Annotated in this window: 53 protein-coding genes, 3 tRNA genes and 2 pseudogenes (1 of these 58 running past the window's edge); 23 read left to right on the forward strand and 35 right to left on the reverse strand. The window is 71.6% G+C overall.

Features of this window, described 5'->3' with window-relative positions:
• Window positions 1-36: 36 nt before the first annotated feature.
• From AC5WRL_RS25180 to AC5WRL_RS25210, 7 genes are all read right to left on the reverse strand, one after another.
• Complete coding sequence (locus AC5WRL_RS25180) at window positions 37-639, reverse strand: DUF7691 family protein (RefSeq protein ID WP_496090952.1); 603 nt, start codon at window positions 637-639, stop codon at window positions 37-39.
• 9 nt (window positions 640-648) lie between these two features.
• Entirely contained in the window at window positions 649-1,017 is a 369-nt protein-coding gene (locus AC5WRL_RS25185; RefSeq protein ID WP_496090953.1) for a YbjQ family protein, read from the reverse strand.
• 10 nt (window positions 1,018-1,027) lie between these two features.
• Window positions 1,028-1,855 (reverse strand): class I SAM-dependent methyltransferase, encoded by an 828-nt coding sequence (locus AC5WRL_RS25190; protein WP_496090954.1) that lies wholly within the window; start codon window positions 1,853-1,855, stop codon window positions 1,028-1,030.
• A gap of 31 nt (window positions 1,856-1,886) precedes the next feature.
• Window positions 1,887-2,714, reverse strand: coding sequence for a class F sortase (locus AC5WRL_RS25195; protein ID WP_496090955.1), 828 nt, complete (start codon window positions 2,712-2,714; stop codon window positions 1,887-1,889).
• 11 nt (window positions 2,715-2,725) lie between these two features.
• Window positions 2,726-3,289 carry a hypothetical protein gene (locus AC5WRL_RS25200; protein WP_496090956.1) on the reverse strand — a complete coding sequence of 188 codons (564 nt, stop codon included), beginning with the start codon at window positions 3,287-3,289 and terminating at the stop codon, window positions 2,726-2,728.
• Window positions 3,290-3,548: 259 nt separating this feature from the next.
• Entirely contained in the window at window positions 3,549-5,222 is a 1,674-nt protein-coding gene (locus AC5WRL_RS25205) for an ABC transporter permease (protein WP_496090957.1), read from the reverse strand.
• Window positions 5,219-6,145, reverse strand: a complete 927-nt coding sequence (locus AC5WRL_RS25210) for an ABC transporter ATP-binding protein (protein WP_496090958.1) — start codon at window positions 6,143-6,145, stop codon at window positions 5,219-5,221. The genes AC5WRL_RS25205 and AC5WRL_RS25210 overlap by 4 nt, the downstream gene beginning before the upstream one ends.
• An 87-nt stretch (window positions 6,146-6,232) precedes the next feature.
• Between AC5WRL_RS25210 and AC5WRL_RS25215 the strand changes: the two genes are divergently transcribed.
• Window positions 6,233-6,775 carry a GbsR/MarR family transcriptional regulator gene (locus AC5WRL_RS25215; RefSeq protein WP_496090959.1) on the forward strand — a complete coding sequence of 181 codons (543 nt, stop codon included), beginning with the start codon at window positions 6,233-6,235 and terminating at the stop codon, window positions 6,773-6,775.
• An 8-nt stretch (window positions 6,776-6,783) separates the two neighbouring features.
• On the opposite strand, the gene AC5WRL_RS25220 is transcribed toward AC5WRL_RS25215, so the two are convergent.
• Window positions 6,784-7,560 carry a diacylglycerol kinase family protein gene (locus tag AC5WRL_RS25220; protein WP_496090960.1) on the reverse strand — a complete coding sequence of 259 codons (777 nt, stop codon included), beginning with the start codon at window positions 7,558-7,560 and terminating at the stop codon, window positions 6,784-6,786.
• Between the two features lie 107 nt (window positions 7,561-7,667).
• Between AC5WRL_RS25220 and AC5WRL_RS25225 the strand changes: the two genes are divergently transcribed.
• Window positions 7,668-8,951 (forward strand): adenylosuccinate synthase, encoded by a 1,284-nt coding sequence (locus AC5WRL_RS25225; RefSeq protein WP_496090961.1) that lies wholly within the window; start codon window positions 7,668-7,670, stop codon window positions 8,949-8,951.
• Window positions 8,952-9,032: 81 nt separating this feature from the next.
• Here the strand turns inward: AC5WRL_RS25225 and AC5WRL_RS25230 are convergent, their stop codons facing one another.
• The 5 genes from AC5WRL_RS25230 to AC5WRL_RS25250 form a co-directional block, all read right to left on the reverse strand.
• Window positions 9,033-11,327 carry a serine/threonine-protein kinase gene (locus tag AC5WRL_RS25230; protein WP_496090962.1) on the reverse strand — a complete coding sequence of 765 codons (2,295 nt, stop codon included), beginning with the start codon at window positions 11,325-11,327 and terminating at the stop codon, window positions 9,033-9,035.
• Between the two features lie 183 nt (window positions 11,328-11,510).
• Complete coding sequence (locus AC5WRL_RS25235) at window positions 11,511-13,574, reverse strand: serine/threonine protein kinase (protein ID WP_496090963.1); 2,064 nt, start codon at window positions 13,572-13,574, stop codon at window positions 11,511-11,513.
• A 69-nt stretch (window positions 13,575-13,643) separates the two neighbouring features.
• Complete coding sequence (locus AC5WRL_RS25240) at window positions 13,644-15,413, reverse strand: protein kinase domain-containing protein (protein ID WP_496090964.1); 1,770 nt, start codon at window positions 15,411-15,413, stop codon at window positions 13,644-13,646.
• A gap of 365 nt (window positions 15,414-15,778) precedes the next feature.
• Window positions 15,779-16,297: a MarR family winged helix-turn-helix transcriptional regulator gene (locus tag AC5WRL_RS25245; RefSeq protein ID WP_496090965.1), complete on the reverse strand. Its 519-nt coding sequence runs from the start codon at window positions 16,295-16,297 to the stop codon at window positions 15,779-15,781.
• Window positions 16,294-16,914, reverse strand: a complete 621-nt coding sequence (locus AC5WRL_RS25250; RefSeq protein ID WP_496090966.1) for a DJ-1/PfpI family protein — start codon at window positions 16,912-16,914, stop codon at window positions 16,294-16,296. The genes AC5WRL_RS25245 and AC5WRL_RS25250 overlap by 4 nt, the downstream gene beginning before the upstream one ends.
• Window positions 16,915-16,979: 65 nt before the next feature.
• On the opposite strand from AC5WRL_RS25250, the gene AC5WRL_RS25255 reads away from it, so the two are divergent.
• Complete coding sequence (locus AC5WRL_RS25255; protein WP_496090967.1) at window positions 16,980-17,639, forward strand: GntR family transcriptional regulator; 660 nt, start codon at window positions 16,980-16,982, stop codon at window positions 17,637-17,639.
• 97 nt (window positions 17,640-17,736) lie between these two features.
• Window positions 17,737-18,384 (forward strand): putative DNA-mimic protein, encoded by a 648-nt coding sequence (locus tag AC5WRL_RS25260; protein WP_496090968.1) that lies wholly within the window; start codon window positions 17,737-17,739, stop codon window positions 18,382-18,384.
• A gap of 56 nt (window positions 18,385-18,440) precedes the next feature.
• On the opposite strand, the gene AC5WRL_RS25265 is transcribed toward AC5WRL_RS25260, so the two are convergent.
• Window positions 18,441-19,166 (reverse strand): SLATT domain-containing protein, encoded by a 726-nt coding sequence (locus AC5WRL_RS25265; RefSeq protein ID WP_496090969.1) that lies wholly within the window; start codon window positions 19,164-19,166, stop codon window positions 18,441-18,443.
• Between the two features lie 167 nt (window positions 19,167-19,333).
• Here AC5WRL_RS25265 and purD point away from each other — a divergent pair, with 167 nt between their 5' ends.
• The 6 genes from purD (at window position 19,334) to AC5WRL_RS25295 (ending at window position 27,286) form a co-directional block, all read left to right on the forward strand.
• Window positions 19,334-20,590, forward strand: coding sequence for a phosphoribosylamine--glycine ligase (gene purD / locus AC5WRL_RS25270; RefSeq protein ID WP_496090970.1), 1,257 nt, complete (start codon window positions 19,334-19,336; stop codon window positions 20,588-20,590).
• A gap of 639 nt (window positions 20,591-21,229) precedes the next feature.
• The gene (locus AC5WRL_RS25275; protein ID WP_496090971.1) at window positions 21,230-22,822 is read left to right on the forward strand and encodes a hypothetical protein; all 1,593 of its coding nucleotides are present in this window, start codon (window positions 21,230-21,232) and stop codon (window positions 22,820-22,822) included.
• Window positions 22,823-22,855: 33 nt separating this feature from the next.
• Window positions 22,856-23,752 carry an aldo/keto reductase gene (locus AC5WRL_RS25280; RefSeq protein ID WP_496090972.1) on the forward strand — a complete coding sequence of 299 codons (897 nt, stop codon included), beginning with the start codon at window positions 22,856-22,858 and terminating at the stop codon, window positions 23,750-23,752.
• Window positions 23,753-23,963: 211 nt separating this feature from the next.
• Complete coding sequence (locus AC5WRL_RS25285; protein WP_496091038.1) at window positions 23,964-25,457, forward strand: N,N-dimethylformamidase beta subunit family domain-containing protein; 1,494 nt, start codon at window positions 23,964-23,966, stop codon at window positions 25,455-25,457.
• Between the two features lie 105 nt (window positions 25,458-25,562).
• Window positions 25,563-26,477 (forward strand): phosphoribosylaminoimidazolesuccinocarboxamide synthase, encoded by a 915-nt coding sequence (locus AC5WRL_RS25290; protein WP_496090973.1) that lies wholly within the window; start codon window positions 25,563-25,565, stop codon window positions 26,475-26,477.
• A 122-nt stretch (window positions 26,478-26,599) separates the two neighbouring features.
• Entirely contained in the window at window positions 26,600-27,286 is a 687-nt protein-coding gene (locus tag AC5WRL_RS25295) for a helix-turn-helix domain-containing protein (protein WP_496090974.1), read from the forward strand.
• A gap of 34 nt (window positions 27,287-27,320) precedes the next feature.
• Here the strand turns inward: AC5WRL_RS25295 and AC5WRL_RS25300 are convergent, their stop codons facing one another.
• Window positions 27,321-28,829, reverse strand: a complete 1,509-nt coding sequence (locus AC5WRL_RS25300; protein ID WP_496090975.1) for an MFS transporter — start codon at window positions 28,827-28,829, stop codon at window positions 27,321-27,323.
• 181 nt (window positions 28,830-29,010) lie between these two features.
• Between AC5WRL_RS25300 and AC5WRL_RS25305 the strand changes: the two genes are divergently transcribed.
• The gene (locus tag AC5WRL_RS25305; RefSeq protein ID WP_496091039.1) at window positions 29,011-29,514 is read left to right on the forward strand and encodes a MarR family winged helix-turn-helix transcriptional regulator; all 504 of its coding nucleotides are present in this window, start codon (window positions 29,011-29,013) and stop codon (window positions 29,512-29,514) included.
• Window positions 29,515-29,723: 209 nt separating this feature from the next.
• Here the strand turns inward: AC5WRL_RS25305 and AC5WRL_RS25310 are convergent, their stop codons facing one another.
• The 8 genes from AC5WRL_RS25310 to AC5WRL_RS25345 form a co-directional block, all read right to left on the reverse strand.
• The gene (locus AC5WRL_RS25310; protein ID WP_496090976.1) at window positions 29,724-30,329 is read right to left on the reverse strand and encodes a response regulator transcription factor; all 606 of its coding nucleotides are present in this window, start codon (window positions 30,327-30,329) and stop codon (window positions 29,724-29,726) included.
• Window positions 30,326-31,813 (reverse strand): sensor histidine kinase, encoded by a 1,488-nt coding sequence (locus AC5WRL_RS25315; protein WP_496090977.1) that lies wholly within the window; start codon window positions 31,811-31,813, stop codon window positions 30,326-30,328. Before AC5WRL_RS25315 ends, AC5WRL_RS25310 begins: the two co-directional genes overlap by 4 nt.
• Window positions 31,814-31,847: 34 nt before the next feature.
• A complete protein-coding gene (locus AC5WRL_RS25320) occupies window positions 31,848-32,657 on the reverse strand; it encodes an ABC transporter permease (protein ID WP_496091040.1) in 810 nt (269 codons plus the stop codon).
• An 86-nt stretch (window positions 32,658-32,743) separates the two neighbouring features.
• Window positions 32,744-33,673 carry an ABC transporter ATP-binding protein gene (locus tag AC5WRL_RS25325; protein WP_496090978.1) on the reverse strand — a complete coding sequence of 310 codons (930 nt, stop codon included), beginning with the start codon at window positions 33,671-33,673 and terminating at the stop codon, window positions 32,744-32,746.
• A 150-nt stretch (window positions 33,674-33,823) separates the two neighbouring features.
• Window positions 33,824-33,896: transfer RNA gene (locus AC5WRL_RS25330), tRNA-Gly, on the reverse strand.
• Between the two features lie 62 nt (window positions 33,897-33,958).
• Window positions 33,959-34,030 (reverse strand) — tRNA-Gly (locus AC5WRL_RS25335).
• Window positions 34,031-34,075: 45 nt separating this feature from the next.
• Window positions 34,076-34,147: transfer RNA gene (locus AC5WRL_RS25340), tRNA-Gly, on the reverse strand.
• Between the two features lie 100 nt (window positions 34,148-34,247).
• The gene (locus tag AC5WRL_RS25345) at window positions 34,248-34,565 is read right to left on the reverse strand and encodes a histone-like nucleoid-structuring protein Lsr2 (protein WP_496090979.1); all 318 of its coding nucleotides are present in this window, start codon (window positions 34,563-34,565) and stop codon (window positions 34,248-34,250) included.
• Window positions 34,566-34,962: 397 nt separating this feature from the next.
• On the opposite strand from AC5WRL_RS25345, the gene purS reads away from it, so the two are divergent.
• From purS to purL, 3 genes are read left to right on the forward strand one after another with little or no spacing between them, the layout of a single operon-like run.
• Complete coding sequence (purS, locus tag AC5WRL_RS25350) at window positions 34,963-35,229, forward strand: phosphoribosylformylglycinamidine synthase subunit PurS (protein ID WP_496090980.1); 267 nt, start codon at window positions 34,963-34,965, stop codon at window positions 35,227-35,229.
• A complete protein-coding gene (purQ, locus tag AC5WRL_RS25355) occupies window positions 35,226-35,906 on the forward strand; it encodes a phosphoribosylformylglycinamidine synthase subunit PurQ (RefSeq protein ID WP_496090981.1) in 681 nt (226 codons plus the stop codon). The genes purS and purQ overlap by 4 nt, the downstream gene beginning before the upstream one ends.
• Entirely contained in the window at window positions 35,903-38,158 is a 2,256-nt protein-coding gene (gene purL, locus AC5WRL_RS25360) for a phosphoribosylformylglycinamidine synthase subunit PurL (protein ID WP_496090982.1), read from the forward strand. Before purQ ends, purL begins: the two co-directional genes overlap by 4 nt.
• Window positions 38,159-38,222: 64 nt before the next feature.
• Here the strand turns inward: purL and AC5WRL_RS25365 are convergent, their stop codons facing one another.
• On the reverse strand, window positions 38,223-38,990 hold the full coding sequence (locus AC5WRL_RS25365; RefSeq protein ID WP_496091041.1) for a sulfite exporter TauE/SafE family protein: 768 nt from the start codon (window positions 38,988-38,990) through the stop codon (window positions 38,223-38,225).
• 71 nt (window positions 38,991-39,061) lie between these two features.
• Between AC5WRL_RS25365 and AC5WRL_RS25370 the strand changes: the two genes are divergently transcribed.
• Window positions 39,062-39,745 carry an ArsR/SmtB family transcription factor gene (locus tag AC5WRL_RS25370; protein WP_496090983.1) on the forward strand — a complete coding sequence of 228 codons (684 nt, stop codon included), beginning with the start codon at window positions 39,062-39,064 and terminating at the stop codon, window positions 39,743-39,745.
• Here the strand turns inward: AC5WRL_RS25370 and AC5WRL_RS25375 are convergent.
• Together AC5WRL_RS25375 and AC5WRL_RS25380 are read right to left on the reverse strand one after the other, a co-directional pair.
• Window positions 39,740-39,934 (reverse strand): hypothetical protein, encoded by a 195-nt coding sequence (locus AC5WRL_RS25375; protein ID WP_019431944.1) that lies wholly within the window; start codon window positions 39,932-39,934, stop codon window positions 39,740-39,742. The two genes, AC5WRL_RS25370 and AC5WRL_RS25375, sit on opposite strands and share 6 nt — an antisense overlap.
• 144 nt (window positions 39,935-40,078) lie before the next feature.
• The gene (locus AC5WRL_RS25380) at window positions 40,079-40,525 is read right to left on the reverse strand and encodes an ATP-binding protein (RefSeq protein ID WP_496090984.1); all 447 of its coding nucleotides are present in this window, start codon (window positions 40,523-40,525) and stop codon (window positions 40,079-40,081) included.
• A gap of 176 nt (window positions 40,526-40,701) precedes the next feature.
• Here AC5WRL_RS25380 and AC5WRL_RS25385 point away from each other — a divergent pair, with 176 nt between their 5' ends.
• From AC5WRL_RS25385 to AC5WRL_RS25400, 4 genes are all read left to right on the forward strand, one after another.
• Window positions 40,702-41,595 (forward strand): helix-turn-helix domain-containing protein, encoded by an 894-nt coding sequence (locus tag AC5WRL_RS25385; protein ID WP_496090985.1) that lies wholly within the window; start codon window positions 40,702-40,704, stop codon window positions 41,593-41,595.
• Between the two features lie 10 nt (window positions 41,596-41,605).
• The gene (locus AC5WRL_RS25390) at window positions 41,606-41,812 is read left to right on the forward strand and encodes a DUF397 domain-containing protein (protein ID WP_496090986.1); all 207 of its coding nucleotides are present in this window, start codon (window positions 41,606-41,608) and stop codon (window positions 41,810-41,812) included.
• Between the two features lie 67 nt (window positions 41,813-41,879).
• Window positions 41,880-42,896, forward strand: a complete 1,017-nt coding sequence (locus AC5WRL_RS25395) for a trypsin-like serine peptidase (protein WP_496090987.1) — start codon at window positions 41,880-41,882, stop codon at window positions 42,894-42,896.
• Window positions 42,897-42,952: 56 nt separating this feature from the next.
• Window positions 42,953-43,153, forward strand: a complete 201-nt coding sequence (locus AC5WRL_RS25400) for a hypothetical protein (RefSeq protein WP_496090988.1) — start codon at window positions 42,953-42,955, stop codon at window positions 43,151-43,153.
• On the opposite strand, the gene AC5WRL_RS25405 is transcribed toward AC5WRL_RS25400, so the two are convergent.
• The 3 genes from AC5WRL_RS25405 to AC5WRL_RS25415 are packed head-to-tail and all read right to left on the reverse strand — an operon-like array spanning window position 43,154 to window position 44,706.
• Window positions 43,154-43,999 carry a helix-turn-helix domain-containing protein gene (locus AC5WRL_RS25405; RefSeq protein ID WP_496090989.1) on the reverse strand — a complete coding sequence of 282 codons (846 nt, stop codon included), beginning with the start codon at window positions 43,997-43,999 and terminating at the stop codon, window positions 43,154-43,156. It abuts the gene before it with no gap.
• Window positions 43,983-44,507 carry a DUF6879 family protein gene (locus tag AC5WRL_RS25410; RefSeq protein WP_496090990.1) on the reverse strand — a complete coding sequence of 175 codons (525 nt, stop codon included), beginning with the start codon at window positions 44,505-44,507 and terminating at the stop codon, window positions 43,983-43,985. The genes AC5WRL_RS25405 and AC5WRL_RS25410 overlap by 17 nt, the downstream gene beginning before the upstream one ends.
• On the reverse strand, window positions 44,491-44,706 hold the full coding sequence (locus AC5WRL_RS25415; protein WP_496090991.1) for a hypothetical protein: 216 nt from the start codon (window positions 44,704-44,706) through the stop codon (window positions 44,491-44,493). Before AC5WRL_RS25415 ends, AC5WRL_RS25410 begins: the two co-directional genes overlap by 17 nt.
• Before the next feature lie 259 nt (window positions 44,707-44,965).
• Here AC5WRL_RS25415 and AC5WRL_RS25420 point away from each other — a divergent pair.
• Both AC5WRL_RS25420 and AC5WRL_RS25425 read left to right on the forward strand, forming a co-directional pair.
• Window positions 44,966-46,089 (forward strand): annotated as a pseudogene (locus tag AC5WRL_RS25420) (Rossmann-fold NAD(P)-binding domain-containing protein).
• 2 nt (window positions 46,090-46,091) lie between these two features.
• Window positions 46,092-46,634 carry an NUDIX hydrolase gene (locus AC5WRL_RS25425; protein WP_496090992.1) on the forward strand — a complete coding sequence of 181 codons (543 nt, stop codon included), beginning with the start codon at window positions 46,092-46,094 and terminating at the stop codon, window positions 46,632-46,634.
• On the opposite strand, the gene madM is transcribed toward AC5WRL_RS25425, so the two are convergent.
• From madM to AC5WRL_RS25445, 4 genes and pseudogenes are all read right to left on the reverse strand, one after another.
• Window positions 46,631-47,401 carry a malonate transporter subunit MadM gene (gene madM / locus AC5WRL_RS25430; RefSeq protein WP_496090993.1) on the reverse strand — a complete coding sequence of 257 codons (771 nt, stop codon included), beginning with the start codon at window positions 47,399-47,401 and terminating at the stop codon, window positions 46,631-46,633. The two genes, AC5WRL_RS25425 and madM, sit on opposite strands and share 4 nt — an antisense overlap.
• A 1-nt stretch (window position 47,402) precedes the next feature.
• On the reverse strand, window positions 47,403-47,807 hold the full coding sequence (gene madL / locus AC5WRL_RS25435) for a malonate transporter subunit MadL (protein WP_496090994.1): 405 nt from the start codon (window positions 47,805-47,807) through the stop codon (window positions 47,403-47,405).
• A gap of 88 nt (window positions 47,808-47,895) precedes the next feature.
• Window positions 47,896-49,440 carry a malonate--CoA ligase gene (locus AC5WRL_RS25440; protein ID WP_496091042.1) on the reverse strand — a complete coding sequence of 515 codons (1,545 nt, stop codon included), beginning with the start codon at window positions 49,438-49,440 and terminating at the stop codon, window positions 47,896-47,898.
• 48 nt (window positions 49,441-49,488) lie between these two features.
• Window positions 49,489-50,850: pseudogene (locus AC5WRL_RS25445) on the reverse strand (malonyl-CoA decarboxylase domain-containing protein); the annotation flags it as partial.
• Window positions 50,851-50,968: 118 nt separating this feature from the next.
• Between AC5WRL_RS25445 and AC5WRL_RS25450 the strand changes: the two are divergent.
• On the forward strand, window positions 50,969-51,667 hold the full coding sequence (locus tag AC5WRL_RS25450) for a GntR family transcriptional regulator (protein WP_496090995.1): 699 nt from the start codon (window positions 50,969-50,971) through the stop codon (window positions 51,665-51,667).
• A gap of 56 nt (window positions 51,668-51,723) precedes the next feature.
• Here AC5WRL_RS25450 and AC5WRL_RS25455 read toward each other — a convergent pair whose 3' ends face one another.
• Entirely contained in the window at window positions 51,724-51,987 is a 264-nt protein-coding gene (locus AC5WRL_RS25455; protein ID WP_496090996.1) for a DUF3817 domain-containing protein, read from the reverse strand.
• A 105-nt stretch (window positions 51,988-52,092) separates the two neighbouring features.
• Window positions 52,093-52,722, reverse strand: a complete 630-nt coding sequence (locus tag AC5WRL_RS25460; protein WP_496090997.1) for a TetR/AcrR family transcriptional regulator — start codon at window positions 52,720-52,722, stop codon at window positions 52,093-52,095.
• Window positions 52,723-52,846: 124 nt separating this feature from the next.
• On the opposite strand from AC5WRL_RS25460, the gene AC5WRL_RS25465 reads away from it, so the two are divergent.
• Window positions 52,847-54,656 carry the 5' portion of a serine/threonine protein kinase gene (locus tag AC5WRL_RS25465; protein ID WP_496090998.1) on the forward strand. Its footprint extends 131 nt past the window's final position, so the window shows 1,810 of its 1,941 coding nt (coding positions 1-1,810); its start codon is at window positions 52,847-52,849; the stop codon falls past the right edge of the window.

Here is a 54,656-nt window from a genome sequence, read left to right on the forward strand (position 1 = left end):
GGTACGGACCCGTACCCGTACCCGTAGCGGATCCGGTCAGCTCATGAAGCCCATGATTCCTCTGCCGGGGTTGGCCCTGGTCCGATCGAGCCATTCAGCGATCGACTCGATGGCCTCCAGAACGTCGCCGTCCAGGGCCGCGTGCTGGTCGGGAGTGGTGGTCTCCCACTCCTCCAGGGCGCGGGCGCAGTCGGCCGCGCTCCATACTCCGTGGCCCGGGAGGTCCCCGGGGGTGGGCAGCGGATCGGGAAAATCGGCGTACGAGAACGTACTCACGTCCACCGCCTTGATGCCCAGCCGCGCCAGGCCCTCGTCCACCCGCTCCAGCCAGCCGTACTTGAACGGCGAGAAGCTGTTGTTGTTCAGCCGGCGGCCGTGGAACTCGCAGATCCGCCTGTACGCGTACCCGTACTGGAACGCGCGCGCCTCCTCGAACGGACCGCCCTCGATCACCGCGCGCAGCGCGTCGCGCGCCGTGGGCGCGCCGTGCGCTATCCGGTGCGCGAACCACTCGTCGTCATGGGCCAGTTCCCGCTCGAAACGGCCGCCCAACATCCGCCGCTGCTTCTCGTCGCCGCTGCCGACGACCCCGCGCACCAGCTCGGGGTCGACCAGGAAAAGGCTCAGCGCGTAACCCATGCCGCGAGTCTAGGAAGCGGCACTGACCACCACGACCGCCGTTCCGTACGCGCACACCTCGGTGCCGAAGTCCGCCGTGCTGACCTCGTAGCGCATGGCCAGTACCGCGTTGGCGCCGCGGGCGCGGGCCTGTTCGATCAGGCGTTCCACGGCCTGGGCGCGGGTTTCGGCGAGGGTCTTGGTCAGGCCGCGCAGTTCGCCGCCGAACATCGACTTGATGCCCGAGCCGATCTGACTGCCGAGATTGCGGGACCTGACGGTCAGGCCGAAGACCTCCCCGATGACCTGGGTGACCCGGCAGCCCGGCACATCGTTCGTGGTCACCACCAGCACCCCCGTCCCCGCGCTGGGTCCCCCGCCGAAATCCTCGATGCTCATGGCAACCACCCTAGGACGGCCGGGCGGTGATGGCGAGAAGGTGCGAGGAGGCGGCCAGCAGCTCCGGGTACCCGTCCGCGACCCGCGCCGCCGCCAGAGCGGCGGCGAACAGCGGGGAGCGGGTGAGCCGTTCGCCGGTGTGCGCCTCGACGGCCCGCAGCGCCACCCACGACGGGCCCTCCACCCCGTACACCTCGGCCCCCGGCAGCTCCGCCGCCGCCAGCTCCCCGGCCAGCCCGGCCGCCGTGTGGAAGTACGCGGTGGTGAACCGCTCCCGGCCGTTGTGCACGCCGGTGGCGAGGATGTCCCCGACCCAGGACCGTACGCTCGCGCGCTCGCCGAGACCGGCCGTGGCGGCGTTGTCGAGGAGCGGTGCGTACCGGTTGATCCCGGCCGCCGCGACCAGCCCGCCCGGCCGGGCCACGCGCCGCGCCTCTGTCAGCGCGGCCAGCCGGTCCGCCCGCGCCGGCAGGTGGTAGAGCGGGCCAAGCAGCAGCACCACGTCGTACGTGCCGTCGCCGGCCCGCAGGGCCCGCGCGTCTCCCGCCTCCGCCGTGCAGCCGGGCACTTCGGCCGCCCGCGCCACATGGCGGGGCACCGGGTCCACCACGTGGACGGTGTACCCGTCGGCCGCCAGCCAGCGAGCGTGCACCCCGGTCCCGCCGCCGATGTCCAGGACGGTCGCCGGCGCCGGGGGCAGTCGGGCGCGCAGCAGCTCCTGGGTGCGGACCAGTTCCAGCGCTCCGTCTGCCGTGCGGGTCAGCCGGCTGTTCTCGTCGGTGCGTTCGTCGTAGTACGCCAGGATGTCCGGCTCCGGCGCCAACTCCTCGGTGGTCATGGGAGAAAGACTGCCCACCACCGGCGGCCGGTCACGCCAGATGCGCGTACGCCACGATGTTGGAGTCGTAGCCCGTCGCCGCCGACCAGGCGCCGCCGCAGGTGATCAGGCGGAGCTGGGGGGTGTCGTCCGAGCCGTAGACGATGTCGCTGGGGAAGTTGTTCTTGGCGTACATCTCCACCGCGTCCACGATGAAGGTCGCCATCGTGCCGTCCTCCCGGTCGACTTCGACCGTCTCGCCCGGCTGGAGGTTCGCCAGACCGGCGAAGGCCGCCGGCCCGACGTACGTGTCGAGGTGGCCGACCAGCAGCGCCGCGCCGCGTTCGCCGGGGGAGACGCCCCCCGAGTACCAGGCGGCGCGCATCGCGTCCTCCTCGGCCGGGGTGGGCGGCCCGCCGTCCGGGTCGAGCTGGGCGCCGAAGACGTCCACGTTCGTGCCCAGGGACGGGACGCGTACCCGGGTCGGCCGGGAGCGGGGCAACGGGGCCCCGTACCCTTCCGCGCCGGTGTAGGCGGGGCCGATCGTCGGGTTCGCCTCCGCCTCGGCCGCCACCGGCCGCTGCTTGCCGAACTCGATCACCGGCTCCGGCGGCCAGATGCCCGCCGTCAGACCGACCGTCACCGCCGCCACCGCAGCCGCCACCTCGTAGCGGCGGCTGCGGCGCGCGAGCCGTTGGAACCGGGTCAGGCTGGAGGCCGGACGGTGGGCGGAGGCGTGAGCGAGACCCCGGACGCGCGGCGCCGGACGGCGCCGACCGCTCGGGGTACCCGGACGGGAACGGGCGCAGCGGTAGCGCTCGCCCGCCCGGCGTACGAGAGCGGCCGGACCGCCCAGAATGCCGCGCAGGATCTCAGTCACACCCGTGCCCATCAGTAGTAGTGGTTACCGGCGGAGCGGCGGCGGCGGGCCAGGAACACGTAGCCCACCGCGCCGGCGACGGCCAGCCCGCCACCGACCGCGAGTGCCGTGGTCTGTGCCGTGCTGCCACCGCCCGCGGTGCCACCGAAGCCGGCCCCGGCGCCACCGGACGGGGTCGCCGAGGTGAAGGTGAAGTTGGTCGTCAGGGTGACGCCATCGGCGCAGACCAGGGTGACCGGGTAGCTCTTGCCGATGGTGAGCCCGCTGGTCCTGATCTTGCCGGTGCCGACCCAGCGGCCGTCCGACTCCTTCGTGGACAGGTTGATGTCGGCCTGGAACGCCTCCGAGGTGGCGGGCCCGCCCGGCTGGCAGGTGGACCGGACGGTGACCGAGGTGCCGGCCCCGCCCGCGCTCGGGCTGACGGACAGCGGGGGGTTGGTGGTCTGGTGGCCCTTGTTGTCGCCTCCGGCGACGGCGGGCGCGGCGGCCAGGCCGAGGGTCAGGAAGGTGGCGGCGACGCCGGTGACCAGGCGGCGGCCGGTTCTGGACGTCCTTCGCGGTGACAGGAACTTCATGGGGCGATGACCTCCGGGTCGTCGGCGAACGGCACGCGCGGTGGCGTGACGGGTTGTCACCTATGCGAACAGCGGGTCATCTGATCCGCATCCGGAGTGCGTCCCTGCGGGTGCCGCATTGCTCCGTACCGGGGTACGGGTGCACCGGAGCGGCCTACAGAAGGGCCCGGTCGCCCCTCGGGGGAAAGGACGGCCGGGCGTCTGCGCGGAGGGGGGTCATCCGCACCCCTCCTCCTTCCATTGTGCTCCTTCCGGCGCCCTATGTGGTGTCCAGATCGCGCCTGCGGAAGCCCGCCAGGCCGAGCCACAGCAGGGCCGCGGCCAGTGCGGTCAGCGTCAGCAGTGCCAGCCACCCGCCGCCGTCCAGGGCCACCGCGGGCAGCCGGGGGACGTGGCCGAAGGGGGAGAGATCGTTCAGCCAGGAGGGGAAGCCGAGCAGATCCCCCAGATAGCCGCACACGAATGCGTACGCCGGCACGATCCACGCCAGGGCGCAGGCGCGCGGCAGCCAGCCGTACAGCACCGCCGCGATCCCCGCCGTGACCCACAGCGCGGGGGCGTACGCCAGCGTCGCGCCCAGCGCCTGCCACAGCAGTGCGCCGTCCGAGGTGGAAAGCGCGCCGGTGACGCCGAAGACCAGTCCGCCGATCAGCAGCACGCAGGTGCCGCCGGCCAGCGCCACCACCAGGTGCGAACCCGCCCAGCGGGTACGGGACAGGCCGGTCGCCAGCACCGGATCGGCACGCCCCGCGCTCTCCTCGGCGCGCGGTCGCAGCGCCGCCATCACCACGTACACCGCCGCCACGATCGCCGGCACGATCAGCGCCACGGAGACGAACGACTCCGTCACGCTCGCCCCGCCGGCCCGCTCCACCTGTTCGCGCAGCGCGTCGATGTCCCCGATCATCCGCTCCACGTCGCCCAGGATCGAGCCGTACATCGCGCCCAGCAGCGCCAGCCCGGCGGCGAACGCCGCCAGGACGCCCCGGTGCAGCCGCAGCGCGAAGCCCAGCGGGTGGGTCAGTGCCCGCGTGCCGGCCGGCCGGCCGAGCCGCTGCGCGCGCAGCCCGGCGCCCACATCGCGCCGTACCGACAGCGCGAACGCCACCCCCGAGGCCGTCGCCGCCAACGCCACCGACAGCAGCAGCGGCCACCAGCGGTCACCGGCGAACACATAGGTGCGCTGGGCCCATCCGATCGGTGACAGCCACGACAGCCCGCCGCCGCCCGCGCCCACGTCGCCGACCGCGCGCAGCGCGTACGCCGCCCCGATCGCGGCGAGCCCGAGCCCGGTGGCACCGCGCGCGTACGGCGTGATCTGTACGGCGACGGCGGCCAGCGCGGCGAACACCAGGCCGGTGACCGTGTGTGCCGCCCCGTACAGCAGCGCTCCGCCGCCGCCCAGCCGCGCCAGGCCGGCGGCCAGCAGCAGGCCCAGGGCGAGGTTGGCGAGGGCGGCGAGCGCGAGGGCCGCCGCCGGCTGGGCGTGCCGGCCGAGCACACCGGCCCGCAGCAGTTCGGCCCGGCCGCTCTCCTCCTCCGCCCTGGTGTGCCGCACCACGGTCAGCACGCTCATCAGGCCGACGATGACCAGTACGAAGCCGAGCAGCTGGTGCCCGAGCATCGCCCCGAAGTCGTAGTCGCCGCGCAGATAGTGGGCCGGCCCCGACATGGCGAGGCCGGCCGGGCTGTCGAGGGTGTCGGCGAGGGCCCGCCGGTCGGCGGCGTCCGCGTAGGTGCTCTCGAAGCTGGAGAGCGAGGAGAGGGTGCCCAGCGCGATGGCGCCGATCCACACCGGCAGCCGCACCCGGTCGCGGCGCAGCGCGAAGCGCAGCAGCACGCCGGTGCCGGTCAGCGGGCCGGCCGGGGCGTGCCCGGCGGTGGTCAGGACCGGTGCGGTGCCCGGGGTCGGGGCCGCTGTTGTCGCGGTCACCGGTGGGCCGCCAGTTCGTCGCCGTAGTGCCGCAGCATGAGTTCCTCCAGCGTCGGCGGGTGGCTGACCAGCGACCGGATGCCGTACCCGGACAGCTCCCGTACCGCCGCGTCGAGCCGGGCGCCGTCCACCGTGAACCGCACCTGACCGGCCGCCTCCTCGCCGCCGCGCAGATCGTGCACCCCGGCCAGCTGCCCGAGTCCGGCGGCGGCGGGCCGTTCGGTGACCGCCTCGATGGTGGTACGGGTCAGGTGCCGCATCTCGTCCAGCGTGCCGGTCTGGACGATCTTCCCGAGCCGGATGATGCTCACCCGGTCACACAGCTTCTCGACCTGGGCCAGGATGTGGCTGGAGAGCAGCACGGTCTTTCCGGCGGCCTTGGCCTGGAGGATCACGTCCTGGAAGACGACCTCCATGAGCGGGTCGAGGCCGGCGGTGGGCTCGTCCAGGAGGAGGAGTTCGGCGTCGGAGGCGAGCGCGGCGACGATGGCGACCTTCTGCCGGTTGCCCTTGGAGTAGGTGCGGCCCTTCTTCGTCGGGTCGAGGTCGAAGCGTTCGATCAGCTCGGCGCGGCGCCGCGCGTCGATCCCGCCGCGCAGCCGGCCCAGGAGGTCGATGGCCTCGCCGCCGGTGAGGGTGGGCCACAGTTCGACGTCGCCTGGTACGTAGGCCAGCCGCCGGTGCAGGGCCACCGCGTCCGCCCAGGGGTCGCCGCCGAGCAGCCGGGCGGTGCCGGTGTCGGCGCGCAGCAGGCCGAGGAGCACCCGGATGGTGGTGGATTTCCCGGCGCCGTTGGGGCCGAGGAAGCCGTGCACCTCGCCGGTGCGGACGGTGAGGTCGAGGCCGTCGAGGGCGCGGGTGGCGCCGAATCTCTTGACGAGCCCGGTGACGGCGATGGCATCGGTCGGGGTTGCCTTGGTCATGCCTTTGAATTTATCGAAGTTTCAGTAATGTGTGAAGTTAAGGAACCGTCAAGAGGCCGGGCGGCGGTGGGATGGGAGGATGAGCAGGTGAACGATCAGCAGTCACCCTCGCCCTACGACGAGGCCGTCTCCGGCTTCGTGGAACGGTTCGCCGCCGACCTCATCGAGGCCGGCATGACGCGGATGCCGGCCAGGATCTTCGCCTGTCTGATGGCCTCCGACGAGGGCATGCTCAGCGCGGCCGAGCTGGGCCGCCGGCTCCAGGTCTCCCCGGCCGCCATCTCCGGCGGCGTGCGTTACCTCGCCAACGTTCACATGGTCAGCCGCGAACGCGAACCCGGCTCCCGGCGCGAGCGCTACCGCCTCCACCACGACGTCTGGTTCGCCGCCCTCGTCCACCGCGACCCGATCATCGCGCGCTGGACCGCCAGCATGCGGGCCGGCGTCTCGATCGTCGGGGCCGGCTCCCCGGCCGGTGAACGGCTTGCCGAGACCGCCGACTTCATGGTCTTCCTCCAGGAGGAGCTGACCGGGATGCTGGAACGCTGGCGCGCCAAGCGCGCCGCCGAGGCCGCCAGTGCCACCGGCACCGGCACCGGCACCGGCCACGCCGGCCCAAGCACCGGCTAAGGCACCGGCTAAGGCACCGGCATCCGAAGCCGCAGACCGCCCGCCAGTACGGTCCAGGTACGCGCCCGGGTCGGCCCGCAGTCCATCGCGTCCGCCCGGTAACGGAACCCCTGCCCGCCCTGCCCGGTCACCGTCACCGACGCCGCCCGCACACACACCTCCGCCCCGCTCCGTACCATCACCTCGGCCAGACCGTCCGCCGCCCGCACCGACACCGCCGTCACCGGACGGTCCCCGACAGCCAGCACCCGCCCGTCCGCCTCCACCCGCAGCGGCTCGCCCCGCGCCTCCCGGGCGCCGAACCCCAACCCCCGGCGCCACCACGGCGCCCCCGGCGCACCCGGCGCCGGAATGCCCAGCGCGCCCAGCACCACATCCCCCGCGTCGTCCGTCAGCAGATCCAGCGGCCGGTCCGCCCCCGCCAGCACCGCCCGCGACGCCGCCACCGCGTCCGTCGGCACCCCGAGCCCGCGCGCCAGCGCCACCGCCGGGCCGGCCCCCACCGGCACCATCGCCAGCGGCGCCGCCGCCAGCTCACCCGCGCGATGCAGCGCCCGTACCGCCCGTACCAGCGCCCGGTCGTCCCCCACGATCACCACCCGGTGACCGCCGCGCCGCGCCAGCGCCCTCGACATCGCCTGCGGACCCTCCAGGATCCGCACCTTGGCCTCACCCGCCCCGACACCCGCGCACAGCACATCGCGCGCGATCCTTACCGATTCCCCATCCGCGCGCCGGGCCGCCGGGTCGATGACGATGAGCACCTGTTCGCCTCCCGCCCCCATCTCCCGTAAGCTCTCTGTGCAAGAGCCCCTGTCGCGATTGCGTCAGGGGTTTCGTCGATCCGGGGCAGCTTTATGTCATGTGCCCCGCTCGGAAGGGGTGTACGCCTGTGCCCGCACTTGTGCTGCTCGGCGCTCAGTGGGGTGATGAAGGCAAGGGCAAGGCCACCGATCTGCTCGGCGGTTCGGTCGACTATGTCGTGCGTTACCAGGGTGGCAACAACGCCGGCCACACGGTCGTCGTCGGCGACCAGAAGTACGCGCTGCACCTGCTGCCCTCCGGCATCCTGTCCCCCGGCTGCACCCCCGTCATCGGCAACGGCGTGGTCGTCGACCCCAAGGTTCTCTTCTCCGAGCTGGACGGCCTGAACGCCCGCGGCATCGACACCTCGCGGCTGCTCGTCAGCGGCAACGCCCATCTCATCACCCCCTACCACGAGACCCTCGACAAGGTCTCCGAACGCTTCCTGGGCAAGCGGAAGATCGGCACCACCGGTCGCGGCATCGGCCCGACCTACGCCGACAAGATCAACAGGCAGGGTATCCGGGTCCAGGACCTGTTCGACGAATCGATCCTGCGGCAGAAGGTCGAGGCGGCCCTCGACCAGAAGAACCAGCTGCTCGCCAAGCTCTACAACCGCCGCGCCATCGGCATCGACGAGATCACCGGCGAACTGCTCGGCTACGCCGACCGGTTGCGCCCGTACGTCGCCGACACCACCCTCGTCCTCAACCAGGCCATCGACGACGACAAGGTCGTGCTGCTGGAGGGCGGCCAGGGCACGCTGCTGGACGTCGACCACGGCACGTACCCCTTCGTCACCTCCTCCAACCCGACCGCCGGTGGCGCCTGTACGGGCTCGGGCATCGGCCCCACCAAGATCAGCCGGGTGATCGGGATCCTCAAGGCGTACACCACACGCGTGGGCGCCGGTCCCTTCCCGACCGAGCTGGAGGACGAGGACGGCGAGGCGCTGCGCCGCATCGGCGGCGAGTTCGGCGTCACCACCGGGCGCAACCGGCGCTGTGGCTGGTTCGACGCGGTGATCGCCCGCTACGCGACCCGGGTCAACGGGCTCACCGACTTCTTCCTCACCAAGCTTGACGTGCTCACCGGCTGGGAGCGGATCCCGGTGTGCGTGGCGTACGAGATCGACGGCCGCCGGGTCGAGGAACTGCCCTACAGCCAGACGGACTTCCACCACGCCAAGCCGGTGTACGAGTACCTGCCGGGCTGGAACGAGGACATCACCAAGGCGCGTACGGTGAAGGACCTGCCGGTCAACGCGCAGCGGTACGTGCAGGCCCTGGAGGACTTCTCCGGCGCCCCGATCTCGGCCATCGGCGTCGGCCCTGGCCGGGACGAGACGATCCAGATCAACTCGTTCCTGTAACCGAGCACAGACACCCTAACGGCCGGGGCCGGAACGCGAATCGCGTTCCGGCCCCGGCCGTATCAGTGCTCACACCGCCCGTCAGTAGAGGCTCGTGGGCTCGCCGGTCAGCGTCTCGGAACGGGTGGCGCCCTCCAGCGGCTCCAGCGTCAGCTCGTCCCCGTCGGACGACACGTGGTACGCGGGCAGCGGATCGCAGCTGCCGGCGGTCACGTCGCCCGGGCCGACGGTCATGCCGTCGCCGTTGATGTCGCCGGAGACCATCTCGAACTCCCAGGTGCAGGAGCCACCGGTGAGGGTCAGCGCGAGCGCTCCCGCGCTCGCGATGGTCTGCGGGGTCGCCGTGGCCGAGCCCTCACCCGGCACATCGATCTCCCATGCCTTGCTGACCAGCGAGTACGGCATGCCGTCCCGCTCCACGCCGGTGACCGCCGCCTCGAACTCGCCCTCCATCCCGGCGTCCGGGACGGTCCAGTGCACGTTGGAGCCGTTCATCTCCAGCGTCTGGGTGCCCAGTGCCGTGCAGGACGCCGAGCTGGGGACGGTCTCCGTCATCTCGTTGGAGAACGTCAGCACCCCGCCGGTGGTGGACAGCAACTGGCCCTCGCCCTTGCACAGCACGTCGCCGTACAGGTCCCAGGTGGTGAGGTGGGGGTTGTAGTCGTCGTCGTACCCGACCTCCATGCGGCGCAGCGCGGTGTCGCCCGAGGGGTTCTCGACCTCCGCCTCCCACGCGTTGTAGATGTCGTACGGGATCTCGCTGGTGTCGATGTCGCCCGGCTCGGGGTCCGGCTCGGGGTCCGGCTCCGGATCCGGCTCCGGATCCGGCTCGGGGGTCGGCTGCTCGCTGTGCGGCGGGGGAGTTGGGTCGGCCTGGCTGTTCTTGTCGTCGCCGGTCAGGGCCAGGGCGACGCCCACCGCGATGGCGAAGACCGCCACCGCCGCCGCGACGATGATCCAGGTGAACTTCTTGTTGCTCTGCTTCCCGCCCGGCGCGCCGGGGCCGCCCGGCGCGCCGGGGCCGACCGGGTAGCCGGTGTTCATGCCCGGATGCCCGTGCCCGTACGCCATGGGCTGCCCGCCGCCCGGACCCTGCGGGTAGCCGTAGCCGGTCTGCTGGGGCGGGTAGCCGTACCCGGGGGTGGGCTGCGCGTACGGCGACGTGGGCTGGCCCGTGCCGTACACCCCAGGCGGTGGCATCGCCGAGGTCATGGTCTGCATCGCGTCCATGCTGCCGTGGCCCTGCCCGGGGATCGGGCTCGGCGGCGGTGTGCCGGGCGCGCCCGGCACACCGGGAGGCGTCAGCTGGGTCGGCGTCGGTATGACACTCGGCGGCGGCGGGGTCACCGGGGCGCTCGGTACGGGGCTCGGCGGCGGCGACGCGGGCGCGGCCGGCACGCTCACCGAGGACGGCGGCGCCGACGGCATCGCCGGCGGCGGCGACATGGCCGGCCGCGGCGGGGCCACCAGCGGGTCCTCGGAGTCGAGCAGTTCCACGGCGTGCTTGCCGAGCTTGGCGATCAGCGCGCCCGGCAGCCACGGCTCATCGTCGCCGATCTCGTCCGCGTCGACCGTACGGCCCAGCAGCGCCTGCAACCCGGGCCGTTCACCGGGGAACTGCGCCAGGCAGTCCTCGATCAGCGGGCGGATGCCGTCCGGCACCCCGTCCAGGTTCTTCTCGTCCTGGACGATCCGCAGCATGAGGGCGTGCATGGCGCTGTTGGCGTCGCCGAACGGGGTGTGCCCGGTGGCGGCGAAGGTGAGCACCGAACCCAGACAGAAGATGTCGCTGGCCGGGGTGACCAGTTCGCCGCGGCACTGCTCGGGCGACATGAAGCCGGGCGAGCCGACGGCCGCGCCGGTACGGGTCAGCCCCTCGCCGTGCGCCTCCAGGGCCCGGGCGATGCCGAAGTCGATGACCCGGGGGCCATCGATGGTGATCATGATGTTGGACGGTTTGAAGTCCCGGTGCACCAGGCCGGCGGCGTGGATGTCACGCAGCGCCTTGACCAGGCCGTTGGCGAGGATCAGCAGGGTCCGCTCGGGCAGCTTGCCGTAGCTGGAGGTGACCACCTCGTGCAGGGACGGGCCGGCGACGTAGCCGGTCGCCACCCACGGGGTCTCGGCCTCGGTGTCGCAGTCCAGCACCGGCGCGGTGAACTCGCCGCCCACCCGGCGGGCGGATTCGACCTCCTGCTGGAAGCGGCGGCGGAATTCGGGCTGCCGGGCGAGTTCCGGCTGCACCAGTTTTACGGCCACCGTGCGTCCACGGTCGGAACGGGCCAGATAGACACTGCCCATCCCGCCGGCGCCCAATTTCCCCAGCAGCCTGTACTGGCCCACACGTTGGGGATCGGTGGGCCCGAGCGGTTTCATGCGGTGGTACTCCTCTTCGCTCGCGTAAGCCCCCTGAGGATACGGGTGCCTGTACGTATACGTGGGGACAGAAGCCGAACCGTAACCGGTTCCCGTTCTCGGGTGTGAGCTTCCGCTCCTTGCCGATTTGTGATCTGGATCTTCAAATATCGATCACATACTGATCAGTAATCCCTTGGGTCGTTATTCGCGGTAGAACTGGTACACCTTGCCGCCCGGATCGTCGACCCAGGTGACCGTGATCGTGTCGTTCGCGCCGCGTCCCACCGTCAGCCGGGGGGCGGTGAACTCGCGACAGGTTTCCAGGTCCGCCTCGGACTCCTCGGCCAGGAAGACGTCCGGGCCGAGGACGACCTCCCGGTCGAAGACCTGCGCCAGGTTGTTCTCCCACACGCAGGAGCCGCGCTCCTCGTTCCACTCGTCGTAGCTGAGCACCACGTTCCCGATGGCGCCCTCGGAGACGGTGAGCGTGGCGGACCAGGCGAGGCCGTCGTCCGAGCCCGTCCAGGTGTCCGACCACGTGCCGACCAGCAGTTCGGGCACCTGGTCGGCGCCGGCGAACTCCAGCGGGACCTCCTCGTCGGGGAGGCTGAGCGTCATACCGTCCGGCCCGGTGGCCACCAGCCGCTGCACCTCGTCGCTGTCGGAGGCGGGGCAGCCGTTCACCTGGTGGGCGGGCACGCTCCAGGCGGGCTCGGCACGGAATTCCAGCGCGTCATTCTCGCCGAACGTGCCGAAGGAGCCGAGCGTCATGTCGTACGAGCACAGCAGATCGGCGGTCACGGCGGTCAGGGTGCCGATGTGCTCGCCCTCCCCGCCCTGGGAGACATCCAGCCGCACGCCGTGCCACAGCGCTTCGCCCTCGTCGTCCTCGGTGGTGTACTCGCCCTGCCAGGAGCCCAGATACTCCTCGGGGATCTCCGGGCCGCCGGACCCGCCGCCGTTGATGAGGTTGGCGGTGACGATGCCGCCCGCGACCAGGGCGGCGAACCCGACGCAGATCCCCGCGATGGCCGGCGCCGATATCCGGCGGCCGGCCTTGGGCGGATGGGTCGCCTGGAGCGCGTACACCTGCTGCGAGGGCGGCCCGAACCCGGCCGAGGGATGCCCGTAAGGACCCGGCTGCGCGTACGGCGAGGGCATCGGACCGCCGAAGGTCTGCGGCTGCTGCGGCTGCTGCGGCTGTTGCGGCGCGGTCGGCCCGGGCGACGCGCCCTGGGCCGGTGCCGGTGGCTGGAACTCGTGCGGCTGCGGCTGCGGCTGCTGCTGGGCCGGTACGGCGGTCGCCGGGGTGGTGGGGGAGGGAGCGGGGAACGGGGCCACCGCCGGGGTGTCGACGCGGCTCAGCGGGTCCTCGGAGTCCAGCAGTTGAACGGCGTGCCGCCCCAGCTGGGCCACCAGCGCGCCCGGCAGCCACGGTTCGCCGTCCCGCTGGGCCGCCGTGTACCGCTCCAGATCATCCAACGTGGGCCGGGCCGCCGGGTCCTTCGCCAGACACGCGGCGATCAGGGCGCGCAACTCCTCCGGTATGCCGCCGAGGTCCGGCTCCTCCTCGGCGATCCGGAACATCAGAATGTGCACGCCGCTGTTCAGCGCCCCGTACGGGGTGTGCCCGGTGGCCGCGTACGCCAGCACCGAGCCCAGACAGAACACGTCGCTCGCGGGGGTCAGCCGCTGGCCGCGTATCTGCTCGGGGGACATGAACCCGGGGGAGCCGACCGTGGCACCGGTACGCGTCACGCCTTCGCCCGGCTCCGCCTCCAGCACCCGGGCGATGCCGAAGTCGATGACCCGTGGCCCGTCGATGGTCAGCAGCACATTGGACGGCTTGAGGTCGCGGTGCACCAGACCGGCCGCGTGGATGTCGCGCAGCGCCTGGGTGAGGCCGTTGCCCAGCAGCCGGACGCTGCGCGGGGGCAGCGGCCCGAAGTCGCGGCCCACCACCTGGTGCAGGGACGGCCCGGCGATGTAGCCGGTGGCCACCCAGGGGGTCTCGGCCTCGGTGTCGGCGTCCAGGACGGGCGCGGTCCAGCGACCGCCGACGCGCTGCGCGGCGGTGATCTCCAGTGCGAACCGCCGCCGGAAGTCCGCCTCCCGGGACAGCTCACCGCGGATGGTCTTGACGGCCACGGTGCGGCCCCGGTCGGAACGGGCCAGAAACACCTGGCCCATCCCGCCCTCGCCCAGCCTGGCCAGCAGCCGGTAGTCACCTATGCGCTGCGGGTCCTGTGGCGTTAGCGGGTCCATACGAAACGAACTCCCCCGTTCGGAACCTTGTTGCCTCACTGAGGATAGAGGCCCCGCAACCCGGCTCTGTCAAGCCGGGTTGACCATCCTCCGTTCCTGGAGCCGGCTCAGTCGCTGCACGAACACGAGGGCGGCGACTGAGCCGGCGAACAGCATGAACTCCCCCACCATGGTCACGGCGATCACCAACTGCGCCGACTCGATGGTCCGCACGGTCTCCCAGGAGTCCCAGCTGAGCGGCAGGTGCAGGCACGCCAGCCACAGCGCCCACAGCACCCACCAGAAGTCGACCGTCTTCATGGGCGGATACGCCTGCGGATGGCTGGCCCGCCAGATGTCCCTGGCGATGCCCCGGGGCAGGAAGAACATTCCGATCGGGATGAACCAGGCCCCGATCGCCATGCCCTTTCCGTAGCGGATCTTGCCGGGCGCGAACACCTCCGCGTTGTGCCGCACCCGGTGGAACCAGATCAGCCACACCACGACGATCGTGAACTGGAGCAGCAAGGCGCCCAGGGCGAGGAGGCCCAGTTCCGCCGCGGTGCGGCTCCCGACGATGTCCCTGAAGGCGCCGGGCTCACCGTTCCAGCCGGTCATCCGGTCGGCGATCTCCAGGTACTGGCTGAGGGAGAACGTCAGGCCCACCATCATGATCGCCAGCAGCCAGGTCAGGAGTTGCGCAAGCCCCTTGACGGGCTTCGTCCGGACCGGGCGGGCGTCCTGGCCGCCCCACCCGCCGCCGGCCGTGGGCCCGGGGGCCGCGGGGACGGGGGAGGGGATGGGCGTGGTGAGGGCCGGCCCGAACCCGCCCGGGGCGCCGGGCAGTCCGCTGTACGCCGGAGAGGCGTGCCGGCCACCCGGTGGCTGGGTGGTCGCCAGGGCGGCCGGCGCCGGTGTGTTCTGCGGCTGTGGCTGCCGGGGCTCCGGCGGCGGGCTCGGATCCTCGGAGTCCAGCAGTCGCACGGCGTGCCGCCCCAGCTGGGCCAGCACATCGGCGGGCAGCCAGGCTCCGCTCGGCGACGCGTCGCCGGTCAGCTCCAGCAGTGTCTCGACGGAGGACCGGACCTCCGGGTCCTTGTGCAGACACCCGCTGATCAGCTCGTGCAGGCGTCCTTCCGGCACCCCGTCCAGCTCCGGCTCCTCCTGCACGATCCGGTACATGAGCGCGTGCCCGCCGCTGTCGGTGGTGCCGAACGGCAGCTTTCCGGTGACGGCGTACGCCAGCACGGAGCCGAGGCAGAACACATCGCTGGCCGCCGTCAGCCGCTTCCCCATGATCTGCTCGGGGGACATGAAGCCCGGCGAGCCGATCACCGAGCCGGTACGGGTCAGGCCGCCACCGGTGACTCCGTCGTAGGCGCGCGCGATGCCGAAGTCGATGACGCGCGGCCCGTCGATGGTGATCAGCACATTGGCCGGCTTGAGGTCGCGGTGCACCAGGCCCACGGCGTGGATGTCCCGCAGCGCCTGGAGCAGCCCGGAGGCCAGCGTCAGCACCGACTTCTCGGGCAGCGGCCCGTAGTCCTCGGACACCACCTGGTTGAGGGTCGGCCCGGCGATGTAGCCGGTGGCCACCCACGGGGTCTCCGCCTCGGTGTCCGCGTCGAGCACCGGCGCGGTCCACTGCCCGCCGACCCGGCGGGCGATGGTGATCTCCTGGGCGAACCGCCGCCGGAACTCCGGCTCGCGGGCCAGGGCCGGCTGCACGGTCTTGACGGCTACGGTGCGGCCCCGGTCGGAACGGGCCAGATACACCTGCCCCATCCCGCCTTCGCCAAGCTTGCCGAGCAACTGGTAGGCGCCGATGCTGCGCGGGTCTTCGGGCGCGAGCGGTCGCATGAGCGGCGATTCCTCCCCCGGATTGTGGTCCCGAACGCCACCGAGAATAGAGGTCGACGGCCCACCGGCGTACCGCAGGAGCCTGCGAACCGCCCGAAAGGGACCGCCGGATGCCCATCGGGAGGCTCCACAACGTGCCCACCAGGCCCGACAGCACGGCCCCACCGCTGCGGCCGGGCGCCGTTGTCCCGCTCTTCACGGGACTTTCACCTCGGCCCCGGCCGCCCGGGCCCGTCATGCCGCACCACCCCAGCGGCAACCACGGCCACAGCCACCTCTCCAGCATCATGACCATCGCGGCCCGCACCCCCCGCTCGCTCTCTCACCGTCACCACGACCCTAGCCGGTGACCACGGAGAGTGACATCACTCGATCGGTGGATTCTCCGCCTCCAGCCGGTCGAGGGCGTCACTCAGCCGGCCAAGCGTCGCCAGGACCTCGGCGAACTCCCGCTCCCCGCCCAGTGCCCCGCTCAGCCGGTCGGCGAACGCCGCGTGGTCGGGCCCGATCCGGTCCATCGCCGCCCGTCCCTCCGCCGTCGGCCCGAAGAGCTTCGCCCGCCGGTGGGCCGGGTTGGGCTCGTAGGCCGCCAGGCCCCGCTCCACCAGCAGGTCGGCGATCCGCTGCACGCTCTGCCTGCTGATGCCCATGGCCCGGGCGATGCCCGACACCGGCAACGGCTCGTCCACGACCGCCCCCAGCACCTGCCACCGGGCGGCGGTCAGCCCCGCCGGCCCCGCCAGCCCCTCCGCGACCGACAGAAACTGCCCGTTCAGCCGGAAGACCGTCAGCGCCGTCCCGGAGAACAGTGCCTGCCTCCCCTCCCGCTCCCCGGCCGCCGCGTCCGCGTCCGGGCCCGCGTCCGGGCCCGCGCCCGTGCTCATGCGCCCGCCACCACCGGATACGCGCTCGGGTCCGATTCCGCGTACAGCCGGAACCACGCATCGAGCACCTCGGGGGTGAAGATCCCCAGCCGCCGGAAGATCTCCCGCGCGAACGCCTCCTGATCGGTCGGCCCCGCGGTGATCAGATCCCCGTCCGTCACGGCGTCGGTCTCCCGGTAGTGCGCGCCGCCCGCGTATCCCGTCATGGCCAGCACCTGTGCCGCCGCCCCGGTGTGCGCCCGCGCATCCAGCAGCCCCTCGCGGGCCAGCCCCAGTACCGCCCCGCAGATCGCGGCCACCGGCACCCCGGCGTCCAGGAAGCGCCGCGCGGCCGGTCCGAAGCCGGCCGGCTCGCCCTGCTCCCAGCGGTCCGACCCCGGCAGGATCAGCAGCGCGCTGTCCGCCGCGCGCAGTTCGTCCAGGGTCAGGTCCGGCAGGACGCGCAGCCCGCCCATCGTCGTCACCGGGCCGCCTCCGCCCTCGGCACCGACCGCCCGCACCCGGTAGCCGCGCCGGCTCAGCTCGGCGATCGCGTGCCCGGCTTCCCAGTCGGCGAGCCCGTCGTACGCCGCGATGTGCACGGTCCGGCGCTCCGCTTCCCTCACGTCCTCTATCATGACAGCAGCCTGTCATTTGGACAGCATGCTGTCAATCAAAACGGGGAACTGTAGTGTGGGTCGGCGTGATTCAACGCAGTACCCTGCGCGAGCAACTCGCCGACGCCCTGCGGGAAGAGATCCTGGCCGGCCGGCTGGCCCCGGGCGGTGAGTTCACCGTCCGGGAGATCGCCGAGCACTACGGCGTCTCCGCCACGCCCGTCCGCGAAGCCCTGGTGGACCTCTCTGCCCAGGGCCTGCTCGAAGTCGAACAGCACCGGGGTTTCCGCATCCGCCAGGACACCCTCGGCGACTTCGAACGCCTGATCGAGGCCCAGGCCCTCGTCACCCAGGGCCTGCTGCACCACAACCCCACCCTCGCCCTGCCCCAGGCCGACCCGGGCGACTTCACCTCCATCCGCCGCCGCGCCGCCGCCGCCCGCCAGGCCGCCCTCGGCGGCGACCTCGACATCCTCATCGGCTACGACCTGCGCTTCTGGCGCGAGCTCGACGCCCTGCTCACCAACCCCCACATCGGCGAGTTCATGGACCGCATGCGCGTACGCTGCTGGGCGTACACCGTCCCCTATCTCCGCCGCCGGCACTCCCTCAACGGCCGGCTCTGGTCCGGCCACCTCGAACTCGCCGACGCCGTCGAGCGCCGCGACGCCAAGGACACCGAGCGGCTGCTGGACGGCCACCGCTCCCACGCCCTCGCCCTGGCGGTCGAACTCACCGGACCGTGACCGCACCTTGACGGGACGGGGGCGTGACCGGGGCGACGGCGGGGGAAACCTCTCCCCACAACCTCACAACCCGACCCCTCCGAGAGAGCGTGATGCCGTGGCCTGTGATCTGTGGCTGGTCCCCCTTGTCGATGTGCTGTGCCACAGCCCCGACAACCCCTTCGCCGAAGAACTCGCCGAGTACGACCGCGCCCTGGCCGAAGCCGGCGCCCCGCCCGTCCCGGTGTACGGCTACGTGCCCGGCATGTCGGGCGACGTCGCCCCCGTCGCCGGCTTCGACTACACGGCGCTCCACCTCCTGCGCCGCGCCTACCTCCTGCGGCTCAGCGGCCTGCCCGTCACCCCGGTCGACGACCTGGACGGCGACTACGAGCAACTGCTGGAGATGTTCGAGACCGCCGCCCAGCAGACCCACCTGGTGTGGCACTTCGACCACGCGGGCGCGTACGTCCCCGTCGACTTCCCGCACCCGCTCGTCACCGACTCCCTGCTGGCCGGCGGCGGACCGCTCGGCTCCAGCCACGGCCTGCTGCGCGAACTGGAGTCGGTGGCCCCGGCCCTGGGCATCGACCCCTTCAAGCCGCCACCGAGCCCGCCGCCGCCCGGCCGCCCCACCCGGCTGGACGAACCGGCGGCGCACCACGCGGACGACGGCCCGTTCGCCCGCGAGCGCCACGTGTGGCTGGGCCTGCACGCCGCCGCGACCCGCAGCCTCGCCCAGGGATCGATGATCGTCTTCAGCTGACGGGACGGGACGGGACGGGACGGGCGGGGCCGGACGGGCGGGGCCGGACCGTACGGTCAGGGGCGCGGCCCCTCCGGGGGCCGCTGCCTGGGCATGCTCGCGCGCCCCACCGGCGCGTAACGCCCACCGCGCGCCGGCCCGTACTCCTCGTACGGCTCCGGCCGCCCGCCCGGTGCCCCCCGCGCCGGCCCGAGCTGCGCCAGCAGCGGCCCCGGCGCGCACCGGAACTCCAGCATCCAGTCGGCCGTCTCCACCCGTACCAGCTCGGCCAGATCCTCCGAGAACCGGCGCAGCACCCACAGACAGCGCTCCGCCGCCTCGCTCGCGGTGCCCTCCGCCGGCCCCAGCACCTCCCGTACGCTCTCCGCCGCCCAGTCGTACCGCAGCGTCTCCAGCCGCCGCCGCACCGCCTGCGCCGCCGCCATGTCCCGCATCCAGCCCGAACTGACCCCGAAACAGCGGTCGCACGCCGCGCACGCCGCCGCGACCAGCAGCGCCAGATACCCCCAGCCCGCCTGCGTGCCCCCCGGCCCCGGCCCGGCGAACGCCAGCAGCGGCAGCGCCGCCCCCGCCGTCAGCCCCGCCAGCATCCCGCCGCGCAGCGCCCGCGCCGCCCGCCGCTTGCGCCGCCGCGAGGCCAGGTACCACTCCACGGTGGCCAGCGCCTCCCGCTCGGCCAGCTCGTACAGCTCCACCAGCCGGTCGGCGGGCTCGCGCCAGTCGGCGGACGGGCCGTGCCGCCCGACCGGAGCGGCGCGTCCGGCGTTCTCCGGATGGCTCATCCCGCGACTCCCTGAAGAGGTACGAACGAACGAAGATCCCCTTTCTTACCCCGGAGAACGGCCCGCTCCGGACCACTTTCGGAGTAATTGCGCCCGGAAGTGGGCGACATAGGAGGGTGACTCACCCGAAGGAGTGAGCGGCCCGGGGCCGCCGATAGGCTGCTCCCGTGAGGATCCTTGTCATCGGCGGCGGTGCCCGCGAACACGCTCTGTGCCACGCCCTCTCCCGCGACCCCGAGGTGACGGCGCTGCACTGCGCGCCCGGCAACGCCGGGATCGCCGAGACCGCCACCGTGCACCCCGTCGACGCGCTGGACGGCGCGGCGGTGACCGCGCTCGCCGTCGGACTCGCCGCCGACCTGGTGATCGTCGGCCCCGAGGCCCCGCTGGTCGCGGGGGTGGCGGACCCGGTACGGGCGGCCGGGATCCCGGTCTTCGGTCCCGCGAAGGACGCCGCCCGGCTGGAGGGCAGCAAGGCGTTCGCGAAGGAGATCATGGCGGCGGCCGGGGTCCCCACGGCGCGCAGCTACGTGTGTACGACGCCGGAGCAGATCGACGCCGCGCTGGACGCCTTCGGCGCGCCCTATGTGGTGAAGGACGACGGCCTCGCGGCCGGCAAGGGCGTGGTCGTCACCGAGGACCGCGCACGGGCGCGCGAGCACGCCCTCGCGTGCGGGCGGGTGGTCATCGAGGAGTACCTGGACGGCCCGGAGGTCTCGCTGTTCGCCGTCACGGACGGCACGACGGTGGTCCCGCTCCAGCCGGCCCAGGACTTCAAGCGCGCCTACGACGGCGACGAGGGCCCCAACACGGGCGGCATGGGCGCGTACTCGCCGCTGCCGTGGGCGGCGCCCGGCCTGGTGGACGAGGTGCGGGAGTCGGTTCTGGAACCGACGGTGGCCGAACTGCGCAAGCGTGGCACGCCCTTCTCCGGGCTGCTGTACGCCGGGCTCGCGGTCACTTCGCGCGGCGTGCGGGTCATCGAGTTCAACGCGCGCTTCGGCGACCCGGAGACCCAGGCGGTCCTGGCGCGGCTGCGCACCCCGCTGTCCCGGCTGCTGTACGCGGCGGCCACCGGCGAGCTGGCCGCACTGCCGCCGCTGCGCTGGAGCGAGGGCGCGGCGGTGACGGTGGTCATCGCGTCGGAGGGGTATCCGCAGGCGCCGCGTACCGGGGACCCGATCACCGGCCTCGACGAGGTGGCGGAGCGGGACGCGCCGGACGCGTACGTGCTGCACGCCGGTACGAAGCGGGGTGCGGGCGGCGAGGTGCTGAGCGCGGGCGGCCGGGTCCTGTCGGTCACGGCCACCGGCCCCGACCTGGCGACGGCCCGCGACCGCGCCTACGAGGCGACGGCCCGGATCGGCCTGAAGGGCTCCTTCTACCGCAGCGACATCGCCGAATCGGCCGCGAAGCCGGCCTGACGGGCTCACAGGGCGCGGCGAGGCACGCGCCCCCGCCGACCGTCTGCCGCCGACCGTCTGCCGCCGACCGGCCGCCGGGCCGGCGGCGCCTCGCGGGGTGAGCCACGTCGTCCGCACGGGGGGTTCGGCCCGCTGTGCCCCGGCCGCCGCGCGGTGCTGTCGATGGAGTCGGCCGACCGGGGCCGCCGGTGGGCGGCGCGGAGTGGGGTCTCCTCGTCCACCGGGCCCGGTTCCGCCGGCCGATCGCGGGCGGGCCGCCCACCGGGCCGGGAGGCGAGGGGCGACACCGCGCCAACGGGGCGCCGGTGTCCCCGCTGCCGCTGCCGCCGGTGCCGTTTTCATGCGGTTCGTGACGACGGCCGCTTCGCCGGGGGCGGTCCCCGCCCGGGGGCGGGATCGCGTCGTGGTGGCTGGAATGTGTGGGCTTCCTTTGCCCAAAGCCCCTCCATCGGGTGACCGATGGTGCTGTCCGGCTGACGCTCGGGCCGTGCGCAACTAGGGTGCGGCGGGAGTTGTCCCGTGGTGGGGAGCCGTAGTGATCATGCGATCGGCCCACCGCGCATTGCGATGTCAGTCGTCGGTGCCACAGTGGGATGACGAGCACGATCGGGGCTGGGCACGGCGGCGGAGGGCAGGGGCATGGGGCAGCGGCAGCAGCACAGGGCCACACACTCCGCACGCGACCACGCGCTGGCCGTGCTGCGCGCGCGCAACAGCGCGCTGGCGCTCGCGCTGCTCCCGGGCGCCGTCGCCGTCGTACTGTTCGCGGCCGGTTCCGGCGTTCCCGACGCCGTACGGTGGCCGGTCGCCGGCGCCGGGGTCCTCGCGATCGCGGTGGCCGCCGCCGTCAGCGCGCTGATCGCCCGCGCCCGGCCCGCCGTCACCCCCACCGTCGAGGTGCCCGAGCGGGCCGCGCCCGCTCTGCACCATCTGATACGGGACCTCGCCGACCGCCTTGCCGTACCGCACCCCGGGGGGATCGCCCTCACCCCGGACTGCGACAGCTGGCTGGAGGAACGGCCCCGCACCCGGGATACGGGTGACCCCCGCCCCGCGCCCACGGATGACAACCGTGCCCCGGTTCTGGTGATCGGTTCCCCCTTCCTGTGGTGGATGCGGGTCAGCGAGCTGCGCGCCCTGCTCGCGCCCGTCGTCGCCGGTACCGGGCCCTCCGCACACCCCGACATCGCCGCCGCCCGCCGCTGCGTGCGGGGCTGGGACGCCACTGTCGGTCTGGCCGCCGCCACCTCGCCCGTACGGCGTCCGCTGCTCGGCTTCGCCGCCCTGGTCTCCCGGCTGCTGCTGCGCGCCGCCGGCACCCACGCCGCCGAGATGGAACGCGGGGTGGCCGCCGCCGCCTCCGCCCGCGCGCACGGCGTCGACCACGGGGTGCGGATGGCCGCCCAGGAGCAGGTCGGCCTCGCCTACGCGGGCTGGGACCGGCTGCTGACCAAGGTCGCGCTGCCCGCCTGGCGGGTGGGCCGCTGGCCGCGCCGGCTCAACGCCGGTGTGGTGTCGGCCCTCACCGAGCTGTCCCGCCGGGACCGGCTCGCCCCCGAGGGGTTCGCCTCCCGGCTCGGCGAGCGCCCCGCCTGCGATCTGCTGGAGGAGCCCGGCCGGGTGGACGAGGAGATCTCGCTCCTCGCCGCCCGGCTCTTCCACGGCGGCCCCGACCACGACGGCGCGCCCTGGGCGCCGCTGGACTGGTCCGCCTACCCCGAGGAGGTGGTGGACCGCATCTGGCGGGACCGCGCGGCGCGGCTGTTCGCGGCGCTCGACGCCGAGGAGACCCCCACCCTGGCCCGCGCGCTCAGCGGGCTGACCGAGGCCGCGGCCGGCCCGGGTGGCCCGGACGCGCTGGCCGCCAGGATCGGCGCCGCCACCCCGGCCCGTACGGCCGCGGCCCCGCCGTCGGCCGCCGGCGGCGGCCAGCCGGGCGTGGCGGCCCCGCTCGGCTTCCCGGCCCAGCCGCCGCCCACCGGCCGCGAGCTGCTGGTGGAGCATGTGGCCGCCGCCGTGTGCTGCGCGGCGGCCGACACCACCGGGGCCGCCCCGGCGCTGGACTGGCTGGACGGGCCGGTGCTGCGGTCCGGCAGCCCGCGCCGCCGCGCCGATCTCAAGCGGCTGGGCGGCTGCGTGCACAGCCTGGTGGACGAGGCGGACCCCGAGCCGCTGAGGGAGTGGCTGACGGCTGCCGGGGTACGGGCTGACAAGCCCGTGCGGCTCGTCTGACTCGGGCGGGTGCGCGAGGGGTAGGGACGACGGATGGGATCGAACAATTTTCTGATCGGCGGGGAGCTGAGCGTGGGGCGGCTCGGCTTCGGGGCGATGCGCCTGCCGAGCGGGCCGGGGCCCGCCCGGGCGGACGCGATCGCCGTCGCCCGGCGCGCCGTCGAACTCGGTGTCACTCTGATCGACACGGCCTATCTGTACGGTGGCGGCGCCAATGAGGAACTGCTCGCCGAGGCCCTGTACCCGTACCCCGACGGGCTGTTGATCACCACCAAGGTCGGCCTCACCCGCTCGGCGGCCACCGGTGAGTGGGCGCTCGACGGGCGCCCCGAGGTGCTGCGGGGGCAGGTCGAGCGGGCCCTGGGCCGGCTGCGCGTCGAGCGGCACGAACTGCTCCAGCTGCACCGCGTCGATCCGGAGGTGCCGCTCGCCGACCAGGTGGGCGCGCTGCGCGAGTTGCAGATCGAGGGCAAGATCGCCCGGATCGGGCTCTCCGAGATCACCGTCGCCGAACTGGGCGAGGCACGGGAGATCGCCGAGGTGGCGAGCGTGCAGAACCGCTACAGCGTCTTCGACCGCGGTCACGATCCGGTGCTGGCGGCCTGCGAGGCGGCGGGGATCGCGTTCCTGCCCTGGCGGCCCGTCGCGGACGGCACCGGCGGCACCGGCGGCACCGGCGGCACCGGCGGCACCGGCGGTGCGGGCGGCCTGCCCGGCCGGGCCGCCGCCGTGGCCGCGGTGGCCGCCGAACTCGGCGCCACCCCCGCCCAGGTGGCCCTCGCCTGGCTGCTGGACCGTTCCCCCGTCCTCCTCCCGATCCCGGGCACCACCCGGATCGCCCACCTGGAGGAGAACGTCGCCGCCCAGCGGTTCCGGCTGACCCCGGACCAGCGCGACCGGCTGAACCGGCCGGCCGCAGCCACCGCCTGAGCCGGTTCGGGGCTCCCTGTCCCCGGCCTGCCCCCGCCCCGTCCCCCGCCCCAACGCCCGCCCCCACACCCCCGCATCGCCGCCCGGACCGGGGAAGAGGCAATCAGCTCCAGCCATTTCACGACGAACGGTGACAACGCCCTCGCGATGTGTGATGTGCTGGTTCGGCAGTCGAGTTGGGGCGGAGGAGGGGACCTTGTCTGTGGGATCTCTGGGAACCGATCGGATCCGGCGGTGGGAGTCCGGTGCCTTGGCGCACGCCGTGTCCGACCCGTTCGGGCAGGGCCCGCTGCCCTGGCTGCGCGGCAGCGAGCACTACTTCGACGACACCGGCCGCGTCGTCCCGTGGTACGTGGACCCCGATGCCCAGGGGCTATGTTCCCCGGGCCGGCGGCGCGACGACCAGCCGCACTCGGGGCCCCGTACCCCCGATGACGTCGACTGCCAGATCAAGGGCTTCGCCCCGCAGAGCGCCGTCGCGCCCGGCCAGTCCATCGACTTCCGGGTCACCGTCAGTCCGCCGCAGGACTTCTCCATCGACATCTACCGGATCGGCCACTACGCGGGCGACGGCGCCAAGATGCTGACCCGCAGCCCCACCCAGCGCGGCACCCGCCAGCCGGAGCCGCTGCTCGCCGACCGCACCGTCTCCTGCCACAACTGGTGGCTGTCGTGGCGGCTCCAGGTCCCCGCCGACTGGCGCCCCGGCGCGCACGTGGCCGTGCTCACCACCGCCGATGGCCGGTTTCGTTCGCACGTACCTTTCACTGTCCGCGACGACCAGCCCGCCGATCTGCTGCTCCTGCTCCCCGACATCACCTGGCAGGCGTACAACCTCTTCCCCGAGGACGGCCGTACCGGCGCCAGTCTCTACCACGCCTGGGACAAGTCGGGCCATCTGCTCGGCGAGCAGGACGCCGCCACCACCGTCTCCTTCGCCCGCCCCTTCGCCGGCGCCGGTCTGCCGCTGCACGTCGGGCACGCCTACGACTTCATCCGCTGGGCCGAGCGCTACGGCTACGACCTCGCCTACGCGACCGCCCGCGATCTGCACGCGGGCCGGGTCGACTCCTCCCGCTACCGGGGGCTGATCTTTCCCGGCCACGACGAGTACTGGTCGGTCCCGATGCGCCGCGCCGTGGAGCACGCCCGGGACACCGGCACCTCCCTGGTGTTCCTGTCCGCGAACACCATGTACTGGCAGGTCGAGCTGAGCCCGCTGCCGTCCGGCGACGAGGACGGCCTGCTGCGCTGCCGCAAGCGCCACGGTCCCGGCCGTCCCGCCCTGTGGCGCGAGCAGGGCGAGCCCGAGCAGCTGCTGCTGGGCGTGCAGTACGCGGGCCGGGTGCCGCGCCCGTACCCCTTGGTGGTCCGCAACGCCGACCACTGGCTGTGGGAGGCCACCGGCGCCGGGGAGGGCGACGAACTTCCGGGCCTGGTCGCCGGGGAGGCCGACCGCTACTATCCGCGCACCGCGCTGCCCGCGAGCGACAGCCGGATTCTGCTCGCGCACTCCCCGTACCGCGACGAGTCGGGCATCCGCCGCCACCAGGAGACCTCGCTGTACCGCGCGCCCAGCGGGGCCTGGGTGTTCGCCTCCGGCACCTTCGCCTGGTCGCCCGCGCTGGACCGCCCGCAGCACACCGACCCCAGGATTCAGAAGGCCACCGCCAACCTCCTGGACCGCATCTGCAAACGCGACTGAGGGGGCCGGTCCCGGCCCCGGGCGCCGGTCACCTGGCGGTATGCGTGAGAATGAACGCCGCGTGGCCCATCCACCGACCCACCCTCTCAGCCGCCAGGAGGCACAGTGCCAGGATTCGTCACGAAGCCTGAGCCCGTGCGGGTGCCCGGTCTTGTGCATCTGCACACCGGGAAAGTCCGCGATCTCTACCGCAACGAGGCCGGCGAGCTGATCCTCGTCGCCACCGACCGGATCTCCGCGTACGACTGGGTGCTGCCCACCGAGATCCCCGACAAGGGGCGCATCCTGACCCGGCTGTCGCTGTGGTGGTTCGACCAGCTCGCCGATCTGGTGCCGGGGCATGTCATCTCCACCGAGGTCCCGGATGGGGCGCCCGCCGACTGGGCGGGCCGGGTGATGGTCTGCCAGGCGCTGGACATGATCCCGGTGGAGGCGGTGGCCCGCGGCTATCTCACCGGGTCCGGACTGGTGGAGTACGAGCGCGACCGTACGGTGTGCGGCCTGGCCCTGCCGCCCGGTCTGGTGGACGGCTCCGAGCTGCCCGCGCCGATCTTCACTCCGGCGACGAAGGCGGCGGTGGGGGAGCACGACGAGAACGTCAGCTACGAGGAGGTCGCCCGGCAGGTCGGCGCCGAGACGGCGACGCGGCTGCGGCAGGCCACCCTCGCGGTGTACGGGCGGGCCCGGGACATCGCGCGGGACCGGGGGATCATCCTGGCGGACACCAAGTTCGAGTTCGGGCGGCGGCCGGGCGGCGCGGCGGAGGACGAGCTGATTCTGGCGGACGAGGTGCTGACGCCGGATTCCTCGCGGTTCTGGCGGAAGGACGAGTGGGAGCCGGGCCGCCGACAGAATCCGTACGACAAGCAGATGATCCGTGACTGGCTGTCGTCCCCGGCCTCCGGCTGGGACCGTACGGGCGACACGCCGCCGCCCGTCCTGCCCTCGGAGGTCGTCGACCGGACCAGGGAGCGGTACGCCGAGGCGTACCGGCTGCTCACCGGCACCTCCTGGGACTGACCGCGCACTGTCAAGCGGGCCCCGGGCTGAGCAGTCCGGGGCCCACTTGGTAAAAAACCCCCAACAGGCATGCCACCGGGCTCGACCACCCCCGGTACCGCACCGCCCGAACGGGGATGAACATGCACGCCGGCACGGATCGCAGCAGCCAGCACAGCCCGCGCGACGAGCGGGTGGGCCGCATCGAGCGGCTCACCGACCCGGTGGCCATCCGCGACCGCATCGAAGAGCTGGTCCGCCACGCCCGCGCCGAAGTACTCACCCTGGCGCCGCACCCCGAGCTGTCCGCCGGTTATCTCACCTGGGTCCGCCCGCTCGCGCTGGGCTGCCTGCGCCGCGGGGTGGCCTTCCGTACGGTGATGCTCTGCGAGACCCTCGACGACCCGGCGACGGCCGGCTATCTGCGCGAGATCGAACGGCACGGCGCGCGGGTACGGCTGATCGCGCACGCCACCGAACGGCTGCTGGCCTGTGACGGCCGGGCCGTCGCGCTCCCGCTCGACACCGGGCCCGCCATCGAGCACGGGGCGCTGTTCACCGGGGAGCCCGCCGTGGTGGCCAGCGTGCGGGCCCTGTTCGAGCGCGCCTGGGCGCAGGCCACCCCGCTCACCCCCGCGCCGACCCCGACCGAGACCGCCCGGCTGATCCTGGCCGCGATGTGCTCGGGCGCCAAGGACGAGACGGCGGCGCGCGGCATCGGCGTCTCGGTGCGTACGTACCGGCGCCGGATCGCCCATCTGATGGACCATCTGAACGCGGGCAGCCGCGCCCAGGCCGCCCTGCTGGCCCGGGATCGCGGCTGGATCTGAGCGATCCGCGCCGGCGTCGGCTCCGGTGCCGGCGTCAGGCCGCGGCCCCGGCCCCGGCCTTCTCCGGCGACTCCTCCCGTGGCGCGCTCGCGGCCCCGGCGGCCCCGGTCCGCGGTCGCCCGCCCGGGATGAACACGGCGATCACGGCGGCCAGCAGCGCCGCCCCGCAGGCGATCGCGAAGCCGGTACGGAACCCGGTCAGCGAGGGCACCTCGGCCGTGCCGAAGGTGGTGCTGCTGTTCGCCAGCACCACCCCGATCGCCGCACCGGCGGTGCTGGTGCCGATCGACCGCATCAGGGTGTTCAGTCCGTTGGCGGACGCGGTCTCCGACGCGGGCACGGCGCCCATGATGAGGGTGGGCATCGCGGCGTACGCGATGGCGATGCCGGAGGTCACCACGCAGGAGAAGACGACGACCTGCCAGACTTCGTCCATCATGACCAGGCCGAGCCCGTAGCCGGCCGCGATCACGACCGAGCCGAGGATCAGCGAGGTCTTGGGGCCCCGGGACTTGGTGATGACGGCGGACAGCGGCGAGAAGACCATCATCATCAGACCGCCGGGCGCCATCAGCAGACCGGCGGAGACCATCGACTGGCCGAGCCCGTAACCGGTCTCCGCCGGCAGCTGGAGCAGCTGCGGCGCGATCAGCGACATCGCGTACATGGCGAACCCGATCACCAGCGCGGCGAGGTTGGTGAACAGCACCTGCGGCTTGGCGGTGGTGCGCAGGTCCACCAGCGGCTGCGGGGTGCGCAGCTCGTACCAGCCCCAGGCGAGCAGGACGAGCACCCCGGCCGCGAAGAGGCCCAGTGTGCTGCCGCTGCTCCAGCCCCAGTCGGCGCCCTTGGAGAGCGCGAGCAGCAGGCAGACCAGGCCGATGCCGATGCCGATGGAGCCGGCGAAGTCGAAGCGGCCGGGGGACCGTACTGGCGACTCGGGGACGAAGACGGCGATGAGGGCGAGGGCGAGGGCGGCGAGGCCGGCCGAGGCGTAGAAGAGGACGTGCCAGTCGAAGTTCTGCGCCACCAGCGCGGCGGCGGGCAGGCCGAGCGCGCCGCCGATGCCCAGCGAAGCGCTCATCAGGGCCATGGAGGAGGCGACCCGCTCGGGCGGCATGACATCGCGCATGACGCCGATGCCGAGCGGGATGAGGCCCATGCCGAAGCCCTGGAGGGCGCGGCCGGCGACCATCGGGACGACCGAGTCGGACAGCGCGCACACCAGTGAGCCGACGATGAGCAGCCCGAGGTTGACGAAGATGATCCGGCGCTTGCCGAACATGTCGCCGAGCCGGCTGGTGGTGGGGATGGCGACGGCGGCGGCCAGCAGGGTGGCGGTGACCACCCAGGAGGCGTTGGCGGTGGTGGTGTCGAGCAGGGTGGGCAGCTGGACGAGGAGCGGGACCACCAGGGTCTGCATCAGCGCGGTGACGATGCCGGCGAAGGCGAGCACCACGATGATGACGTTGGCCGACCCCTTGTCGACGGTGGGGGCTGCGGCGGCGGGCGGTGGCGGCGCTGCCGGGGTGGAGCTGGGCATGGAATACGGCCTCCGGGCGGAGTGGGAAGAGAACAGCCGGGCGGGGTGGGCTGCCCCGTCCATATTCATGCAGCATACATATGATGTGCATCATGCATATTTCGTTCGGGTGTGGAACGCTCGACCTTGGGATGTTCTTTAAGATCCACCAGGACCCGACGAGGAGGTAAACCCGGTGACGGTGCCCCAGCCCCAGCCCCAGCCCCAGTCGCAGGAACGGTTCGAGGGACTGCAACGCGAACTGCTGCTGCTCGCCCGGTACGAGCTGGCCAGCAGGCAGCGCGAAGGCGGCGGAATGCTGGAACGGTCGGCCCATCTGCTGCTCACCCGGCTCGCCGCCCAGGGCCCGATGACCATCTCCGAACTCGCCCAGGCGTTCGCCCTCGACACCTCCACCATCAACCGGCAGACCGCCGCCCTGCTGCGCGACGGACTGGCCCGCCGGGTCGCCGACCCCGAGGGCGGCATGGCGCGCAGGCTCCAGATGACGGAGGAGGGCGCCCGGCGGCTCGCCGACCGGGAACGGACCAGCCGCGAAGGGCTGGCCAAGGTGCTCGCCGAGTGGACACCGGCGGAGGTGCGCGCCCTGGAGGACGCGCTGACCCGCTTCAACCAGAGCATCGAGACCCACAGCGGGCGCTCCTGGCCCCGCCCGGCAGGCACCACCACGGCGACCGGGCGCTGAGCCCGCCGGCTACCGGTCCCGCTCCTCGGCCTCCCGCCGCGCGTCCTCCGCCCGGAAACCGCGCCAGGCGACCCAGGCGACGATGCCGATGGAGATCCCGAACACGATCAGAGTGGCAGTCGTCATGGCGGAGACGATCCTTTCGACGAAGAGAAGAGAAGAGAAGAGAAGAGGGGGAGCCGGGAACGGGAAGCCGGGCCGGCACCGGCTCAGATCCAGCCGCGTTCCCGCGCCAGCCGTACGGCGGTGTGCCGGTTCTCGGCGTGCAGCTTGGCCGCCGCCGAGGAGAGGTAGTTGCGTACGGTGCCCGGGGCCAGCGCGGCCCGCTCGGCGACCTCACTGATCGGCGCACCGTCCGCCGCCAGCTCCAGCAACTCCGTCTCGCGGGCGGTCAGCGGCGAATCGCCCGCGCTGATGGCGTCCGCCGCCAGCTCCGGGTCAATGTAACGGGTGCCCGCGTGCACCGTACGGATGATTTCCGCCAGTCGCCGCGCCGAGACCGTCTTGGGCAGAAACCCGCGCACCCCCGCCGACAGCGCCCGCTTCAGATGCCCCGGCCGGCCGTGCCCGGTCACGATCATCGTGGTGCACTCCGGCAGCTCCACCCGCAACCGGGCCGCCACCGCCACCCCGTCCGCGCCCGGCATCTGGAGATCAAGCACCGCCACATCCGGCCGCTGCGCCGCCGCCATCGCCAGCGCCTCGGGCCCCGAGGCGGCCTCGGCCACCACCAGCAGATCGTCCTCAAGCGCCAGCAACGCCGCCAGCGCGCCCCGGATGAGGTGCTCGTCGTCCGCCAGCAACACCCGGATCACGCCCCCACCACCCCCGCCGACGCGGCCCCCGGCTCCGCCACTGCGGACGGCTCCGGCTCCGGCTGTGCGGTGCCCGGTTCCCGCTCCACCGTCGGCGGCCGTGCCGGTTCCGCCGGCCGGCTCCGCCCCGCCGTCGCCGCTGCCGTCGCTGTCGCCGGCGTCGTCGCTGCCGCTGCCGTCGCCGTCGGTACCGGAACGGTCGCCGTCAGCCGGAACGAGCCGCCGGCCTCCCCGTACGGGCCCGCCGTCAGCGTGCCGCCCAGGGCCGCCAGACGGTCCCGCAGGCCCAGCAGGCCAGTGCCGGCCACGGAGGCTCCTCCAGGCACGCCGCCGCCCGCCCGTACTCCGTCGTTGTCCATCTCCAGCACCGCCGCGATCCCGCCGGGACCCGGCACCCGTACCCGGATCACACACCCCGCCGCCGCGTCCGCGTGCCGCAGCACATTGGTGGTGCCCTCCCGCACCACCCACCCCAGCGCGGACTGCACCGCCACCGGCAGCCCCGCACTGCCCCCGTCCTCGATCCGGCAGCCGATCCCCGCCGCCTCCAGTACCCCCCGCGCCCCCGCCAGCTCCGCGTCCAGATCCGCCTCGCGGTAGCCGCGCACCACCTCCCGCATCTCCTGCTGCGACTGCCGCGCGATCCGCTGCACCTCCGCCATCTGCTCCACCGCTGCCGCTGTCGCCGACGGTCCGCGCCCGGCCAACTGCGCCGCCAGTTCGCTCTTCAGCGCGATCACCGACAGATTCCGCCCCAGTACGTCGTGCATGTCCCGGCCGAACCGCAGCCGTTCCTCCGCCACCGCCAGCCGGGCCTCCGTCTCGCGCGCCGCGTCCAGCTTGTTCACCACCAGCAGCGTCCACGTCGTCACCCGGCAGGTGAACGCCATCAGCACCAGCATCGCCCCCGTCAGCAGCGTCAGCACCACCACGATCTGCCCGGGCACCCCGGCGAACGCGGACCCCGCGGCCATCGCGGCCATCACCACCGCCAGCGTCACCCCCATCTGCCGCATCGACAGCAGCAGCGAAGGACCGCCGGCGCCGAACGCGACCAGTGAGACCAGCACCCCCACCGTCGACATCGGCGCCTGCCAGGCCGCCACCGCGCCGAACACCAGCCCCGCGATCAGCAGCGAAAGCCCCGCCTGCGCGGCCAGCAGCCGCCCCGGCCACGACGCGCGGTCGCGCCCCTCGCTCAGATACCAGCGCAGCCCGGCCCGGGTGAGCAGCACATTGCCCCCGGTGTGCACCAGGATCAGCAGCCCGAGCGCCACCGCCACCGGCGGATCGCTGTCCGCGATCCACTGCGGCATGTTCAGCGGGACCGCGATCAGTTCCACGCCCGCGAAGGTGTACAGCGTGTACCGCGTGTACTGGGCCACCCGCGCCCGCTGGGTGCTGCCGATGAACCGGTCCACCCAGCCACCGCCGCCACCCGGCGCCGCGGTACCCGCCGCACCGGCCGTGCCCGCCGTACCCATGCCCCGCCTCACACCCCTCTCACACCCGCCCGGCTCACTGCCGAGGATCCCAGCGGAACCAGCGTCGTACAGCAAACACCGACAGACCGGTCCACACCACCGCCAGCAGCAGCGCCAGCCGCAGCTCGCCGTCCGGCATTCCGCCCAGCCAGCCACCGCGCACCAGCTCGATCACCGGCGTCATCGGCAGCACCCGGAAGACATTCGCCACCCCGTCCGGCATCGCGTCCAGCGGGACGAACAGGCCCGACGCCACCGCCGAGAGCATGAAGAATGGCAGGCTGGTGATCTGTGCGGCCTCCACGGTCCTGGTGAACGCCGCCGTCAACGCCGCCAGGCACACCATCAGCACCACCCCCAGCAGCACCCCGAGCACCAGCACCACCGGCTGCTCCGGCGCCCCCACATCGAGCAGCAGCGCCCCGGACACCACCAGCACGGCGATCTGCGCCACCGCCAGCACCGCCGACGGCAGCGCCGTGCCGGTCAGGATCTCGGCGTCCGTCACCTCCCCGGTGCGCAGCCGCTTGAGCACCCGCTCCTCGCGCCGCGCCACATAGGCGGCGATCGGGTTGAAGTAGGCCACCAGCAGCAGTACGAACCCGATGCCGCCGGTGAGCACCAGCTCCCCGACGCTCAGCCGGGTCTCCACCGAGTCGAGGTTGCCCGCCGAGGAGTACGACAGCAGCACCATGCCGACCGGCATCGCCAGGCCCATGAACAGCGCCGTGCGGTTGCGCAGCAGCAGCGTCAGCTCGGCCCGTCCCAGCGCCGCCATCCGCCGCAGCGACGCCTTGCTCGGCACCCCCAACAGCAGCCGCCAGGTGGCCGTACCCGTACCCATCCCGGCGTGCCCCCCGTCGTGCGGCGGCGTGTGCCGCGCCCCGTGCCGTACGCCCTGCGCCTCGGTCCGCGTCCCCGTACCGTGATTCACGCTCCCGCCACCTCCAGAAAGACTTCCTCCAGCGAGGCCGAGCGGGCATCCAGATCCGCCAGCTCCACCCCGGCCTCCCGCGCCCACAGCAGCACCTCGGTCAGCGCCCGCTGCAACTCCCGGGTACGGATCTCCACCCGCTGCCCGTCCGCCGCCGCCGGCACCGACAGCGGCAGCCGCTCGTGCCCCACCCCCGGCGGCAGCGTGAACCGGATTCTGGCCGGCTGCGCCTCCAGTACCTGGGCCGTCGTCCCCGACACCACGATCCGTCCCTCGCGCATGATCGCCAGCCGGTCGGCCAGCGCCTCCGCCTCCTCCAGGTAGTGCGTGGTCAGCAGCACGGTGGTGCCCGCGTCGCGCAGCTCGCCCACCAGCTGCCAGGTGCGCTGCCGCGCCTCCGGATCGAGACCGGTGGTCGGCTCGTCCAGGAACAGCAGCCCGGGCCGCCCCATCAGCGCCAGCGCCAGATCCAGCCGCCGCCGCTCACCGCCGGACAACTGCTTGACCCGTACGTCCGCCCGGTGCGTGAGCCCCACCAGTTCCAGCGCCTCGGGCACCGGCCGCGCCCCGGTGACGCAGCCGGCCCACATCCGGCCGGTCTCGGTGACCGTCAGATCGGCCGGGAAGCCGCCCTCCTGGAGCATCATCCCGATGTACGGGCGCACCCGGTCCCGGCGCCGGTACGGATCGTGCCCGAACACCCGCACCTCGCCACCGGTGGCCGGGGCGAGCCCTTCCAGCACCTCCACGGTGGAGGTCTTGCCCGCGCCGTTCGTGCCCAGCAGCGCGAACAGCTCGCCGCGCCGTACCTCGAAGTCCATCCCGCGCACGGCCTCGAAGCCGCCGGGGCCGGCCGGCCCGTACCGGCGGCGCAGCCCGCGCGCCTCGATCACCGTCGTGGTGCCCGTCGCATCGTCCTTGACCATGCTTCAAGGCTGCCGCCCCGGGCGGCCCGTTCCCCCTGCCGACTGTCATCGATCCCCATGACGAATGTCAGACCGGGGCCCGCCGCCGGCCCGCCCCGGCTCTCACAACGCCGAAGGGCCCGGTCTGTTGAGACCGGGCCCTTCATTCTGAGCGGACGACGAGATTCGAACTCGCGACCCCAACCTTGGCAAGGTTGTGCTCTACCAGCTGAGCTACGTCCGCCTGCGGCACCTACTGTACCTGATCCCCGAGGGGGTCTTGCACCAGGTACCGAGCTGCTGCCGAGCGGGTGACAGGAATTGCACACTGCGCCTCCCCCTTGGAAAGGGGGCGTTCTACTACTGAACTACACCCGCATCTCCACCGACTGGTGCGCAGAGACTACGCACCGGAGTGGATAGAGCGGGTGACAGGAATTGCACACTGCGCCTCCCCCTTGGAAAGAGGGTGTTCTACTACTGAACTACACCCGCGCATCCGCCTCGTTCGGGGCTTTTCCGGCCCCGCCCTTCGGCGTGATCCAGACTCTAGCCGATCACCGGGGGTCGTTGGCAAATCGGCTCAACGCCCGGATCAGTGAGCCTCGTTGAAGGCGTCGTAGACCTTGCGGGGGATGCGCCCGCGGGCCGGCACGTCGAAGCCGTTCGACTCGGCCCAGGCGCGCACCGCGCGCGGGTCCGGGGCCACCGAGGTGTGGTGGAAGGCCCGGCCCGACTTGGCGCGCTTGCGGCCGGCGGTCACATAGGGGGCGAGGACGGTACGGAGCTTCTCCGCGTTCGCCTCGCTGAGGTCGATCTCGTACGTCTTCCCGTCAAGCCCGAAAGCTACCGTTTCCGAGGCTTCCCCGCCGTCGATGTCGTCGGAGAGGGTGACCACGACGCGCTGTGCCATGGATATCGGTCCTTTCGGCGGGTATGCCCCGTACCTGACGTATCTGACGACGACGCCGGGCCGGAGTGCGCGCCGGCGTCGCGGGGCGTTCCCATGATCGGGAGCAAGGTGCTGTACTGCGGTACGGCGGTGCCGTGTTCGTTATTTGTACAACGACTGGCTTTTTCTGCGAAGCGCGAAGTCGCCCGGGGCGGAAATTCGGCCTCACGTGTCATGCCGCAATGGGGACCATACGGTTTTCCCGGCGCTTCTTGCAGGGGTTTCCGCCCCCGATACCTGAACGTGACCGATTCACGTCAGAGGCGGGGCCGGGTGCCGCGATGTCTACCCGTGTAGATTTGTCCGACAGGTACGCTGATGGGCAGCAGCGTCAGCACCAATCCCACCGGGAGTACCTGTGGCCCGCGTCGTAGTCGACGTCATGCTCAAGCCGGAGATCCTCGACCCCCAGGGCCAGGCCGTGCAACGCGCGCTGCCCCGCCTCGGGTTCGCCGGAATCTCCGATGTCCGCCAGGGCAAGCGTTTCGAGCTGGAGGTGGACGGCCCCGTCGATGAGGCCGCCCTCGCCCGGATCCGCGAGCTTGCCGAGACCTTCCTCGCCAACACGGTGATCGAGGACTTCGACGTACGCGTGGAAGAGCCCGCGGAAGAGGTCGCCCAGTGACCACCCGTGTGGGAGTCGTCACCTTCCCCGGCTCGCTCGATGACCGCGACGCCCAGCGCGCGGTCCGCCTCGCCGGCGCCGAGCCGGTCGCCCTGTGGCACCGCGACACCAGCCTGCACCAGGTGGACGCGGTGATTCTGCCGGGCGGTTTCAGCTACGGCGATTATCTGCGCTGCGGCGCGATCGCCCGTTTCTCCCCGGTGATGGAAACGATCATCGAGCAGGCCCGGGCCGGGCTTCCGGTGCTCGGGATCTGCAACGGCTTCCAGGTGCTGTGCGAATCGCATCTGCTGCCCGGCGCCCTCACCCGTAATGATCATCTGCATTTCATCTGCCGGGATCAGCGGCTGCGCGTCGAGAACGCCGACACCGCCTGGACCGCCGACTACACGGCCGGCCAGGAGATCACCATCCCGCTCAAGAACGGCGAGGGCGGCTACGTCGCCGACGAGCGCACCCTCGACGAGCTGGAGGCGGAGGGCCGGGTCGTCTTCCGCTACCTCGACCGCAACCCCAACGGCTCGCGCCGCGACATCGCCGGCGTCACCAACGCCGCCGGCAACGTCGTCGGCCTGATGCCGCACCCCGAGCACGCCGTCGAATCCCTCACCGGGCCCAGCACCGACGGTCTCGGCTTCTTCACCTCAGTCCTCAAGAAGCTGGTCGCCGCCTCATGACCCTCGACACCGTCAAGCACGCCGCCGCCACCCCCGACACCGAGCTGCCCTGGGCCGAACTCGGCCTCAAGCAGGACGAGTACGAGCGCATCCGCGCCATCCTCGACCGCCGCCCGACCGGCGCCGAGCTGGCCATGTACTCGGTGATGTGGTCCGAGCACTGCTCGTACAAATCCAGCAAGGTGCACCTCAAGCAGTTCGGCGAGAAGGCCCCGCCCTCCGACGCGCTGCTGGTCGGCATCGGTGAGCAGGCGGGCGTCGTGGACGTCGGCCAGGGCTACGCGGTCACCTTCAAGGTCGAGTCGCACAACCACCCCTCGTACGTCGAGCCCTACCAGGGCGCCGCCACCGGCATCGGCGGCATCGTCCGCGACATCATCGCCATGGGCGCCCGCCCGGTCGCCGTGATGGACCCGCTGCGCTTCGGCGCCCCCGACCACCCCGACACCAAGCGCGTCCTGCCGGGCGTCGTCGCCGGGATCGGCGGCTACGGCAACTGCCTGGGCCTGCCCAACATCGGCGGCGAGATCGTCTTCGACGACTGCTACCAGGGCAACCCGCTGGTCAACGCCCTGTGCGTGGGCGTCATGCGGCACGAGGACATCCACCTCGCCAAGGCGTCCGGGGCCGGCAACAAGGTCATCCTGTACGGCGCCCGCACCGGCGGCGACGGCATCGGCGGCGCCTCCATCCTCGCCTCGGAGACCTTCGAGGACGCGGACGGCAAGCCCGCCAAGCGGCCGGCGGTGCAGGTCGGCGACCCGTTCCAGGAGAAGCTGCTCATCGAGTCCACCCTGGAGCTGTTCGCCCAGGACCTGGTGGTCGGCATCCAGGACCTCGGCGCGGCAGGGCTGTCGTGCGCCACCTCCGAGCTGGCCTCCAACGGCTCCGGCGGCATGCGTGTCGAGCTGGACGTCGTCCCGCTGCGCGACTCCTCGCTCTCCCCCGAGGAGATCCTGATGAGCGAGTCGCAGGAGCGGATGTGTGCGGTCGTCGAGCCGGAGAAGGTCGAGCGGTTCCTCGCGGTGTGCGAGAAGTGGGATGTCATCGCCACCGTCATCGGTGAGGTGACGGACGGCGACCGTCTGGAGATCTTCTGGCACGGCGAGCAGATCGTGGACGTACCGCCGCGCACGGTCGCGCACGAGGGCCCGCTGCTGCACCGCCCGTACGCCCGCCCCGAGTGGCAGGACGCGCTCCAGGCGGACGACGCGGGCACGCTGCCGAAGCCGGAGACGGCGGAGGAACTGCGCGAGCAGGTCATGCGGTTGATCGCCTCCCCCAACCAGGCGTCGAAGGCGTGGGTGACCGACCAGTACGACAAGTACGTGCTCGGCAACACGGTGCTCGCCCAGCCGGAGGACGGCGGGATGATCCGGATCGACGAGGAGACCAACCTCGGCGTCGCGATCGCCACCGACGGCAATGGCCGGTACGCGAAGCTCGACCCGTACGCGGGCGCGCAGCTGGCGTTCGCCGAGTCGTACCGCAATGTGGCGGCCACCGGCGCCAAGCCGCTGGCCGTGACCGACTGCCTGAACTTCGGCTCGCCGGAGGACCCGGCCGTGATGTGGCAGTTCGCGGAGGCCACCCGCGGCCTGGCCGACGCCTGCCAGGCGCTGGGCACGCCGGTGACCGGCGGCAACGTCTCGCTGTACAACCAGACCGGCGAGCAGGCCATCCACCCCACCCCGGTGGTCGGCGTGCTCGGCGTGATCGACGATGTCACCCGCCGCACCCCCCACGCGTTCGAGGAAGCGGGTCAGCTGATCTACCTCCTGGGCGACACCGCCGAGGAGTTCGGCGGCTCGGCGTGGTCCCAGGTGATCCACAACCACCTGGGCGGCCTGCCGCCGAAGGTGGACCTGGAGCGGGAGCGGCTGCTGGCCGACATCCTGATCAGCGCGTCCCGTGACGGCATGATCGACGCGGCGCACGACCTGTCGGACGGCGGTCTGATCCAGGCGGTCACGGAGTCGGCGGTGGCCGGCGGGGTCGGCGCCCGGCTGGTCGTGCCGGATGACCTGTCGGTGTTCACGTTCCTCTTCTCGGAGTCGGCGGGCCGGGCGATCGTGTCCGTGCCGCGCAGCGAGGAGACCCGCTTCACCGACATGTGCGCGGCCCGTGGCCTGCCGGCGGCGCGGGTGGGCGTGGTCGACGGCGAGGCGATCGAGGTGCAGGGCGAGTTCAGCATCCCGCTGGCGGAGCTGCGCGAGGCGCGCGAGGCGACGCTGCCGGCGCTGTTCGGCTGAGAAGGCAGGACGGCCGGGCCCGTACGGTATTGCGCACCGTACGGGCCCGGCCGTCGTTCACCGCCTACCGCAGCACCAACTGCACGATGGCGACGGAGCCGACCAGCACGATGAACCCGCGCAGCACGGCCGGGCTGAGCCGCCGCCCGACCTTCGCGCCGAGCTGACCGCCGAGCGCGGAGCCGACGGCGAGCAGGGCGACGGCGGTCCAGTGGAAGTCGGCGAGGAAGAGGAAGAAGATCGCGGCGACGGTGTTGACGATCGCGGCGAGGACGTTCTTGACCGCGTTGAGCCGCTGCATGGTGTCGTCGAGCAGCATGCCCATCAAGGACATGTAGATGATGCCTTGGGCGGCGGCGAAGTAGCCGCCGTAGACGCTGGCGAGGGCGAGCCCGGTGGAGAGCAGCGGCCCGCCGTTGGGCCGGGCGGCGGTGCCGGTACGTTCCCGGCGCGCTCGCAGGGCCCGGCTGATCCGGGGCTGGAGGATCACCAGGACGAGCGCCAGCCCGACGAGCACCGGCACGATCCGCTCGAAGGCGGAGGCGGGCAGCGCGAGCAGCAGTGAGGCGCCGGTGACTCCGCCGATCAGGGCGCCCACCCCGAACCGCAGCACCCGCGGCAACTGCCCTTTGAGCTCCCGCCGGTACCCGATGGCGCCGCTGATGGAGCCGGGGATGAGCCCCATCGCGTTGGAGACCGTGGCGGTGACGGGCGGCAGCCCCACGGCCAGTAGTACAGGGAAGGTGATCAACGTCCCGGAGCCGACCACGGTATTGATGGCACCGGCTCCGAGGCCCGCACTGAAGACCGCGATCATCTCCGCCAGCGACATGCTCATGATCGGATCATAAAACCTGAACATTTCGGTGAGGACCGAAGGGTAGCGGGGCGACACTGGACCCCATGGACACAGCCCCCGATCTGGCCGCCGTGGCCCGGCTGCTGGCGGACGGCACCCGCGCCCGCATCTGCTGGGCCCTCCTCGACCGCCGCGCCTGGACCGCCACCGAGGTGGCACACCACACCGGGGTGGCCGCCTCGACCACCACCGAGCACCTCAACCTCCTCGTACGCGGCGGCCTGCTCACCCAGGAACGCCAGGGCCGGCACCGCTACGTACGGCTGTCCGACCCCCAGGTCGCCGAACTCATCGAAAACCTCGCCGCCCTGGCCCCCAACCGCCCCGCCCCCACCCCCTCCCTGTCCGGCGTCCGCCGCCACCGGGCGCTGGCCCACGCCCGTACCTGCTACGACCATCTCGCGGGAACGGTGGGGGTGGCCATCACGGACGCGATGACCGAACGCGGCCTGCTGGACTGGCAACGGGGCGTGCGGCTGACGGGCGACGGCGCGATCTGGCTCGCCGAACTGGGCATCCCGATGGACCCCGGCACCCGCCGCCCCCTGGTCCGCTCCTGCCTGGACTGGACCGAGCGCCGCCCGCACCTCGGCGGCGCGGTCGGCGCGGCACTGTGCCGCCACGCGCTGGAGTCGGGCTGGCTGACCCGCGACAAGCTGACCCGGGCGGTCACGGTGACGGAAACCGGCCGCGAAGCGCTGGCGATCTGCCTGTCCTTGAACCTATGACTCGGGGAACCGCCGCAGCGGACAGTGCGGACGACAGGCGTACAGCTGATACCGGTACCCCCACCGATCGAGCAGTGGCGGCCCCAACCGCCGTGCCATGGCGCCCAGATACCGATTGCACAGCACACAGCGGATGCCCATGAGCTGATGCGGCTGCAATCGCCGCAGGTCCGGCAACGGCTCGGTCATGGGCTCACCCCCTACGACGGGGCCCCGACCGCTCCCTGACCGCCTCGTCGTGCCACTTGCTGATGCGGTGATGAGCGACGGCGGCGAATGAGACGGAGACGAAGAAGGCGACTGCGAAGACTACGAGCATGACATCCTTCGACGTCACGCGACAGCCCCTCCAGGAGTGACCAGCTCGAACCACACGGCCTTCCCGAACGGATGCCGCCCCCCGAAGACTTCGCACCCCCACCGCGAGGCGAGCACCTGGAGCAGTACGACCCCCCGCCCCCGCTCCCCGAGCACGCAGTCGCCCGCGATGGGCACGGCCGGCACGGGGGCGGGGCAGTTGTCGAAGACCTCGACCCGGACGAGATCGGGCCGAATCGCGGTGATGAGTGAGACCTGCGGGGTGTTCGTATGCAGATACGCATTGCTGACCACCTCGGACACCAGCAACCGAACGGTATCCAGATCCACCCCGCACCCGGCCCGCTCCAGCAGCCAGACGACGTGGTCGCGGGACAGCCGCACGGCATCGGGCGTATTGCCGGTGATGAACTGATACGAACGCACCCCGGGAACCGGTGGTTTCAGCACAGCGACGCTCATGGGAGCGCCCTCCCTTGCCTCGATGAGTGGCCACGTGGCAGCAGCCAGGGGTTAAAAATAAATGCCAAATCACTTGTGCTGCAACGGAGAAGACAAACTTCACTCCTGTGAGTGAAGGCGGTGGATCTGTCGTGTCCGGGGCGGCAGACTGGGGCCGTACACAGGGAGGGAGTCCGATGGGACTGCGCGTCAACCCAAGCCAGCGCCAACGTCGTTTGGGTGTCGAGCTGCGGAGACTGCGAGAAGATAGCCGTCTGACCGGCACCAGGGCCGGGGCGGAGCTGGGATTCAGTCCTGCTCACCTGAACCACATCGAGTCAGGCCGAACGGCTATTCCTGTGCCGAAGATCAGGGCCTTCGCGGACCTCTACGGTTGCAAGAATGAACACCTGATCGATTCCCTGATCGCCATGAGCCAGTCCAACGGCCGAGGCTGGTGGTCCGAGTACCGCTTCCCGCCCCACACCGATGGGGCGCGCGATCTGGCCGAGCTTGAGTCGATGTCGGCCGGATTCCGCGTGGTCCAGTACCTGCATGTGCCTGGCCTGCTCCAAACGCCGGAGTACATGCGCGCGCTGTTCAACAGCGGACACCCGGGGGAACCCGAGGAGACACTGGAACGGTACGTCGACTTTCGGCTGCGCCGACAGCGGCTGCTCAAGGAGCCCCGACCCCCTGTGTTCCACGCTGTCATTCACGAGGCCGCGCTCCGGATGGAGTTCGTAGGCCGCGAGGTACTGCGCAGGCAGATCGAGCACCTGCTGGAGATGTCCAGACTGCCCAACGTGGAGATCCAGGTAATCCCGTTCCGTGCCGACGTCTACCGCGTCTTCATCCAGTCCTCGTTCACCTGCCACGACGCAGCAGTCCCCGAACTTGGCACGGTCTACGTCGAACACCCGACTGAGTCACCCTTCATCACCGGTCAGGCCAATCTTCGGCAATTCTCTGATGCATTCGCGAAGCTTGCAGCTGTCGCACTGCCGCCCATCGACATGGACCCTGGGAGTACTGTCCATGCCAGAAGAAACTCCCTCGGGTTGCTTCAGCGCCTCCTGTACGACTTGTGAAGGGAAGCCGATGTCCAGCCGCGCCTGGAGGAAGTCCAGCTTCAGCAATAGCAACGGCAACGGCGACTGCCTCGAACTCGCCGCGATAGCCAACGGCACGCTCCTCCTCCGGGAGAGCGACGACCCCGCCGTGGTCCTCGCCGTCACCAACCCGGCCCGTCTGGAGGCGCTGATGGCGGCCGTCAAGGGTGTTCGCCCGCCATTTCACCGGGGCTAGCCAACTGCTTCACCAAGTGCGCACAATCTTCTGTCGCTTCACGCAACTCCAAGCAGGAGGTTGATCCGTGAACCGCTTAAGACGCGCATGCCCGCCGTTGCTCGCCGCCACCCTGATGCTCTCCGCTCTCGCCGGGACCGCCTCGGCCGACGGCCGTACCGACCTCACCGCCAGCGAGACGGCCACCGCGCAGCTTTCCCCGGAGGCCGCCGGCCTCGCCGCCCGGGCCGGCGGCGACCCCACCGCCGCGGTGAAGGAGTACTGGACCCCGGAGCGGATGGCCAACGCCATCCCTGCCGACGACCTCCCACCGGCCGAATCGGACGAGACGTACGGCACGTACGCGCCGACCGACCGGGGCACCCCGGTGTCCATCGAGCCCGCGCCGCCGCTCGCACGTGAGGACGGCGACTTCACCGCCGCCATCAATGACTCGCCCGGCGTGGGCAAGGTGTTCTACACCAACCCGCGAACCGGCACGGACAGCTCGTGCACGGCCGGGGCCGTGAACAGCGACTCGAAGCAGATGGTGGTCACCGCCGGCCACTGCGTCATCGAGGGCGGCACCGGTACGGCCGGCCCGTGGATGTACAACTGGGTCTACGTACCCAGCTATCGCCGTGGATTCGACCCTTACGGCGTCTTCGTGGCCAAGGAGTTCCGGGCTTTCGTCGGCTGGATCAACAACAGCGACCGCACCCTGGACGTGGCCATGGTGACCACCTGGCCCAACTTCGGCCAGAAGCTCGTCAACGTCACCGGCGGCAACGGTCTGAGCATCAACTACAACCGCAATCAGGCCGTCACGGCGTTCGGTTATCCCGTGAACCGGGACACCGTCGCCGAGGTGCAGTGGTGGTGCCAGGGAACGACCGCCGGCGACTCGGACGGCAGGCTCAGGCTGGGCTGCAACTTCGGCCCCGGCGCGAGCGGCGGGCCCTGGCTGCGGGCCTTCGACGAGGGCTTGGGTCTTGGCTACATCAACGGCGTCTTCGCGACCCTCGACACGGTGGGCGTGAACCGGAGCCCGTACTTCGGTGACAGCGTCAAGGCGATGTTCGACGCCCAGGGCAGTGTGACGTAGTGACCCGCCCCTGTCCGCCCGGCTACCCTGCCACCGGGCGGACAGGGAGGATGCTCATGGGACCCACCACCAGACGCGCACTGGCCGCACTCGCGGGCGTGGCCGCCGGGCTTCTCGTCGGTGTGGCCGTGGGGGTGACCGTCGCCTCGTACAGCACCGCCGACGACGGAAGCACCGGCTACGCAACGAACGAGGACCCGTCCGACATCGATGACTACTGGACCCCCGAACGCATGAGAAACGCCAAGGGCCTCTGATCACCCACCCGCCGCCCGCCGACAGACCGCCGCCCACGCACCGAGCCGCGCCCGGGCCTCGTCCCCGAAGAGGGCTGCCTGCTCCAGGGCGGCGAAGGCATCGCGATAGGCGCGGATGTCTTGATGGTCACGGAGGACGAGGACTCCGGTGTCCGTCTCGACGGTGGCCAGCGAGCGGTCATAGACGGTGAACGTGTTCAAGGGCCGCACTGGGGTGGGTGATCCGAGCGGGATGACGCCGAGCCGGACACTGGGCAGACGGGTCAGCGCGGCAAGGTGGTCGATCTGCTCGGCAAGCTGATCAGGCCCGACCACCGGCCACCGTACTGCTTGTTCGGTGAGCAGAAAGCGAAAGCTCTTGGACCGGTCGTGGAGCACAGCCTTCCGTTCCAGCTTGGCCTGCACCGTGGGCTCGATATCACCAGGATTGTCGTCGAGGCTCGCACGCATGTACTCGGGCGTGGACAACAGTCCGGTGACCATGGAGAGCAGGAAGTAGCGCATTTCGGTCGACGTTGTTTCGAGCGCCTTCAAGTCGGTCTGTGCCGTGAGGATTCCCTTGCGATGGAGCTCTCGATGGTTCCGCCATTCGGTGTTGGCGATCCGTGCCAGTGCCAGAACGTCGGCGGCGGTATCGGCGGGCACATCAAGGGCGCGAAGAATGCGCTCTATGTCCATCAGGGAGGGGCGGATGCGCCCGGTCTCGATCCGGCTCACCTTCGACTGCGACATGTTGCAACGCGCGGCGAGCCGGTCTCCGGAGAGACCGGCTCGCTTCCGCAGGGACCGGAGCGTGTCGGCCAGCTCCTGCCCGGAACGTCTCAGTTGCTCAGGTTCGAAGGACACCCTTCACATACTCCGGGTACGGGATCGACTCCGCCAGCGCGATGCGCTGATACTCGACGAACGGCGCGGCGTCGCCGTCGTACAGTTCGCGGCTGATCTGGGTGCCGTCCTCCGCATAGTGCATGAGCACCACGGTCTTCCGATCGAACATCCAGAAGTCCCGCACGCCGGGCAGCGGGTTCTTCCGGTCGGTAATGTCGAGGATCCGGATATCGTCGCCTGCCGGCCAGTGCACATCGTAGGCAGTGAACTCAAATCGGAGGTATTCCGAGAGTGGGCGGGAGAGAATGTGTACCCGGCCCTTGGTTCTTCCCTCTTCGCGTTGACGCCGGAGTTCATCGACATAGCTGCTGTCGTCCCTGTTGTAGCCGTTGAACGTTCCGGCTTTGAATGCCGTGAAGTCCTCAGATTCCTGCGGCACCAGATACTGAGGAAGGGTTTCCAGTCGCCATGCTTCGAAGCGAACGCTCCGGAACATGGCTTGCCACTCTTCACCATCCAAGAACACGAAATGCCTCCCGGAGTACCGTCTCGGGGATCTCGACAAGAACTTCCCCGTCGGGGGGACGGAAGCCGTCAAAGAGGTTGCCCTGGATGATGAAAGAACCGCGGTCGGTGGCGTAGACGTTCGGACAGTCGTTCCTGCCGCACTTGTCGTCGCCGTTCCCATTGCCCGTGAGCCTCGTGAGCCCCACCTGCTCGGACATGCGAAACCTCCTGGTCCGTGGCCCAGTTGGGACCACCCCAGGGACCCTACGCCTTGTGATCAGCCACTGTCCATGTGAGATGGCGGCTATGCACGTAGTCGCATAAAAAGAGATCCCGGGTCGGTCACCTGTTCAATACGTACTGCCTCTGCGGTATTTAGTCGTTATCGCGCATAGAGGTGGTGTGGCAGAATCCTCCGGGCATGATGAAGACGTGGAAGCCGCAGTGGGCCGGCTTGTCGCAGAATGGGGGTCGGCAATGGAAACGTCCGAACGTGCGCGTCTGGATACCTACTTCTCCAAGGTGGCACGTGCCTTCGTGCCTTCTGTGATTCCTTCCTCGCTGCTGATCACCCATCTCCTGCCGGAACGTCCGAGCTTCATCCGTGCCGTACACCAGATCTCCCAGCTGCGGGCAGTGCTCCCGAAGCCGAAATCCGTGCATGTGCCGGCCAGGCGGGAGATCGAGCGGACCGTGCCCTGCGACGATCTGTCGCGCGGTCTGTTCGCCGATCCGGATTCCGCCGTGAGTTATGTGGAGAGCCGTGCCGGCGGGGAATCGCTGGTCCTTCTTGACGTGGGCGGGTACTTCGAGCCGGCGCTCGACGCGCTCTGTGAGCGGCTCTCCGGCCGGGTGCTCGGGGTGATCGAGGACACCGAGAACGGGCACAAACGGTATGCCCAGCGGGACAAGCTGCCGTGCCCCGTGATCTCTGTGGCCCGCTCGCCCCTCAAGGAGCCCGAGGACTTTCTGGTGGGCCAGTCGGTGGTCTTCTCCACGGAGGCCCTGCTTCGCGGCCGCGGAGACATCCTGCACGGCCGCCCGGCCCTGGTGATCGGCTTCGGCAAGCTCGGTTCCAGCATCGCCCGGCTGCTGCACGCCAAGGGTGTCCACGTCACCGTCCACGACGCGACCCCGTACGGCGTGCCCAGGCGCTCTCCCAGGGGTTCGCGGTCGCCCGGGATCGGGACAGGGCGCTGGGTGCCGCCGGCCTGGTGCTGTGTGCCACCGGGGCGCTCTCGCTGCGCGGGGAGGATTTTCCGCTGCTGCGCAATGGCGCTTACGTGGCGACCGTCACCAGCAGCGAGGACGAACTCGAACTCGGCGGACTGCCGGACGGCTACGCGCGCGGCGGAGTGGGGGATCACGTGACGCGGTACAGCACCACGGGTCACTACTTCTATCTGCTGAACCACGGCAACGCCGTCAACTTTCTGCACGGCGCGAGCGTGGGGCCGTTCATCTTCCTCGTGCAGGCGGAGATTCTGGCCGGTATCCGGCTGCTCGCCGACCGGGAGCCGGCTCCGGGGATGCATGAGGTTCCCACCGATGACCGCTCCGTCATCGCCGCCACCTGGCTCAACTACTACAACCGGGACTGAACATGGCCATCACGGCAGAACACATCCGCACCACCCTCACCGCGTACGCCGATGCCCATCCGGAGGAGAAGGGAGGATTGGCGCCCGTGTTCGGGCTACTGGCGGTGGGGGCTGATCTCAGTAGTCGGAAGGAGTTCCGGGGGCATGCCACCGCCGGGGCGGTGTTGGTCAATGATGCGGGGGAGGCGTTGTTCGTCCGGCATCTGGGGCTGGATCTGTGGCTGACGCCGGGCGGTCATCTGGAGGACGCGGACTCGACCCTGATGGGCGCGGCGCTGCGGGAGTTGGCCGAGGAGGCGGGGATCGGCGAGAGGGTGGCGCCCGTGCTGGACGAGCCGGTGCACATCGATGTCCACGCCATCCCCGCCAGCGCCGCCAAGGGTGAGCCCGCCCATCAGCACGTCGACTTCCGGTTTCTGTTCCGGACGACGGGGGAGGGGCGGGTCACCTTGCAGCAGGAGGAGGTCGGCGGGTACGCCTGGCGCGGCGTCGGTTCGCTCGGCGACGAGCGGTTGCGGAAGCGGGTGCGGGCCGCCCTGCGCTAGCCGCCCACCACGGCCCGCAGGACGAAGTACACCAGGGAGGGGCCGAGCAGGCAGCCCAGGCCGGTGTAGAAGGTGGCGGTCATGGCCCCGTACGGCACCAGGCGCTTGTCGGTGGCGGCCAGGCCGCCGGCCACGCCCGAGGTGGTGCCCATCAGGCCGCCGTACGCCATGGCGGTCTTCGGGTTGTTCAGGCCGATCAGCGGGGCGACCAGCGGGGTGCCCACCATCACCACCACCGCCTTGACCAGCCCGGCGGCCACCGACAGCGCGATGACCTCCGAACTCGCGCCCACCGCCGTACCCGTCACCGGTCCGACGATGTACGTGGCCGCCCCGCCGCCGATCGTCGCCAGCGACTTCGCGTCCGTGTAGCCGAAGGCCGCCGCGATGACAGCGCCGGCCGCGAACGACACCAGCACGCCCAGCACGATCGAGAGCGCCCCGGCCACGCCGGCGCCTTTGATCGTTTTCAGGTCGACGCCGTACGCCGTCGAGACGATCGCGAAGTCCCGCAGCATCGCCCCGCCCATCACGGCCAGTCCTGACAGGGCGGCGAAGCCGGCCAGCCCGTTGGCCTCTCCGGTCACCGAGCCGCCCCAGTAGGCCAGGAGCAGACCGAGGAGGATGGCGATGGCCGACCCTTGCAGCCGGCCCCGGGTCAGCGCCTTGGACAGCCAGCCGGACACCAGCATGAGTGCGCCGACCACGGCGAAGGCGACCAGCAGGCCGTTGTTCTCGAAGACGGCGGTGAATCTTTCCAGTTCCATCTCAGGCCCCCTGCCGCTGCTCTTCGGCGGCCAGCGGCGGCAGGGGTTCCCCGGGCTCGCCGATCCGTGCCAGCACCGGCACCAGGGCGAGGCCGGCCGCGATCGCGGCGAGGCCGGCCAGCAGGGCCATCGGGCCGCCGCTGACGGCCTTGACCACGTTCTGGGTGGAGGCCATGGCGATGACGATCGGTATGTACATCGCGCTCCAGAAGAGCACGCCCTGCTCGGTGGCCTGGGGGAATTTGCCCTTGGCGCGGAGCCAGCCGGTCACGAACACCAGCATGATCATGGCGAATCCGACGCCGCCGACATTGGCGTCCACGCCGACGGCGCCGCCGATCAGTTCACCGACGAGTGTGCCTGTGAGCATGCACACCGCCAGTGCTGCCACTCCATAGATGATCATCGTCTTCTCCACACTGAGAGACTGGGAAAGGGAAGGGGGAGGGAAAGGAGGTGAGGGAAAGGGGAAGGGGAAGGACGGGGATACCGGGTCAGACGAAGAGGTCCGCGTAGCGCTTGCGCAGTTCGGCCTTCTGCACCTTGCCCATGACGTTGCGGGGCAGCGCGTCGACGAAGCGCACCGCGCGCGGGTGCTTGAAGCGGGCGAGGTCGCCGGTGATGAAGTCCAGCAGCTCGCGTTCCCGGGGTTGTCCGCCCGGCGCCGGGACGACGACGGCCAGCACCGTTTCCCCGAAGTCCGGGTGCGGGACCCCGATCACCGCGGATTCCAGCACCCCGGGGTGGGCGTCGAGCAGTTCCTCGATCTCCTTGGGGTAGACGTTGAAGCCCCCGGAGATCACCAGGTCCTTGCCCCGGCCGACGATGCACAGATAGCCGTCCTCGTCGATCCGGCCCAGGTCGCCGGTGATGAAGAAGCCGTCCGCGCGGAACTCGGCGGCGGTCTTCTCGGGCAGCCGCCAGTAGCCGGTGAAGACGTTGGGGCCGCGCACCTCGATGCTCCCGACCTCACCGTCCGGCAGCTCCCGACCGGTGTCGGCGTCCACCACCCTCAGTTCGGTGCCGGGCAGCGGCATACCGACGGTGCCGGGCTTGCGCGGGCCGCCCGCGTACGGGTTGGTGGTGTTCATGCCGGTCTCCGTCATCCCGTAACGCTCCAGGATGGCGTGGCCGGTACGGGCCCGGAACGCCTCGTGGTCGCTGGCCAGCAGGGGAGCGGAACCGGAGACGAACAGCCGCATCGCGGCGCAGGACGCGGCGGTGAGCCGGTCGTTCTTCAGCAGCCGGGTGTAGAAGGTGGGTACGCCCATCAGCACGGTGGCGCGCGGCAGCAGATCGAGGATCGTCTCCGCGTCGAACTTCGGCAGGTAGTACATGGAGGCGCCGGCGGTCAGGGTCATGTTCGCGGCGACGAAGAGCCCGTGGATGTGGAAGATCGGCAGGGCGTGGATCAGCCGGTCCTCGGCGGTGAACCGCCAGCTGTCCAGCAGCGCCCGGCAGTTGGCGGCGAGGTTGCCGTGGGTGAGCACGGCGCCCTTGGAGCGTCCGGTGGTGCCGGAGGTGTAGAGGATCGCCGCCGGGTCCTCGGGGGAGGCGTCGAAGACCGCGGCCTCCTCGCTGCCCTCGCCGCCCTCGCTGCCTTCCTCCTCGTCTTCCGCCCCGCCGGCCAGCAGCGTGCCGTCGCCGGCCGTGCCGAGGGTTTCGACGACGAGGTCCGCCGTCCCCGCGTGGTCGGCCCGGCGCTCCGGTGAGCAGACCAGGACCCGGGGCTGGGCGTCGGTGAGGAAGTACGCCATCTCCGTACCCGTGTAGGCGGTGTTGAGCGGCAGGAAGACCCCGCCGATCCGCAGCGTCGCCAGGTACAGGGCGATGGCCTCCGGGGACTTCTCCACCTGCATCGCGACCCGGTCGCCGGGGGTGACGCCATCCGCGACGAGGCGGGCGGCGATCCGCCGCACGGTCCGCTCGGTCTCGCGGTAGCTGACGCGCCGCCCGTCGGGCAGTTCGAAGAGCGTCTTGTCCGGGTGCCGTGCCACCTGCTCGGCGAAGGACTGGTGGATGAGGGGGAGGGGTGCCATCGGGGGTGTTCCTTTTCGGAGGTGAGGCGTGCGGGCGAACGCGTCGCGCAGGGGGCCGCCGAGCGCCACGGTGCGGTGGCGGACGAACTCCTCGTGCCGGCGTTCCAGCTGCTGCGGCTCGTAGCGGTAGTTGATCATCGCGCCGTACGACTGCCGCCAGGCATGCGGCGAGTGGTCGGCGGGCCAGTTCAGCTGCCAGGCGGCGGCGCCGTTGCCCAGGTGGAAGCGGGCGACCGGGTCGCGGGGGCGTCCGTCGTCGTGCCGCTCGACCGCGATGTAGCGGGTGAGGGCGGGGAGCAGCCGGGTACGTATCCGCTCGGTGTGCTCCTGCGTCCGGTCGCCCGGGGCCTCCATGGTGTCCAACTGCTCTGTGAGCAGGCGTAGTTCGGCGTCCTGTTCGGCCTGCTCGGTGAGCCAGCGCCGGAAGCCGGGGAGGGGCGAGAGGGTGACGAACCGGGTCAGCCGTGGCAGTTGCTCGCTCACGTGCTCGATGACCTGCTTGATGAGGAAGCTGCCGAACGAGACGCCGGCCAGCCCGTCCAGGGCGTTGTTGATCGAGTAGAGGGCGGCCGTGTCGGCCCGCGAGGGGTCCAGCGCCGGGCCGGGCTCCAGCAGCGGGGCGATGCGGTCCGGCAGACCGCGTACCAGGGCGACCTCCACGAAGATCAGCGGTACGTCCCCGGTGGCCGGGTGGAAGAAGGCGTAGACGCGGCGGTCGGCGGGCTCAAGCCGGCGGCGGAGTTCGTCCTCGCCCGCCATGGGGTGGACCTTCTCGTAGCGCAGCAGGTGCCGGCGCAAGGTGGCCGGGGCGTCCCAGGTGAGCTGTGTCATGCGGAGGAAGCCGCGGTTGAACCAGGAGGTGAGCAGGTGGTGGAAGTCGTGGTCGAGGGGGCGCAGTTCCGGGTGGCGGCGGGCGAGCCGGAGCAGATCGGCGCGCATCTCGACCAGGGCGAGGGTGGCGCCCGGCGCGTGGTTCATCCGGCGCAGCAGTTGCTGGCGGGCCGGCTCGACGGCGTCGAAGAGCCGGACCAGTTCCGGCTCACCTCCGCCTCCGCCTCTGCCTCCGCCTCCGCCTCCGCCTCCGCCTCCGTCGCCTCCGGCGCGGGCCGCGTCCCAGCGGTGGAAGGCGGTACGGACCTGGTCGGCGTCCACGTCGTACGTCGTGGTGATGTGGGTGAAGAACGCGTGCTTGCCGGGGTCGTCGAGTTCGCCGTACGCGGCGAGCGCGCGTGCCGCGATCGCCCGGACGGATGCTTCGCCCACGTCGCTCATCAGCGCTTCGCAGGCCACCAGGAGCCGGTCCAGCGGTGAGCCCGCGGCGCCGTGCGCCCGGTACGGCTCGGTCAGCCGCCGGCCGTCAGGGTGTTCCGTTCCGCCCATGTCCGCTCCTCCCCGGGTGTTTGTATGCATCGTGGGGCGTGATGTATATAACAGCCGCACCGTAGATCAGATGAAAGGCGGTGCGCTAGCCCCTGGAGGCCAGGGAATGGGTCGGACAACCGGATAGCCTGAGTATTCGGAGGTGCGCATGGCCAGAGTCCCGGAATCCCGTCGCGTACGGGACGCCCTGGAGAACGCGGTCGTCGAAGGCCGCTACCGCCCCGGCCAGCGACTGGACCCGGCCCAGCTGGAGCGGGAGTTCGGCTGCTCGCGCACCCCGGTGCGCGAAGCCCTCCAGGCGCTGGAGCGCTCGGGGTTGGTGCGGATCCGCGCCAAACAGGGCACGTACGTCACTGAGCTGAGCGTCTCGGAGCTGGCCGAGCGCTTCGAGGTCATGGCCGAGCTCGAAGGGATGGCGGCGCGGCTCTCCGCCCGCCGGATCGAGCGCGAGCAACTGGACCATCTCGGACGCGCCCTGCGGGACTGCGAGAAACACGCGCTGGCCGGCGACGCCGACCGCTACTACTACGCCAATGCCAGCTTCCACGGCATCGTCTACGACTCCTCCGGCAATGAGTACCTGCGGCAGCAGTCCCACGCCCTCAAGCGGGCGCTGCAACCGTACCGGCGGCTGCAACTGCGCGTCCCGGACCGCATGCGGCGCTCGCTGGCCGAGCACAGCGAGATCGCCGACGCCATCGCGAGCGGCGACGCCGAGCGCGCGGAGAACGCCGCCCGCGACCATGTACTGGTCCAGGTAAGGGAGTTCAGCCAGCTGGTACGGACCTGGCGCAGCCTGACCCAGCCGGCGGACGCCGCCCCCGACCCGGCAGCGGCGCGCGGCTGACGCAGCGCGGCCGACGCAGCGCGGAGGCCGAAGAGCGGCAGCCGGAGCGGCGGGCCTTACGCGGCGGGGCGGACCCGGACGCGCAGGCGGTTCAGCGCGAGCAGCCCGCCGATGCCCGGGATGACGGCCACGGCCCTGGTGGCCCCGGTCGCCCCGGGGAGCCGCCACACCAGCAGCGCCACCAGCAGGTAGGCGCAGCCGTGCAGCGGACCCATCAGGGAGGAGACGGGCGCCAGATGGGCGGTGGCGAGGTTGGTCAGCAGGACGATGAGCGAGATGAGCTCGGCGTGTGCGGCGATGCGCAGGGGCCGCAGATCCACGGTGACACTCCAGTGGGGTGTGTGAGGTACGGGGGGAGATGTCACCGACGCTAAGCGGCGGGTACGGCCCGCTCCCAGGGGCCGCAGTGCCACCTTTCGACGGGATTACGCCTGCCCGGGCGGCGCGGGTTCCTGGAGCGACAGCCAGATCCGGTCCGGGAGTGTCCGGGCTGCCTCCTCCAGATCGAAGCCCTCCGTACCGGCCAGCCAGCGGGTGACGGCAAAGGTCACCGGGCCCATGATCAGCATCTCGGCCTGCGCCGGCGGCAGCGGGCGCAGCCCGCCGGCCGCCAGGTGCGGGCCGAAGAGCTGGAGCAGCGCCGCGACCCGTGGGGCCCGCCCCGCCGCCACCCGCTCCGCGTGCGGGCGCAGATAACCGGCGTACGGGGAGGCGTGGATGATCAGCGCCTCCGTGCGGTGCGCCGCCGACCAGCGCAGGTAGCCGCTGACCAGCGCGGTGACGGCGGCTCTGGCCGAGGTGGCGGGGCGTACCGCCTCGGTGAGGGCGGCCAGCAGATCGTCCTTGCACCGGATGAAAAGGGTGGCCGCCAGCGCGTCGAAGCTGCCGAAATGGTGGTACAGGCTGCCCACGCTCACCCCGGACGCCTCGATCACGGCGGGCAGCGTGAAGCCCTGCGGCCCGGCGTCGCGGTACACCTCGAACGCGGCCCGCAGCAGCCGTTCGACCGTCTCCCGCCCGCGCCGCCGCTTCGCCGTCCCCCGGCCGCCTGCCATCACCACATCTTCACCGTTTTCACCGGCCCGGTGTCCTGCGCTTATTGACGCATGCGAGCCGCCAACCGGAAAGTGGTTCTAGAACAACATTCCAGAAACGAGGCCCGGGGGGAGGGCTTTGGCCATGGAGGAGCTGGGGGACGCCGATCCGCGACGGCTCGGCGGCTATCGGCCGCTCGCCGTGCTCGGCGAGGGCGGCATGGGGCGGGTGCTGCTGGCCGCCGGGCCGCACGGCAGCCTGGTCGCGATCAAGCGGATTCATGAACATCTCGCCGGGGACGAGGAGTTCCGCAAGCGCTTCAAGCGGGAGGTCGCGGCGTCGCGCCGGGTCGCCAGCGCGTACACCGCCCCGGTGGTCGATGCCGACATCGGCGCGGAAGTGCCCTGGCTGGCATCCGAGTTCGTGTACGGGCCGGCGCTGCACCGGGTGCTGGACGAGACCGGCCCGCTGCCGCCCGACACCGTACTGCGGCTCGCCGCCGGGCTGGCCGCCGCGCTGCGCGACATTCACGCGGCCCGGCTCGTACACCGTGATCTGTCGCCGTCCAACGTGCTGCTGGCCGACGACGGGCCGAAGGTCATCGACTTCGGCATCGTGCGTGCGGCGGAGGGCGCCGGCACCACCCGCCTCCAGACCATGACGACGGCCGTGACCCGCTCCGGGTCGGTCATCGGAGCGCCGGGGTTCATGTCCCCCGAGCAGGCCCAGGGTGGCGAACTGACCTCGGCCAGCGATGTGTTCTCGCTCGGCACGATCCTGCTGACGGCCTGCACCGGGGCCAACCCCTTCGAGGGGCCAGGTATCCCGCAGACCATGTTCAACGTCGTGTACGCCCAACCGGAGTTCGGGACGGTTCCGGACCGGCTGCGGCGCGTCATCGAGCCGTGCCTGGCCAAGACGGCGGCCGAACGCCCCACCCCGGAGCGGCTGCTGGAGCTGATCGGGCCACTGCCCGGGACGGCGCCACCGGGGCCGTGGCCACCCGCCGTGCACGCGATGACCGAGCGGCAGCGGGCCCGGGTGCGCGAACTCGTCCCCACGGCGGACGCGCCCACGGTCACCGCCGTACCCGTCACACCCACCCTGGTCGTACCGCAGGCGCCGACGCCGACGCCGACGCCCGCGCCAGCGCCGGGTAACTCCCAGGGTGGCGGGCTCGCGGCGGCGGTCGGGATCGGGGTGCTGATCGTGATCCTGCTGGCGCTGTTCGCGCCACGCGGCGACGGCGACGACGACACCGCCGGCGGCTCCACCCCGAACCCGACCGCCACCGCCACGGACGACGACCGGGAGCCGGACCCCGCCCCCGACTCCGACCCCGATCCGGGATACGACCCCGATCCCGGATACGAACCCGAACCCGAACCCGAGCCGGACCCGGAGCCCGACCCCATCGCCGACGCCGAACAGGGCGACTGCTTCCACAACTACGGTTCCATGGAAGACCTCGACCTGAGCCCGACCAGCTGCGGCGACGGCACCTTCGAGGCGGTGGCCGTCCGCCACGGCAGCACCACATACGACGACTGCGACGGCGTGCGGGACGTCGACTGGTCGGTGAACTACCCCTACTACGAGGTCACCCTGTGCCTCAGCTACCGCCACGCCATGGGCACCGCCTACCACGCCCAGCCGGGCGACTGCGTCTACGGGTGGCAGGAGAACGGCAGCGTCTGGGGCGAGACCGGCTGCGAGACCGGCAACTTCACCGTCATCGCCCGCTTCGGCGAGGACAGCTCAACGGGCGACTGCGACGCCTACACCTGGCACCACTCCCGCACCTTCTCGGTGGACGGCTGGCCCGAACTCGGCGTCCGGCTCTGCCTGGCCATGAACTACCCGGACGACGCGGGCGTGGCCGCGCAGAACAACTGCCTGATCAGGTCGGGCCCGGACAACGCCGCCCACTTCGCGTTCGCCGACTGCGACGCGG

Source organism: Streptomyces sp. NTD107 (genome assembly GCF_059510435.1).

What these genes read in the sequence shown, in the direction of transcription:
- AC5WRL_RS25245 (WP_496090965.1), bottom strand. Translation starts at nt 16,297, where the DNA reads ATGAGCACGGGCGCGGGCCCGGACGCGGGCCCGGACGCGGACGCGGCG.
- AC5WRL_RS25185 (WP_496090953.1), bottom strand. Translation starts at nt 1,017, where the DNA reads ATGAGCATCGAGGATTTCGGCGGGGGACCCAGCGCGGGGACGGGGGTG.
- AC5WRL_RS25400 (WP_496090988.1), top strand. Translation starts at nt 42,953, where the DNA reads ATGGGACCCACCACCAGACGCGCACTGGCCGCACTCGCGGGCGTGGCC.
- AC5WRL_RS25190 (WP_496090954.1), bottom strand. Translation starts at nt 1,855, where the DNA reads ATGACCACCGAGGAGTTGGCGCCGGAGCCGGACATCCTGGCGTACTAC.
- AC5WRL_RS25440 (WP_496091042.1), bottom strand. Translation starts at nt 49,440, where the DNA reads ATGGCACCCCTCCCCCTCATCCACCAGTCCTTCGCCGAGCAGGTGGCA.
- AC5WRL_RS25280 (WP_496090972.1), top strand. Translation starts at nt 22,856, where the DNA reads ATGGGATCGAACAATTTTCTGATCGGCGGGGAGCTGAGCGTGGGGCGG.
- AC5WRL_RS25375 (WP_019431944.1), bottom strand. Translation starts at nt 39,934, where the DNA reads ATGACCGAGCCGTTGCCGGACCTGCGGCGATTGCAGCCGCATCAGCTC.
- AC5WRL_RS25250 (WP_496090966.1), bottom strand. Translation starts at nt 16,914, where the DNA reads ATGATAGAGGACGTGAGGGAAGCGGAGCGCCGGACCGTGCACATCGCG.
- AC5WRL_RS25385 (WP_496090985.1), top strand. Translation starts at nt 40,702, where the DNA reads ATGGGACTGCGCGTCAACCCAAGCCAGCGCCAACGTCGTTTGGGTGTC.
- AC5WRL_RS25345 (WP_496090979.1), bottom strand. Translation starts at nt 34,565, where the DNA reads ATGGCACAGCGCGTCGTGGTCACCCTCTCCGACGACATCGACGGCGGG.
- AC5WRL_RS25240 (WP_496090964.1), bottom strand. Translation starts at nt 15,413, where the DNA reads ATGCGACCGCTCGCGCCCGAAGACCCGCGCAGCATCGGCGCCTACCAG.
- AC5WRL_RS25180 (WP_496090952.1), bottom strand. Translation starts at nt 639, where the DNA reads ATGGGTTACGCGCTGAGCCTTTTCCTGGTCGACCCCGAGCTGGTGCGC.
- AC5WRL_RS25390 (WP_496090986.1), top strand. Translation starts at nt 41,606, where the DNA reads ATGTCCAGCCGCGCCTGGAGGAAGTCCAGCTTCAGCAATAGCAACGGC.
- AC5WRL_RS25265 (WP_496090969.1), bottom strand. Translation starts at nt 19,166, where the DNA reads ATGAGCCATCCGGAGAACGCCGGACGCGCCGCTCCGGTCGGGCGGCAC.
- AC5WRL_RS25415 (WP_496090991.1), bottom strand. Translation starts at nt 44,706, where the DNA reads ATGTCCGAGCAGGTGGGGCTCACGAGGCTCACGGGCAATGGGAACGGC.
- madM (WP_496090993.1), bottom strand. Translation starts at nt 47,401, where the DNA reads ATGGAACTGGAAAGATTCACCGCCGTCTTCGAGAACAACGGCCTGCTG.
- AC5WRL_RS25300 (WP_496090975.1), bottom strand. Translation starts at nt 28,829, where the DNA reads ATGCCCAGCTCCACCCCGGCAGCGCCGCCACCGCCCGCCGCCGCAGCC.
- AC5WRL_RS25295 (WP_496090974.1), top strand. Translation starts at nt 26,600, where the DNA reads ATGCACGCCGGCACGGATCGCAGCAGCCAGCACAGCCCGCGCGACGAG.
- AC5WRL_RS25460 (WP_496090997.1), bottom strand. Translation starts at nt 52,722, where the DNA reads ATGGCAGGCGGCCGGGGGACGGCGAAGCGGCGGCGCGGGCGGGAGACG.
- AC5WRL_RS25325 (WP_496090978.1), bottom strand. Translation starts at nt 33,673, where the DNA reads ATGGTCAAGGACGATGCGACGGGCACCACGACGGTGATCGAGGCGCGC.
- purL (WP_496090982.1), top strand. Translation starts at nt 35,903, where the DNA reads ATGACCCTCGACACCGTCAAGCACGCCGCCGCCACCCCCGACACCGAG.
- AC5WRL_RS25315 (WP_496090977.1), bottom strand. Translation starts at nt 31,813, where the DNA reads ATGGGTACGGCGGGCACGGCCGGTGCGGCGGGTACCGCGGCGCCGGGT.
- AC5WRL_RS25220 (WP_496090960.1), bottom strand. Translation starts at nt 7,560, where the DNA reads ATGGGGGCGGGAGGCGAACAGGTGCTCATCGTCATCGACCCGGCGGCC.
- AC5WRL_RS25235 (WP_496090963.1), bottom strand. Translation starts at nt 13,574, where the DNA reads ATGGACCCGCTAACGCCACAGGACCCGCAGCGCATAGGTGACTACCGG.
- AC5WRL_RS25370 (WP_496090983.1), top strand. Translation starts at nt 39,062, where the DNA reads ATGGACACAGCCCCCGATCTGGCCGCCGTGGCCCGGCTGCTGGCGGAC.
- madL (WP_496090994.1), bottom strand. Translation starts at nt 47,807, where the DNA reads ATGATCATCTATGGAGTGGCAGCACTGGCGGTGTGCATGCTCACAGGC.
- AC5WRL_RS25425 (WP_496090992.1), top strand. Translation starts at nt 46,092, where the DNA reads ATGGCCATCACGGCAGAACACATCCGCACCACCCTCACCGCGTACGCC.
- AC5WRL_RS25230 (WP_496090962.1), bottom strand. Translation starts at nt 11,327, where the DNA reads ATGAAACCGCTCGGGCCCACCGATCCCCAACGTGTGGGCCAGTACAGG.
- AC5WRL_RS25320 (WP_496091040.1), bottom strand. Translation starts at nt 32,657, where the DNA reads ATGGGTACGGGTACGGCCACCTGGCGGCTGCTGTTGGGGGTGCCGAGC.
- AC5WRL_RS25380 (WP_496090984.1), bottom strand. Translation starts at nt 40,525, where the DNA reads ATGAGCGTCGCTGTGCTGAAACCACCGGTTCCCGGGGTGCGTTCGTAT.
- AC5WRL_RS25200 (WP_496090956.1), bottom strand. Translation starts at nt 3,289, where the DNA reads ATGAAGTTCCTGTCACCGCGAAGGACGTCCAGAACCGGCCGCCGCCTG.
- AC5WRL_RS25365 (WP_496091041.1), bottom strand. Translation starts at nt 38,990, where the DNA reads ATGTCGCTGGCGGAGATGATCGCGGTCTTCAGTGCGGGCCTCGGAGCC.
- AC5WRL_RS25275 (WP_496090971.1), top strand. Translation starts at nt 21,230, where the DNA reads ATGGGGCAGCGGCAGCAGCACAGGGCCACACACTCCGCACGCGACCAC.
- AC5WRL_RS25450 (WP_496090995.1), top strand. Translation starts at nt 50,969, where the DNA reads ATGGCCAGAGTCCCGGAATCCCGTCGCGTACGGGACGCCCTGGAGAAC.
- AC5WRL_RS25210 (WP_496090958.1), bottom strand. Translation starts at nt 6,145, where the DNA reads ATGACCAAGGCAACCCCGACCGATGCCATCGCCGTCACCGGGCTCGTC.